Here is a 51,325-nt window from a genome sequence, read left to right on the forward strand (position 1 = left end):
TCCGCAGGGTCGGTTCCCCATCTTTTTATCCCCTTCAGCGTCTCACATGTGTTTGTCCGGGTTCACTGCCCCGGTTCTGTGTTGTATACTTATGCGTACCCCCTCGAGGGGGTAGACTAGGGGTTGGCATGAAGATCGTCCTGGCATACTCCGGCGGGTTGGACACCAGCATTATCCTCAGGTGGCTCAAGGAGACCTACGGGGCCGAGGTCATCGCCTTCACCGCGGACATCGGCCAGGGGGAGGAGGTGGAGGAGGCCCGGGTGAAGGCCCTCAGAACCGGGGCCTCCAAGGCCATCGCCTTGGACCTGAAGGAAGAGTTCGTGCGGGACTTCGTCTTCCCCATGTTCCGCGCGGGGGCGGTGTATGAGGGGTACTACCTCCTGGGCACCGCCATCGCCCGGCCCCTCATCGCCAAGTACCTGGTGAAAATCGCCGAGGAGGAAGGGGCCGAGGCCATCGCCCACGGGGCCACGGGCAAGGGCAACGACCAGGTGCGCTTTGAGCTCACCGCTTACGCCCTGAAGCCCGACATCCGGGTGATCGCTCCCTGGCGGGAGTGGAGCTTCAAGGGCCGGCAGGAGATGATCGCCTACGCGGAGGCCCATGGCATCCCGGTTCCCGTAACCCAGGAAAAACCTTATTCCATGGACGCCAATCTTTTGCATATTTCCTACGAGGGAGGGGTCCTCGAGGACCCCTGGGCCGAACCCCCCAAGGGGATGTTCCGCATGACCGTGGACCCTGAAGAGGCCCCGGACGAGCCCGAGTACGTGGAGGTGGAGTTCCACGGGGGGGATCCCGTGGCGGTGAACGGGGAAAGGCTTTCCCCGGCAGCTCTTTTGCAGAGGCTCAACGAGATCGGGGGCCGCCACGGGGTGGGCCGGGTGGACCTGGTGGAGAACCGCTTCGTAGGCATGAAGTCCCGGGGGGTCTACGAAACCCCGGGGGGGACCCTCCTCTACCACGCCCGCCGGGCGGTGGAAAGCCTCACCCTGGACCGGGAGGTGCTCCACCAGCGGGACCAGCTTGCCCCCAAGTACGCCGAGCTCGTCTACTACGGCTTCTGGTACGCCCCGGAGCGGGAGGCCCTCCAGGCCTACTTGGACCACGTGGCCGAGAGCGTCACGGGGGTGGCCCGGCTTAAGCTCTACAAGGGGAACGTCTACGTGGTGGGACGCAAGGCCCCTAAAAGCCTTTACCAGAAGGACCTGGTCTCCTTTGACGAGCTGGGGGGTTACGACCAGAAGGACGCGGAGGGCTTCATCAAGATCAACGCCCTGCGCCTGAGGGTGCGGGCCATGGCGGAGAAGGGGAAGGGGGAGCATGGCGCATAGGACCTGGGGTGGCCGCTTCGCCGAGGGGCCGGATGCGCTCGCGGCCCGCTTCAACGCCTCCCTTTCCTTTGACCGGGCCCTTTGGCGGGAAGACCTTTTTCAGAACCGGGTCCACGCCCGCATGCTCCACGAGGTGGGCCTCCTCACGGAGGAGGAGCTAAGGGCCATCCTCCGGGGCCTGGACCGGATCGAGGAGGAGATCCAGGCGGGCACCTTCCCTTGGCGGGAGGAACTGGAGGACGTGCACATGAACCTGGAGGCCCGCCTCATCGAACTCGTGGGCCCACCGGGGGGCAAGCTCCACACGGCGAGGAGCCGGAACGACCAGGTGGCCACCGATCTCCGGCTTTTCCTCCGGGGGGCCATAGACGAGCTTCTGGCCCTCCTTTTGGGCCTGCGCCGGGTTCTGGTGCGGGAGGCCGAGCAGCACCTCGAGCCCCTTCACGTCCTTCCCGGCTACACCCACCTGCAGCGGGCCCAGCCCATTCTGCTCTCCCATTGGTATTTGGCCTACTACGAGATGCTTTCCCGGGATGCGGGAAGGCTGAGGGATGCCAGGGAGCGCCTTAACGAAAGCCCCCTGGGGGCTGCGGCCCTGGCGGGGACGGGCTTCCCCATAGACCGCCACTACACCGCACGGGAACTCGGCTTTTCCGCTCCCATGCGGAACTCCTTGGATGCGGTGGCAAGCCGGGACTTCGCCCTCGAGGTGCTTTCCGCCTTGAATATCGGGATGCTCCACCTCTCCCGGATGGCGGAGGAGCTCATCCTCTATAGCACCGAGGAGTTCGCCTTTGTGGAGGTGCCGGATGCCTTCGCCACCGGCTCTTCCATCATGCCCCAGAAGAAGAACCCGGACATCCTGGAGCTCATCCGGGCCAAGGCGGGAAGGGTCTTAGGGGCCCTGGTGGCCCTCTCCACGGTGGTGAAGGGGCTTCCCCTTGCCTACAACAAGGACCTGCAGGAGGACAAGGAACCCCTTCTGGATGCCCTCGCCACCTACCGGGATAGCCTCAAGCTCCTCACCGCCCTGCTTCCCGGGCTCAGGTGGCAGCGGGAGCGGATGTGGCGGGCGGTGGAGGAGGGGTATGCCTTGGCCACGGAGCTGGCCGACTACCTGGCGGAGAAGGGGCTTCCCTTCCGGGAGGCCCACCACGCGGTGGGCAGGTTGGTGCGGAAGCTTTTGGAGGAGGGAAGGGCCTTAAAGGACCTCACCCTGGAGGAGCTTAAGGCCCACCACCCCCTCTTCGCCGAGGACGCCCTGCCGCTTCTCCGCCTGGAAACCGCCATCCACCGGCGGGGCTCCTTCGGGGGCACGGCCCCCAAGGCGGTGCGGGAAAGGCTTTCTGAGGCCAAGAAGGAGGTAGGCCTTGACTGAGGTGAAGGGACTGGAGCTTTCCACGGTGGCCCTGCCCGAGGTGCGCCCCAACGCGGCGGTGGAGCTCAGGAAGGCCAGGCTTTCCGATGTGGACGCCATCTACTGGCTCATCCGCTACTGGGCGGAGAAGGGGCTGATGCTGGTACGGAGCCACAGCCACCTCTACGAGAACATCCGCGACTTCCAGGTCCTCGAGGACGAGGACGGCCACATCGTGGGCACCGTGGCCCTGCACGTGCTCTGGCGGGATCTGGCGGAGATTAGGGGCCTGGCGGTGCACCCCAACCGGCAGGGGGAGGGGCTTGGGCGCTGGCTGGTCCTGGGGGCGGAACGGGAGGCCCGGGACCTGGGCCTGCCCCGGGTCTTCGCCTGGACGCTCCAGGTGGGCTTCTTCCGCTCCTTGGGCTACCAGGTCACCACCCGGGAGGCCCTACCCCCTAAGGTGTGGAGCGAGTGCAACGCCTGCCCCTTCTACGAGAACTGCCGGGAGATCGCCGTCATAAAGGGACTTCCCCCGGGGGCCTTCGGGGGCTAGAATGGGTGGGATGGGCACCTTAACCCGCTACCTGGAGGAGGGATGGCTGGAGTAAAGGAACGGGCGGTTTTGGTCCTGGAGGACGGCACCGTCTACCACGGCTACGCCTTCGGGGCCCGGGGGAAGACGGTAGGGGAGGTGGTCTTCAACACCGCCCAGACCGGCTACCAGGAGATCATGACCGACCCCAGCTACCACGGGCAGATCGTGGTCATGACCTACCCCCACCAGGGCAACTACGGGGTCAACGTCTACGACATGCAGAGTAACCGCCCCTGGGTGAAGGGCTTCGTGGCCAAGGAGTTCAGCCGCATCGCCTCTAACCCCAGGGCCCAGCAGACCCTTAAGGAGTTCATGGAGTTCTACGGGGTGGTGGGGATCGAGGGGATCGATACCCGGGCCCTGGTGCGCAAGATCCGGGAAGGTGGGGTGCTCAAGGGTACCATCGCCCACGCCAGCCTTTTTGGCGACCCAAAGCATGCCTTCACCCCGGAGGAGCTCGAGGCCCTCCGTCAGGAGGCCAAGGCCTGGACGGACATCGACGGGCGGGACATGACCCCCGAGGTCTCCACCCCCCTGCCCTACGCCTGGCCCACCCTGAAGTCGGGGCGGCGCATCGTGGTCATGGACTTCGGCATCAAGCACGCCATCGTGGAGAACCTGGCGGCCCAGGGGTTTGAGATCATCGTGGTGCCGGGCAAGACCCCGGCCAACCAGATCATGGCCCTCGAGCCCCATGGCCTCCTCATCAGCAACGGCCCCGGCGACCCCTCCATGCCCCGCTATGCCCACGAGACCATCTGGAAGCTCATGGGGCTACTTCCCACCTTCGGCATCTGCCTAGGGCACCAGCTTTTGGCCCTGGCGGCGGGGGGGCGCACCTACAAGATGAAGTTCGGCCACCGGGGGGCCAACCACCCGGTGAAGAACCTCCTCACGGGGAAGATCGAGATCACCAGCCAGAACCACGGCTATGCGGTGGACATCGACTCCCTGAAGGAGTTCAAGCCCACCCACATCAACCTGAACGACGGGACCCTCGAGGGCATGGCCCACGCCCGCTACCCCGTCTTCTCCGTACAGTACCACCCCGAGGCCGCCCCCGGCCCCCACGACGCCCTCTACCTCTTCCGCCGCTTCCTGGAGGAGGTGGAGGCCTTCCACGGGGTCACGGGGCTTCCTGTGGAGAAGCAACGGGCAGACGGGCACGGGGTCTAATACCACCCCACCCGGACGAAGTCCGGGTGGGGACCCCGGCAAAAGGGCAAGCCCATCTTCTCCCTACTAGGGGGTTCTGGGGCCCCCGTCGTGGCGCAAACCACGACGGGGGACTTAGTAGTCCATCCCCCGGATGTTCCCTTCCTCGTCCACGTCGATCCCCAGGGCCTGGGGCACCTTGGGCAGGCCGGGCAGGGTCTCAATCCCTCCCATGTAGACCACCACGAACCCCGCTCCAAACCGGCAGCGGAGGTCCGTGACCCGCACCCTAAAGCCCTGGGGCCTTCCCCGGAGCTTGGGGTTGTCGGAAAGGGAGGTGGCCGCCTTGGCCATGACCACGGGCAAGGCCTCGCACCCTTCCCTCTTGGCGGCCTTTAGGGCCTTCTTGGCCTCCTCGCTCCACTCCACCCCATCGGCCCCGTAGATCCTGGTGGCGATGGTTTCCACCTTGGCCTCGAGGGGCATCTCCAAGGGATAAAGGGGCCGGTAGGCGTGGGGCAGGGAGAGGGCCTCGAGGACCTTCTCCGCCAGCTCCAACCCTCCTTCCCCCCCTTTGGCGTAGACCTCGCTTAGGGCAAAGGGCAGGCCCCGTTCCCGGGCGAACTCCCGCACCAGGGCGATCTCTTCCTCGGCGTCCGTGGGGAAACGGTTCAGGGCGATCACTGGCTTGAAGCCGAATAGCTCCACGTTCTCCACGTGCTTTTCCAGGTTGGCCAGGCCCCTGGCCACCGCCTGGGGGTCCGGCATCTCGTAGGCATCCTGCCCCCCGTGGTAGCGGAGGGCCCGGATGGTGGCCACCAGCACCACCGCCTCGGGGACCAGGCCCGCGGTGCGGGCCACCACGTTCATGAACTTCTCCATGCCGAGATCCGTGGCAAACCCCGCCTCCTGCACCACGTAGTCCGCCAGGCCCAGGGCGAAGAGGCTTGCCCTCAGGGAGTTGGTGCCGTGGGCGATGTTGCCGAAGGGCCCCATGTGGATGAAGGCGGGGTTTCCCTCCGCCGTCTGCACCAGGTTGGGGAGGAAGGCCTGCCGTAAAAGGGCAGCCATGGCCCCCACCGCCCCCAGGTCCTGGGCGTAGATGGGCTTTCCCCCGTAGGTGAAGCCCACCCGGATCCTTCCCAGGCGCTTCTTTAAGTCCTTGAAGTCCCGGGCCAGGCTCATGAGGGCCATAACCTCGCTGGCCACGGTGAGCTCAAACCCTCCCTCCCGGGGAACCCCGTGGGCCCTCCCTCCCAGGCCCAGGACGATGTGCCTTAAGGCCCGGTCGTTCATGTCAATGGCCCGCTTGAGCTCAATGCGCCTGGGGTCGATCCCGAGCTCGTTTCCCTGGTGCAGGTGGTTGTCCAAAAGGGCGTTTAAGAGGTTCACCGCGCTGGTCACCGCATGGAAGTCCCCGGTGAAGTGCAGGTTGATCTCGTGCCGGGGCTCCACCCGCGCCCTCCCGCCTCCCGTGGCCCCGCCCTTCACCCCGAAGACGGGGCCCAAGGAGGGCTCCCGGAGGGCCAAGGCCGCCTTCTTCCCCAGCCTCCATAGGGCATCCACCAGGCCGATGGCGGTGGTGGTCTTGCCCTCCCCGGCTGGGGTGGGGGTGATGGCGGTGACCAGGATCAGCTTCCCCTTGGCCTTAGGGGGCTCCCCCAGGACCTTGGCCATGTGGGGGCCGTAGAGGTAGAGCCTATCCCGGCCCAAGCCCAGCTTGCCGGCCACTTCCTCTATGGGTAGAAGCGTTTCCTTGACGATCACGGGCTAAGCTTACCCCGCCTTTCCAGGGAAAGAAGTCCCGCCTTGGGTGGCCAGGCTCCAAAGCCGCCGCATCAACTGGGGTAAAGGGGTGGCCAGGATTCCTGGGGCCAGCGGGTAGGCTTCCTCCCCTGGGTACACCACAAAGGCAGCCTGGGGCCTGAGGTCCGCCAGGGCCTGGTGGAAGCCCCGGGAGGGCTTGGGTACCAGGCTTTGCTTCACCTCCACGGCCCACAGGATACCCGTGGGGAAAGGGAAGAGCTCGGGCATCCGGTGCACCTCGTCCAGGATGGCCAGGCGGTGGAGATGGCCTTCCAGGTAGAGTTCCGAGCCTTTCCCCCACCTCCAGGGCCAGGGTGGTCTTCCCCGCCTACCGGGCGCCGGTGAGCACCACCCCGGGCACCTGGTGCAGGGGCTCCTCGAGGGTGGGCTTTAGGCGGTGGAGTATCGCCCTTGAAAGTGCAGCATGGCAATGCTGGATTTTCAAGGATAAGCCCTGGACCTAGAGGGCGGGGCAAAACCCCCGGTTTCCCCCCGAAAGGAGGAGGGCTAGGACCTCAGGAAGCCCTTTCCCATGCTCCAGCACGGCAGCCAAGGGGAGGGCCCCGGTGGGCTCCACCACCTGCTTCGTGCGGCTGAAGAGGAGGCCCTCGGCTTCCAGGATGGCCTCCTCGCTCACGGTGAGGATGGCGTCCACCCTCTTCTGAAGGATGGGAAAGGTGCGCTGGCCCAAAGCCAGGGTCCTTACCCCGTCCGCCCGGGTTTTGGGGGCTTCTTGGAGGCGCACGATTTCGCCCCGCTCCAGGCTCCTTCTGGCGTCGTCCGCCCCTTCGGGCTCCACCCCCAGGACCAGGGTGCTTGGGGAGAGGGCCTTCACCGCTGTGGCTACCCCGGCGATGAGCCCCCCTCCCCCCACCGGGACCAGGACCGCTTCCGGGAAAAGGCCCAGCTCCCCCGCCTGGGCCATGAGTTCCAGCCCGGCGGTGCCCTGGCCGGCCATGACCAAGGGATCGTCAAAGGGGTGGATGAAGGCGTAGCCGGTTTCCTCCAGGAGGGCCCTGGCCACCTCCTCCCGGTTTTCCCCCGTAACCCCTTGGTCCGCCACCTGGGCCCCGTAGGCCCGAGCGGCCTCCTTCTTAACGGGGCTTGCCTCCTCGGGCATGACGATCAGGGCCTTGACCCCCAGGATCCGGGCGGCGTAGGCCACCCCCTGGGCGTGGTTGCCGCTGCTCACCGCAAGAAGCCCCTTGGGGTTTTCCAGGGCCAGGGCCTTGGAAAGGGCTCCCCGGGCCTTGAAGCTTCCCGTCTTCTGCAGGTGCTCGGCTTTTAGAAGCAAGCGCTTTCCCAGGAGTCCATCCAGGAGCCTCGAGGTGAGGAGGGGGGTGCGGTGGATGTAGGGGCGGATGCGCCGGTAGGCGGCATGGATCTCGGCAAGCTGCACACCTCTTTATACCGCGCCCGGGTGGACACGCCCTTCGCCCTGCGCTAAAGTGGTAGGGGTATGGACTTCCTTTACACCTTGGTCATCCTTCTTTACCTGGGCGTGGCGGGGCTTTTGGTCTACCTGGTCCTGGTGCAGGAGCCCAAGCAGGGTGCCGGGGACCTCATGGGGGCTTCCGCGGACCTCTTTTCCGCCCGCGGGGTCACGGGCGGCCTCTACCGCCTGACCATCCTCCTGGGGGTTATCTTCGTGGCCCTGGCCCTGGTGATCGGCCTCTGGACCCGTTGACAAAAGCCTTCCCCCTCGGTACCATAGGCGTTGCCTGGGGCCGTGGCGCAGTTGGGAGCGCGCCTCAATGGCATTGAGGAGGTCAGGGGTTCGAATCCCCTCGGCTCCACCAAGAAAGCCCCCCGCAAGGGGGGTTTTGGCTTGCAGGAATCCAGGGCCTTGGGTATAGTGGAAAGCCGGTAGCCCCTTCGGGGGCTTTGGGAAGGGGAAACCATGTTCGCGATCGTCAAGACCGGTGGCAAGCAATACCGGGTGGAGCCCGGGCTGAAGCTGAGGGTGGAGAAGCTCGAGGCCGAGCCCGGAAGCGAGGTCACACTTCCCGTCCTCCTCCTGGGGGGCGAGAAGACGGTGGTGGGGGCTCCCCTCGTGGAGGGGGCCAAGGTGGTGGCGGAGGTGCTCGCTCACGGCAAGGGCAAGAAGATCACCATCTCCCGCTTCAAGGCCAAGGTGCAGTACCGGAGGAAGAAGGGCCACCGCCAGCCCTACACGGAGATCCTCATCAAGGAGATTCAGGGGTGAGCCATGGCACATAAAAAGGGTTTGGGTTCCACCAAAAACGGTCGGGACTCCCAGGCCAAACGCCTTGGGGTGAAGCGGTATGGAGGCCAGGTGGTGAGGGCGGGTAACATCCTGGTCCGCCAGCGGGGCACCCAGTTCAAGCCCGGCAAGAACGTGGGCATGGGCCGGGACTTCACCCTCTTCGCTCTGGTGGACGGGGTGGTGGAGTTCCAGGATAAGGGGCGGCTGGGCCGCTACGTGCACGTGCGTCCCTTGGCGTAGGCCCAAGGGGCGGTCTGGATGTTCCGGGATGTCCTGACGATCACCGTCGTCGCCGGCAGGGGTGGCGACGGTGCCATCTCTTTCCGCCGGGAGAAGTTTGTGCCTAAAGGGGGCCCTGACGGGGGGGATGGGGGGCGTGGGGGTAGCGTCTACCTCCGGGCCAGGGGAAGCGTGGACTCCCTCTCGGAGCTTTCCAAGCGCACCTACAAGGCGGAGGACGGGGAGCACGGCAAGGGAAGCGGACAGCACGGCCGGGCCGGGCAGGACCTTTACATAGAGGTGCCCCGGGGAACCCGGGTCTTCGATGCGGATACCGGAGAGCTTCTCGGGGATCTCACGGAGGAGGGCCAGGTCCTCCTGGTGGCCAAGGGGGGCGAGGGAGGCCGGGGAAACATGCACTTCGTCACCCCCACCCGCCAGGCGCCCCGCTTTGCCGAAGCGGGGGAGGAAGGGGAGAGGCGCCGCCTGAGGCTGGAGCTCATGCTCATCGCCGACGTGGGACTGGTGGGCTACCCCAATGCGGGGAAGAGTAGCCTCCTCGCCGCCACCACCCGGGCCCACCCCAAGATCGCCCCCTACCCCTTCACCACGCTCTCCCCCCACCTGGGGGTGGTGGAGGTGGGGGGAGAGGGGGAGCGCTTCACCCTGGCGGATATCCCCGGGATCATCGAGGGGGCAAGCCAGGGAAAGGGCTTGGGCCTGGAGTTCTTGCGCCACATCGCCCGCACCCGGGTGTTGCTTTACGTTCTGGACGCTGCCGATGCGCCCTTAAAAACCTTCCGCACCCTGCGCAGGGAAATAGAGGCCTACGACCCCGCCCTCCTCAGGCGGCCTAGCCTCATCGCCTTGAACAAGGTGGACCTCCTCACCCCCAAGGAGGTGGGGGAGAGGGTGGCGGAGCTGGCCCAGGAGGGGCTTCCCGTCCTGCCGGTGAGCGCCCTCACGGGGGAGGGTCTGGGGGCTTTGAAGGAAGCCCTCCTCAGCCTGGTGAAGGCCACCCCGGCCCCCGAGCTTCCCAGGCCGGCTCCCAGGGCTCTCGTGGAGGCAGGGGTGGAGGTGGTGCCTTTGGAGGAGGGGGTGTACGAGGTGCGTTCCCCTGCCCTGGAGCGGTACCTGAGCCGGCTCAAGGGGGATCTCACCGAGGCGGCGGGCTACCTGCAGGAGGTCTTCCGGCGCCAGGGGGTGGAGGCGGCCCTCAAGGCCAAGGGGGTGCGGGCGGGGGATATCGTGCGGATTGGGGGGCGGGAGTTTGAGTACATTCCGGGATAAAGGCAGCTTGACGATGGGGGTTGAACCTTGCGCATAGGCCTTTTCGGCGGGAGTTTCGATCCCATCCACCTGGGGCACCTTTTGGCGGCGGCAGAGGCCCGGGCGGCCTTGGGGCTGGACCGGGTCCTCTTCGTGGTGGCGGCTCGTCCCCCCCACAAGACCCCGGTGGCGCCCCCGGAGGCCCGCTACGAGATGGTCCTCCTGGCCACGGCGGAGGAGAAGGGGTTCTTGGCCTCGAGGCTGGAGCTGGACCGGCTGGGCCCAAGCTACACCGTGGACACCCTAAGGGAGGCCCGGAGGCTTTTCCCGGAGGATGAGCTCTTCTTCATCACCGGGGCGGACGCCTACCGGGATGTCCTCACCTGGAAGGAGGGGAGGAGGCTTCCGGAGCTCGCCACCCTGGTGGCGGTGGCCCGGCCCGGCTACCCCTTGGAGGGGATGCCGGTGCCCGTGGTGCCTTTGCTGGTGCCCGAGGTGGGGATATCCAGCACGGAGATCCGGAGGCGGATCCGGGAAGGAGAGAGCATCCGCTTCTGGGTGCCCAGGTCCGTGGAGGTGTACCTTGAAAAGCACGGTCTCTACCGCTGAGCTGGAGGAGAGGGTAAAGGCCTTGGTCCGGCCGGAAAGGTGGGCGCACATCCAGAGGGTGGCGGCTCTGGCCCGGGAGATCGCCATTAAAAACGGCCTGGATGGGGAGCGGGCTTACCTGGCGGGGCTTCTCCACGACGCCGCCCGGGACCTGGGGGAGGGGGAGCTCCTTAGGCTGGCCCCCCCGGAGAACGAGGTGGAAAGGGGCCATCCTCTTTCCCTCCACGGCCGGGCGGCCCGGGTTCTGGCCGAGGCCTGGGGGGTAAAGGACGAGGAGGTTTTGGAGGCGGTGGAGGGGCACGTGTACGGGGTGGACCCTAAAAACGGCGTCGGCATGGCCCTTTACATCGCCGACGTGTCCGAGCCGGGCCGGGGGGTGAACGGGGAGATCCGGGAGCTCGGCCTTTCGGGGAGGCTCCTCGAGGCCTACCGCCAGGCGGTGCGCAACAAGGTGGAGTACCTTAAGGGCAAGGGGATTCCCGTCCACCCGAGGACCCTGGCGGTGTACCAGAGCCTGCTCCATGCGCCCTAGGACCTCCTTCCTCCTGTTGGCCCTGAGCCTCTTCGCCCTAGGGGTGGCCCTTTCCTGGCCCCGGGGGCAAGAGGGGGAGGCGGTGCGGCCCAAGCGGGTTGGGGCGCTTCCTGAACTGGGGCTGGTGGTGGCGGCCCGGGACATCGAGTACTGTGGCTACCACACCCCCTGCGGCCCGGGAAGCCGAACGGACACCATCTTCTACGTGCGGCTGGCGGGGCAGGAGGTGAAGGCCTTGGCCCTGCCCCGGGATCTCTACAGCCCCCTGGTGGGGGGGAAGATCAACGCCGCCTACGCCCGGGGTGGGGCGGAGCTTTTGAAGCAGGCGGTGGCGGAGGCCACGGGGCTGGTGGTGGAAAGGCACCTCATCCTCACCCTGGAAAGCGTGGCCCGGGTGGTGGACGCCGTGGAGGGGGTGGAGGTCTACCTGGAGCGCCCCATGCGCTACACCGACCGGGCGGCGAGGCTTTTCATCGACTTCCCCGCGGGAAGGCTTCACCTAAACGGGGAGGAAGCGGTGCGGTACATGCGCTTCCGCCACGACGCCCTGGGGGATTACGCCCGGTTGGACCGCATCAAGGGAGTGGTTTCCCAGGTGCTCAAGAAGGCCCAGAACCCCCGCACCTGGCCGGCCTTGGCCCTGGCCCTAAGGGAGGCCTGGCGGGAGCTGGACACCGATCTTTCCCTGGAGGAGGTTTTGGCCTATCTGCCCGGGGTCCAGGGCCTAAGGCTTTCCGTGGCCACCCTGCCCACCCGGGAGGGGAGGGGGACCTTCCTCTTGGTGGACGAGGAAGCCCGGGCCCAGGTCCTGGCCCCCTTCCTGGGTATGGCCCCGCCTTCCTCCCCGCCCCAGGTTCCCGTGCGCCTGAGGGGGGAAAGGAGCCTGGTCCTTTGGGGCCAAGCCCTTCTTGCCCGGGAGGGAATCGAGGCCCAGGTGGAGGAGGCGGAGGTGGCGCAGAGCGCGGTCTACACCAAGGACCTCGAGGCCGGAAGCTACTTCGCTGAACTTTTCCACCTGCCCCTTCTTGCGCCCCACGGGCCGGTTCCCGGGGTGGTGGTGGAGCTCGGGCGGGACCTGGTACAATAGGGCCAGATGGTAAAGACCCTCGAGGCAGTGGAGCTGGTAGCGAGGATCAAGGATCTCCTTTGGGAAAAGAAAGCGGAAAAGGTGGTGGCCCTGGACCTCCGGGCGGTGTCCGAGAGCCTGGACTACTTCGTCTTGGCCAGCGCCACCAGCACCCCCCACCTCCAGGCCCTGGAGCGCCACGTGCAGGAGAAGCTGGAGGAGGAGGGGCTTCGCCCCCGGCCCACGGAGGGGCAGAGCCCCCGCTGGGTGGTCCTGGACTACGGGGAGGTGGTGGTCCACCTCATGACCCCCGAGGCCCGGGAGTACTACGACCTGGAGGGGTTCTGGGCGGACGCCGAGAGGATATGAGGGCCCAGGCCCTGCACCTAAGTGCTCACGCAGGAAGGTTGCTTCATCGGCAAGGGTGGATACAGCGTGCCCATGGCCTTTTTGGGGTCCCCGTCGTGGCGCAAGCCACGACGGGGTACTTAGTCCAGGGCCGAGTAGATGGCTTCTAGGTGCGGGGACATGTCCAGGCAGGGAGGGGCACCTGGCCGCCGGCGTAGCGCTTCAGGCTGAAGCCCTTCCCCCCGTGGAAGTACCCTTCGAGGCTCTTCCTTTCCGGGTCCAGGAGCAGATAGGCCTGGAGGCTTTCCAGATTCAGATGGGCCCGCATCTTCTCCCAGCGGTCCTGGGCCTCTGTGGAAGGGGAGAGGACCTCCAGGACCAGGCAAGGGCGTTCTTCCCAAAAGGGGTTTTCCCCGGGGGAGCCGCAAACCCCCATGAGATGGGGGCAGTAGGCGGTGTCGGGGGCCGCATGGACCCGGCACCCCTTTTCCCGGGCCCGGGGGAAGCCCCGGACCAGCTCGTGGCGCACAGGGTTCGGGCCTCCTCCAGGTAGGCCTCGAGGGTCAGGAGGTGTTGGACTTCCGCGGGCTCGGCCATCTGCCCTCATTTTATCCGGGGTGGGGCTAAAGGCCCCATGATGAAGCGCTGGAAGAGGAGGTAAAACCCCAGGTAGACGAGGAGCTGGAACCAGAAGCTTTGGGCCCAGGCTAAACCCAAGGCGGCAACGGCGATGAGAAGGAAGGTGGCCGCCACCATAACCAAGGTGGTGCGGAGGAAGACCCCGGGAAAGTACTTAAGGGCTTCCCGAAAGGTCTTGGGCCGCCTTTCCTCCCATTCCTTCAGGGCTTTCTTCTTGAGCTTTTCCTCGCGCTTCTTCTTGCCCACGGGGAAAGTATACTGGGGCCCGTGAAGGTGGCGCACACCGTGGCCGAGCTAAGGCAGGCCCTCCCCCGGGAGGGGGTGGGGTTTGTCCCCACCATGGGTTACCTCCACCGGGGGCACCTGGCCCTGGTGGAGAGGGCCCGGAAGGAGAACCCCTTTGTGGTGGTCTCCATCTTCGTGAACCCCCTGCAGTTTGGCCCGGGGGAGGACTACCACCGCTACCCCCGGGACCTGAAGCGGGACCAAGCCCTTTTGGAGGAGGCGGGGGTGGACCTCCTCTTCGCCCCCAGCGTGGAGGAGATGTACCCGGCGGGCTTCTCCACCCGGGTCAGCGTGGAGGGTCCCCTCACGGCCCTTTGGGAGGGGGCGGTGCGCCCCGGCCATTTCCAGGGGGTGGCCACGGTGGTGGCCAGGCTTTTCCTCCTGGTGGGGCCGGACCGGGCCTACTTCGGGGAGAAGGATTACCAGCAGCTTCTGGTGATCCGCAAGATGGTCCGGGACATGGGCTTTCCCCTGGAAGTGGTGGGGGTGCCCACGGTGCGGGAGGAGGATGGGCTTGCCCTTTCCAGCCGCAACGTGTACCTTTCCCCGGAAAGGCGCAAGGAGGCCGTGGTGCTTTACCGGGCCCTGGAGGCCATGCGGGAAGCGGCCTTAAGGGGGGAAGGCGTGGCCGAGGCCTTGGGGAGGGGGGAGGAGGTGCTTAGGGAGGTTCCCCAGTTCCAGCCTGACTACCTGGCCATCGTTCACCCCGAGACCCTCCTTCCTCTTTCCCGCTTTGTCCCCGGGGCCAGGGGGATTGTGGCGGGCCGCTTCCCTGAGGTGCGCCTGATCGATAACCTGGAGGTGTACCCATGAGCGAGGCTTCTCCCCAGGAGGGCAAGCAGAGCCTCTTGGAGATGTTCAAGGCCATGGTCCAGGCCCGGGCCTCGGACATCCACCTGCAGGCGGGGGCCCCGCCCGTGATCCGGGTGGACGGGAAGCTGAAGCCCTTTGGCAACCGGCCCCTGACCCCCAAGGACCTCGAGGCCATCGCCAAAGCCCTCCTCACCCCGGAGCAGTGGGAGGAGGTGGAGTACCGCAAGGAGCTGGACTTCGCTTACACCATCCCCGGGGTGGCCCGCTTCCGCTGCAACCTTCTGAGGCAGAGGGGAAGCTTCGGCTTGGTGATGCGGGTGGTTTCCGAGGTCATCCCCAGCTTCGAGGTCCTGGGCCTGCCCCGGGAGGTGATGGAGGGGCTGGCCGCCAAGGAGCGGGGGCTCATCCTGGTCACCGGGCCCACGGGTTCGGGGAAGAGCACCACCCTGGCGGCCCTCATCGACCATATCAACCTGCACTACGCCAAGAACATCATCACCATAGAAGACCCCATAGAGTTCTTGCACAAGCACAAGAAGAGCCTGGTGGTCCAGCGGGAGGTGGGGCTGGACACGGATAGCTTCTACTCGGGCCTCAAGTACGCCATGCGCCAGGACCCGGACGTGATCCTGATCGGGGAGATGCGGGACAAGGAAACGGTGGAGGCCGCCCTCATGGCGGCCCAGACGGGGCACCTGGTGCTTTCCACCCTGCACACCCTGGACGCCGGGCGGACCATCAACCGCATCATCGAGTTTTTCCCCCTGCACGAGCACCAGCAGGTGCGCATCCTTCTGGCGGAGTCCCTTCTCGGCATCCTCTCCCAGCGCCTCCTGCCCCGGGCGGACGGGAAGGGGAGGGTTTTGGCCCTCGAGGTCCTCATCGCCACCCCCTACGTGCGGGAGCTCATCAAGGATGAGGACAAGACCCCCCAGATCAAGGAGGCCATGATGGAGGGCTCCATCCACGGGATGCACACCTTCGACCAGCATTTGGTGGAGCTCTACACCCAAGGGCTCATCTCCCTGGAGGACGCCCTTTCCGCCGCCACCAGCCCCCATGAGTTCAGGCTCCTCCTCACCAAGGCCACGGGGCAGGCGTACTAGGGGCCTAGGTGCTTTAGACCATAGCGTTTCCTATTCCCTTTGTGAATGACCTGGAATCGAGCCACAAAGGGAGGAGAGGTTTTGTTTAAGAAGCGCTCAACTTGGGCTTGGGCTTTTGCAAATTCTTCAGCAACTTGAAGAAGCCAGCCTGGCGTGCGCTGGTTGGGGTTGGGCAGGAGGATCACCCTAGCTCCATACGCTAAAAGCGTGGTCTTTTCTACCTTGTTGAAGCGGATCCTTTCGTCCAGAGTTAGGATCACCCACCCTTGTTGGCTTACATGGGGGATCCAAACTTCATCTCGCTCTTCTTGTCGGAAGTGCTCATCGTGGGGCTCCACAGTAAGCCCGAGCTCTCGTAGTCACATGGGGAAGTTTCGGCCAAGATTCCGGTCGCAAAAATAGGTAGGTTTCACGCAGCCCTACCCTCGAAAACCACAGCTTTCTTTACGTCTTCTACACTAAGGCCGTAGTCTTCGGCTAGGAACTCCGGGGTTTCACCGGAATCGTAACGAAGTGCGATGATGCGGGTTCGAACGCCTTTCACCGTGGGCGCGCCGAAGGCTACTTCTGGGTCCAATACGATTCGGTCGCTCCGTATTTGTCCGGCTACGGGGGGATGGAAGCGAAGAGGCCTTCCCCAGACATCCCGATCTACCCTGGCCAAATAGCGTTCCAGGATTTCCTCTAGGGCTAGCTGACCAGAACGGGTTAAAGACAGCAATCCCTCAGGATCCTTAATGAAAACATCCCCTAGACCGGTTTTCAGGTCAAGCAGGAGCGGGCGGGTGACTCCTAGATGTTCCTTGGCATACTCCACCATGCGGCGGATTTTGGCCATGGAGATGCGATGTTCCTCTCTTAATGCGGCGAGGACATTGGCTTCCACCAAGTTGTGAAAGGAGAGGAGGGAGCCTCCTTGCGGGGGGACGATGGGCGGGGTAGACCATTTTTCCCCATGATGGGTAGCGTAACTTCGCCCGCGTACCCAGGTGTGCAGGGTGGCTGGGGGGATGCCTAGGTAACGGGCGGCTTCGCGCAGGGTATAGAGGGGGCGGTCCCGAGGATCCAAGCTGAGCCCTTCGCCTTCAAGGTGCGGGCTGTGCCCGTGACCCATCTCCCTCCTCTTGGATTTCCGCTTGCCCATCGGTCACCAGATTACCACGCATTTAGGGTCAGCCAGGGAATGCGCACCCCAGGGAAGTGGAGGGGTTCGGCTTCCTCGCCTGGGAGAAGGATGCGGTGTTCCGTGTAAAGGCCCTCCTTGGGGTGGCGGAAGACGTGGAGGCGGTTGTCCGAGAGGTCCAGAATCCACACCTCAGGGATTCCCGAGCGGGCATAAAGGGGAAGCTTTACGTTCCCGTCGTAGTCCAGGCTGGACTCGGAAACCTCCACCAGGAGCAGGATGTCCTCGGCGCTGGGGAGGGCCTCCCAGTAGTCCTTGGGCTTGAGGAGGGTGATATCGGGCTGGGGCTCGGAGCCCGGGGGCAGGCGCACGGGATTTTGCGGCCATACCAGGGCCTGGTTCCCCAGAGCCTCGGTGAGCCGCTTAACCAAATGGGCCACGACCAACGCATGCTTCGGACCGATAGGGCTCATCTGGTACACCTCCCCGTCCAGAAGTTCCACCCCCGTGACCCCCTGGAAGAGGCGCTCGAATTCCTCGATGCCAAACCGGTACCGCTGGGCCATAGCCCTAGCGTAGCATGGGGGCATGAACCCGGTTCAGTTCATCCGCGAGAAGCGGGAGGGTCTGAAGCACAGGCGGGAGGACCTGAAGGCCTTCCTCGAAGGCTACCTAAGGGAAGAGGTGGCGGACTACCAGGTTTCCGCCTGGCTCATGGCAGCCTTTCTGAGGGGCCTGGACCCGGAGGAAACCCTTTGGCTTACGGAAACCATGGCCTATTCCGGAAAGGTGTTGGACCTCTCCCACCTGCCCCACCCCGTGGACAAGCACTCCTCCGGGGGGGTGGGGGACAAGGTGAGCCTGGTGGTGGGGCCCATCCTGGCGGCGGCGGGGTGCACCTTCGCCAAGATGTCGGGCCGGGGTCTGGCCCACACCGGGGGGACCATCGACAAGCTGGAGTCGGTGCCGGGCTGGCGGGGGGAGATGACGGAAGGGGAGTTTCTGGAAAGGGCCGAGCGCATCGGCCTGGTCATCGCCGCCCAAAGCCCGGACCTGGCCCCCTTGGACGGCAAGCTTTACGCCCTAAGGGACGTGACCGCCACCGTGGAGAGCATCCCCTTGATCGCCAGCTCCATCATGAGCAAAAAGCTGGCGGCCGGGGCCAGGAGCATCGTATTGGACGTAAAGGTGGGCAAGGGGGCCTTCATGAAGACCCAGGAGGAAGCCTGGCTTCTCGCCAAGACCATGGTGGAGATCGGTCAGGGGGCGGGCCGCCGGGTGAGGGCCCTCCTCACCAGCATGGAGGCCCCCCTGGGCCGGGCGGTGGGGAACGCCATAGAGGTCCGGGAGGCCATAGAGACCCTGAAGGGGAAGGGCCCAGAAGACCTCTTGGGGGTGGCCCTGCGCCTTGCGGAGGAGGCCTTAAGGCTTGAGGGACTGGACCCGGGCCTGGCCCGTAGGGCCTGGGAGAGCGGCAAGGCGCTGGAAAGGTTCCAGGCTTTCCTCGAGGCCCAGGGGGGAAACCCCCGGGTGGCGGAGGACTTCTCCCTGCTTCCCCTGGGGGAGGAGCTTCCCCTCTTCTCGGAGGAGGAGGGCGTGGTGCAGGAGGTGGATGCCTACCGGGTGGGCCTGGCGGTCTTGGCCCTGGGGGGCGGGCGCAAGAAGAAGGGGGAGGCCATCGACCACGGGGTGGGGGTCTATCTGCTGAAAAAGCCCGGGGACCGGGTGGAAAGGGGGGAGGCCCTGGCCCTGGTCTACCACCGCGGGAAGGGTTTGGAGGAAGCCCTGGCCCACTTAAGGGAGGCCTTCCAGCTGGGGCTTTCGGCAAGCCCCCTGCCCCTGGTCCTGGATGCTGTGCCCTGAGGCCGATATGGGGTTGCGCGGGGCGGGTGGCGGTGGGGTAGGATGTACAGGGTATACTCTTCCGGATGAAGCGGCAGGCTAGGAGGCCCGTGCGCTATACCCTTCTCCTTGCCCGAAGCGGTGGGGGGAGCCGGGCGGTGTCCCTGCCGGGGTGGGCCGTGGCCCTCTTCCTGGTCCTCTTAACCCTTTGGACCGGGGCCAACCTCTACCTCTGGCACAAGAGCCGGGAGGCCCGAACTCTGGAGGTTCGCCTCCAGGCCCTTTCCCAGGAGGTCCGGCGGCTTTCCCTGGCCCTCGAGGCGGAACGGACCAAAAACGGGGCCCTTTCGGAGGAGGCCAGGCGCACCAAGAAGGAGCTTGAGGAGATCAAGAAGGCCATAGAGGAGCTCCGCCGCCGGGCGGGGCTTTCCCCCTTGAACGCCCTTCCCGTGCGCTACCAGGAAGGGGGCCAGGGGGGCGGGGCTGTGGCGGCCTCCCCCGAGGAGTCCCTGGCGGGCTGGGCGGAGGTGCGGGCCGAGGTCCTGGACTTAAAGAACCAGCTTAAGGAGGTGGCGCCGGCCCTGGAAAGGACCCTGGAGGTGGAGCGAAGCCTCCCCCGGGGCCTGCCCCTGAGGGGCTACGAGGGGATCACCTCCTTCTTCGGCATGCGCAAGAACCCCTTCGGCCCGGGGTATGAATTCCACGACGGCCTGGACCTCTCCGCCCCTTATGGTGCCCCCGTCTACGCCACGGGAAGCGGGGTGGTGGCCCGGGCCGGCTGGATGGGGGCCTATGGCCTCGCCGTCCTCCTGGACCATGCGCAAGGGTACCAGAGCCTCTATGGCCACCTTTCCCGCCTGGCGGTGCGCCCCGGGCAGAGGGTGGAGAAGGGGCAGGTCCTGGGGTACGTGGGCTCCACGGGCCGCTCCACCGGCCCGCATCTCCACTACAGCATCTACCGCTACGGCACCCCCCTGGACCCCAGGCCCTACCTAGACCCCCTTTGGGCCTCCCGTTAAAATGGGGCGGATGCTGAGGAGGAGGCAGGTGGGGACCCTCACCTACCTGGGGCCCGACACCGAGATCCTGGGGGACCTGAAGGCCAAGGGCCAGGTGCGCATCGACGGTCTGGTCAAAGGCTCGGTCTACGTGGAAGGGGAGCTGGAGGTGGGCCGCACGGGCCGGGTGGAAGGGGAAAGGGTGGAGGCAGGGAGCATCCAGATCCACGGGGAGGTGAAGGCGGACCTGGTGGCGGCCAAGGTGAGCCTTTCCAAGACGGCCCGCTTCACCGGCACGGTGCGGGCCCAGGCCCTGGACGTGGAGGCGGGAGCGGTCTTCATCGGCCAGAGCCTGGCGGGGGAGACCAAGGCCCTCGAGGCTCCCAAGGAGGCATAAGCGTGGCCCTAGAGCGGCTTTTCCGAAGAAAAAGGCCCAGCGGGGAAAACCGGGACGTCCCCGAGCTTTGGACCAAGTGCGAGGCCTGCGGCGCCCAGCTCTACAAGAAGGAGTTCCGGGAAAACCTCTACGTCTGCCCCAAGTGCGGCCACCACCACCGGGTACCCGCTGTCGAAAGGGTGGAGATGCTGGCGGATGCGGGCACCTTCCAGGAGATCACGGGGCTTAAGCCCCTGGACCCCTTGGGCTTCGTGGACACCAAGCCCTATGCGGAAAGGCTCAGGGCTTACCAGGAGGAGACTGGCCGCAAGGACGCCATCCTGGGGGGTACCTGCACCATCGGCGGGGTGCCTGCGGTCCTTCTGGTCATGGACTACGCCTTCGCTGGGGGATCCATGGGAAGCGTGGTGGGGGAGGAGATCGCCCGGGGAGCGGAACGGGCGGCGGCGGAGGGCCGGGCCCTGGTGATCGTGGCGGCCTCGGGCGGGGCCAGGATGCAGGAGGCGGCCCTTTCCCTCATGCAGATGGCCAAGACGGTGATGAGCCTGGACCGCCTATGGGAGAGGCGCCTTCCCTACGTTTCCGTCCTCACCGACCCCACCACCGGGGGGGTTACCGCCAGCTTCGCCGCCCTGGCCGACGTGATCTTCGCCGAGCCCGGGGCCCTGATCGGCTTTGCCGGGCCCAGGGTCATCCGCCAGACCATCCGTCAGGAGCTTCCCGAGGGCTTCCAGCGCGCGGAGTTTCTGCTGAAGCATGGCATGGTCGACCGGGTCACGGACCGCAGGAGGCTCAAGGCCGAGCTGGTCCAGGTCCTCCGCCACCTGCACCCTGGAGTTCCCTATGCCCTTGGAGTTTGAAAAGCCCATCCTGGAGCTGGAAAAGCGCATCGCCGAGCTAAGGGAAACCGCCCGCACCACGGGGGTGGACCTCGAGGCGGAGATCCGCCTCCTGGAGGAACGCCTGGCCAGGCTCAAGGAGGAGGTCTACGGGAGCCTCACCGCCTGGCAAAGGGTGCAGCTGGCCCGGGCCCCGGGCCGCCCCACCACCCTGGACGTCCTGGAGAAGGCCTTCCAGGACTTTTTGGAGCTCCATGGGGACCGGGCCTATGCCGATGACCCCGCCATCGTGGGGGGGCTGGCCTACCTGGAGGGGCAGAAGGTGGTGGTGGTGGGCCACCAGAAGGGGCGGGACACCAAGGAAAACCTCCACCGCAACTTCGGCATGCCCCACCCCGAGGGGTACCGCAAGGCCATGCGCCTCATGGACCTGGCGGACCGGTTCGGCTATCCTTTCCTCTCCTTCATCGATACCCCGGGGGCCTACCCGGGGGTTTCCGCGGAGGAGCGGGGCCAGGCCTGGGTCATCGCCCAGAGCATCCAGCGCATGAGCCGCCTGAGGGTCCCCGCTATCGCCCTCATTCTGGGGGAAGGGGGCAGCGGGGGGGCCCTGGCCATCGGGGTGGCCAACCGGGTCCTCATCATGGAAAACGCCTGGTACTCGGTGATCAGCCCCGAGTCCTGCGCCGCCATCCTCTGGCGGGAGGCCAAGGAGGCCCCCAAGGCCGCGGAGGCCCTAAAGCTCACCGCCAAAGACCTCCTGGCCCAAGGGGTGGTGGACGCCATTGTGCCCGAGCCCGAGGGCGGGGCCCACAAGGACCCCCTTAAGGCCATCCAGAACATCAAGGAGGCTCTTCTGAAGACCCTCGAGGGGCTCAAAGGGCTTTCCCCAGAGGAGCTTTACCGGGACCGTTACCGCCGCTTCCGCACCCTTGGGGCCTACGCCGAGTCTTAAGGGGCCTTGTCCCTTTTCCCTCAGGATTTTCACAGGGAAGCTTTAGCCTGAGGGCGGAGGTGAGGATTATGCGGAAACTCCTTTTGGCCATCCTGGGTTTGGGGGCGGCCTTGGCCCAGCAGATAAGCCCCCAGGGGATCATCGTGAACCCCGTGCCCACCGACCTACAGGTGAAGGTCTGGGTGGACAAGGATCCCGGGAAACGGGGAGGTGCGGTTTACCAGATCGGTGAGCCCATCTTCATCTACGTGAACGTGAACCAGGATGCCTACGTCTACCTTTTCAACATCAACGCCGACGGGAAGATCGACCCCATCCTGCCCAACGCCTTCGAACGGGGTAACTTCCTCCGGGCCGGGGAAACCCGGCGCTTTCCCCCAGAAGGGGCCCGCTACCGCTACACGGTGACGGGTCCCGAGGGCGAGGACCGCATCCTGGCGGTGGCCAGCAAGCGCCCCCTTTCCCTGGGGGAGATCCTGGATGTGGAAGGGAACCAGGTGCGGGTCCAGGGGGCAGAAGGCCTGGCCCGGGCGCTTTCCATCGTGATTGAGCCCATTCCTGACAAGGACTGGGTTACCGATGTGGCCCGCTACTTCGTGGGCCGGGTCACGGCCCCCCCTCCCACCCCGGCCACGGCCACCCTGGTGGTGGACTCGAGGCCCGCCGGCGCCGAGGTCTACCTGGATGGGCAGCTTTCCGGGCGCACCCCCGTTAGCCTCCAGGTGAATCCCGGCCGGCACGAGGTGGAGCTCAGGCTTGCCGGTTACCAGCCTTACCGGGTCACGGTGAACCCCAGGCCCGGGGAAAGGGTCCAGGTCTTCGCCCAGCTGGTGCCGGAGCCCCGGCAGGGAACCCTGGCCGTCACCTCCAACCCCTCCGGGGCCGAGGTGTATGTGGAGGGGGCCCTCCGGGGCCGTACGCCCCTTTCCCTAAGCCTCCCCGAGGGGCGGTATGCGGTGGAGCTTAGGCTTTCCGGTTACGAGCCTTACCGGGCCACGGTCCAGGTGCGAAGGGGGGAGACCACCCGTCTGGACGTGCGCCTGATCCCCGTTTCCCGCACCGGCACCCTCCTTCTGGAGTCCAGCCCCACGGGGGCCGAGGCCTACCTGAACGGCGCCTTGCGGGGCCGCACCCCCTTGCGCCTGGTCCTGGACGAGGGGACCTACCAGGTGGAGTTCCGCGCCCCCGGTTATGAGCCCTACCGGGCCACGGTGCGGGTGGAGCGGGGCCGCGAGACCCGGGTTTCCGCCTCCTTAAGGCCCATCCGCACCGGCGAGCTCTACCTGGAGGCCAGGCCCGAGGGGTCTGAGGTCTACGTGGACGGCCGCCTTATGGGCCGGGCGCCTTTACGGATGACCCTCGAGGCCGGTCTCCATGAGGTGCGGGTCCTGGCCCCCGGGTACGCGGAGTACCGGGCCCAGGTGGAGGTCCGCCCTGGGGAGTCCCTGAGGCTTTACGTGGAGCTTGTCCCGGTGCGGGCCGTGCTGGAGCTTTACCTGAACGTGGAGGCCCGGGTTTTCCTGGACGGGCAGGAGATGGGCCTGGCCAAGGGGGGCTACCTGCGCCTCGAGGCGCCCTTCGGAAACCACGAGCTCACCCTGGTGGCCCCCGGCTACCGCACCCTGGTGCAGGAGATACAGGTCACGGGCAACCAGGTCCTGCGGCTCACCCTTAGGCCCCTTTAGGGGGCGAAGGGGGCCGCCCCGGCCTCAGGCCGGGGCGGCTTGGCTCCTTTGCCGGGGCCTCCCCGCGGGGCGGCATCATCCTCCCGGGGCCTTCCGCCGGGCCAGGTAGGAGAAGACCACCAGGTAAAGCCCCCCGGCTAGCAGGGCGGCGAACCAAACCCAAAGCCAGCCTCTCCCCAGAAGGGCCGCCAGCCAGGCCAAAAGGCCCAGAAGGGCGAAGATCCCTCCCGCCCGGCGGTGGACCTTCCGCCACACCTCCGGGTCCTCCAGGGTCCATGGGGTGCGCACCCCGGCCAGGTAGTTGGGGGGCAGGTGGGGAAGGAGGAGGCCTAAGAGGCCAAATACCAGGCCCACTGCCCCCAGGATGGCCCGCTCCACGGGGAAGGGGCGGTCTTGGGCGTGGCTCCAGGCTACGTAGAGGAAGGCCCCTTGGAGGAAGGCAAAGCTCCAGACCACCGCTGCCAGAAGCCAGGGCCAGACCGGGGGAGTTTGGCCCAGAAGCTTGGGGTCAAGCCGGGGGGCCAGGGCCAGTAGGAGGTAGAGGAGCAGGGTGAGAAGGGGGAGGAGGAAGACCTCGAGGCGGCTCCCGTACCGGGTTACTTCCCCGTGGGCGTTCCAGTGGGCGGGGATCCTCTCGGGGAGCTGGAAATAGGCCCAGAGGGTTAGGATCCAGGCGAGGCAGAGGCCCAAAGGGGCAAGCCACTTTCCCATGTCCTCAACGGTAGCATAGGGGGGTGGAGGCCATCGTCCTGGGAGGCGGGGAGGAGGCTTGGGCGGGGAAGTACGGGGTGCGGAGCAAGGCCCTGGTGCCCTACCGGGGAAGGCCCATGGCGGAGTGGGTGCTTTCTGCCTTGGGGGCGGCGGGGCTTTCCGTGGTCTATGTGGGGGAGAACCCGGGGCTAAACCCCTCTCCTCGCTTGACCTTGCCGGACAGGGGAAGCCTGCTTGGGAACCTGGAGGCAGCCTTAGAGCAGGTGGAGGGACGGGTCCTGGTGGTCACCGCCGACATTCCCCACCTTACCCCGGAGGCGGTGCGCTATGTGCTGGAAAAGGCTCCGGAGGCTGCCCTCGTCTACCCCATCGTGCCCAAGGAGGCGGTGGAGGCCCGTTTCCCTCACACCCGGCGCACCTACGCCCGCCTTCGGGAAGGCGTTTTCACCGGCGGGAACCTGGTGCTTTTGGACAAGGGGCTTTTCTACCAGGCCCTGCCCCTGGCCAAAAAGGTGGTGGCCCTGAGAAAAAAGCCCTTGGCCCTGGCCCGGCTCATCGGTCTGGACATCCTCCTTAAGCTCCTTCTGGGCCGGCTTTCCCTCCCCGAGCTGGAGGGTAGGGCCAGGAGGATCCTGGGGGTGGAGGCCAAGGCCCTCATCACCCCTTACCCCGAGGTGGGGGTGGACGTGGACCGGGAGGAGGAACTGGTAAGCTAAGCCCATGCGCACGGTGAAGGAACTCCGCCTGGCCGGGCTTTTCGCCTATCTGGCCGCCTTGGTGCTGGGCCTTCTCTTCTCCTACCTCCTCCACTCCCTCCTCGGGGGTGGGGGCAGGCTGGGGTGGGAGAGCTTTAACTTTACCGGCCTCCTGGAGGGGCTGGGGTTTCTCCTCTTCTTCACCTTTGCCCTCTACGTGGCCAAGAAGGCGGTGCGGGTGCCCTGCACCACCCTGCTCACCGCCGGGCTCCTCTGGCCCACCCCGGCCCGCCGCCTGGCGAGGCCCCTGCCCCGGGTGGAGGCCCTGGAGGCCTACGAGGGCCGGGGGGTGGCCCTTTTGGTGCACGAGGGGCGGCCGGTGGGGCTACTGGGCCTCTCCGACCACATCCTGCCCCTGGAGGAGGTGCCCAGCGTGGAGGCCGAGGTGGCGGTGAGCGAGCTTTCCCCCCTTTTCCTGCGGCAACCCTTGGTCCTGGTGGTCAAGGGGGAGGAGGTCCTGGGGGCCATCTCCCGGGAGGCCTTCTTCCGGCACCTGGGGGCCTAGGCGGTTGACAAAGGGCCTTCTGCCCTAAAATAGGGGGGAGCGGTAGCTCGGGAGGTGAAGGATGCCGCACGTGATCTGTGAACCCTGCATCGGCGTAAAGGACCAGTCCTGCGTGGAGGTCTGCCCGGTGGAGTGCATCTACGACGGGGGGGACCAGTTCTACATCCACCCCGAGGAGTGCATCGACTGCGGGGCCTGCGTACCTGCCTGCCCGGTGAACGCCATCTTCCCCGAGGAGGATGTTCCCGAGCAGTGGAAGTCCTACATTGAGAAGAACCGCAAGCTGGCCGGCTTGGGCTAGGGGCTTAGGCCCAGAGCAGGCTTAGGTTTCGGGTGCACCCCACCTGGGCGAGAGCCAGGGTGGGGTGCTGGGTTATAGCTCCCGCACGTACCAGCTCAGGGTGGGGCCCCCGTCCTTCACGTGACGGAAACCCTGGGCCTGGAAGAAGGCCTTGGCCCGGGCGTTGTTGCCGTAGACCACCGCATAAAGCCGCTCGGCCCCCGTCAGGTGGTGGAGGAGGTGCTCCAGGGCCCTTCGCCCCAGGCCCTGTCCCTGGCGGTCTTCCCGGATGAGGAGGAGGCTTAGGGTGGCGTCCTCAGGCTCGGGGTAGCGGAGCTTGTAGTCCAGGTAGCCCACCGCCTCCTCCTTCAGGAAGAGGAGGAAGGCCCGGCGGCGCTCGTCCTTCTCCAGGGTGGCCAGGTCCCGGGCCACGTCCTCGAGGGCCGGGGGTTCCATACCGATCAGGGCGAAGTACCCGGGGCTTCGCAGGAAGAGCTGGTGCAGGAGGGGAGCGTCCTCTGGGAGCACCGGACGTAAGCTCAGGTTAAGGGTCCGCATTCCTCCCATGCTACCGGCTGGGGTCTGAGAAAGGGGTGATAGCTTCCCCAAAAGGAAACCGCCGTGGGGAAGACCCACGGCGGTCCGGGTTGCCCTTTACCTGCGGGCCGGCTCCACCACGGTGACGTTCACCGCCTGGGGGCCCTTGCCGTTCTTGCCCGGCTCCACGTCAAAGGTGACGATGTCGCCCTCGTTCAGGGTGCGGAACCCCTTGGCGTTGATGGCGCTGAAGTGGACGAACACATCGGTGTCCCCCTCGCGCTCAATGAAGCCGTAGCCCTTCTCCGCATTGAACCACTTGACCCGACCCTTCTGCATACTGCTCCTTCTCTTCCGAGCCCCAAGGGCTCGCATCCGGGGCCTTAGGGGTTGCTTTAGACCCAAGGGGCCACCCTATAGCGACCCGGAATGCCTCACTATACCACGAAGGACCTACTTGCGGAAGAACCCCCGTAGCCTCTCGAAGAAGCCTTCGGGGGCCACTTCCTCCCCCACCTCCTTGGCGTAGGCCCTGAGGAGCTCCTTGGCCTTGGGGCTGAGGTGTTTGGGCACGGAAAGCTCCACCACCACCCGAAGGGCTCCCCGCCTGGCCTCCCCCGGGTAGGGAAGGCCTTCCCCGGGAAGCTCAAAGACCTCCCCGTGTCCCGTGCCCGGGGGGACCTCCAAGGGGATAGGGCCCGAAAGCCCCGGGATCTCCACCCTAGCACCCAAGGCCGCTTGGGCCAGGCCGAGCTTGAGCCGGTAGACCAGATCCGCCCCTTCCCGCTCCAGGTGGGGATGGGGGCGGATCTTCAAGCGCACGTACAGGTCCCCGGGCCCGCCAGGCCCCAGGTTGCCGTGGCCCGGTACCCGCAGGAGGTGGTTCTCGTCCATGCCCGGGGGGATTCGTACCCGGGCCCGTTCCTCCCGCGCCACCCGGCCCCGGCCCCGGCAGACGGGGCAGGTTTCCGCCAGGAGGTGGCCCTGCCCCTTGCAGTGGGGGCAGGTGGAGCGGGTGACGAAGGCCCCGAAGAGGCCCTGGCGGTAGCTTTCCAGCACGCCCTTTCCCCCGCAGGTGGGGCAGACCACCCGCCTACCCCCCTGGCCGTGGCAGGCCTCGCAGGGGACGAGGCGGGCGTAGGCCACCTCCACCTCCTTCCCCTTGAGGAGATCTTCCAGGTCCACCTCCACCTGGGCCTCGAGGTCCTCCCCCCTGGGGGCGGCGCGCCCCGTGCGGAAGCCGAAGACCTGGGCGAAGAGGTCAAAGAGGTTCTCGGTGCGGAGCACCGGCTCCCCTAAAAGCCCCCGGTTGTACTGGGCCCGTTTCTCGGGGTCGGAGAGAACGGCGTAGGCCTCGTTGATCTCCTTGAAGCGCTCCTCCGCCTCCTTGTCCCCAGGGTTGCGGTCGGGGTGGTACTGGAGGGCGAGCCTCCGGTAGGCTTTCTTGATCTCCTCCTGGGTGGCCTCCCGGCCCACCCCCAGGATGGCGTAGTAGTCCTTCATCCAGGTAGCACTTTACAAGGAAAGGGGCCTTGGGCTAAAGTGGGCCTCAATGAGGCTCCTGCGAGCTATCCGGTAGGGGGCCCCTTCCTTCGGGAAGGGCCCCCCCGGTATCGCCGCGGGGGCTTTTCTTATGCCCGCTTCCGGCGGGAGTAGAGGAGGCAAGATGCTGCTTCTAACCCCTGGACCCACCCCCATCCCCGAGCGCGTGCAAAAGGTTCTTCTCCGTCCCATGCGGGGCCATCTGGACCCCGAGGTGCTGGCGGTGAACCGAGCCATACAGGAGAGGCTTGCCCAGCTCTTTGACCCCGGGGAAGGCGCCCTGCTGGCGGCTTTGGCGGGTTCGGGAAGCCTGGGCATGGAGGCCGGCCTCGCCAACCTGGACCGGGGGCCGGTCCTGGTGCTGGTGAACGGGGCTTTTTCCCAGAGGGTGGCGGAGATGGCCCAGGTGCACGGCTTGGAGCCCACGGTTTTGGAGTTTCCCCCGGGCGAGCCCGTGGACCCGGAGGCGGTGGTCCAGGCCCTAAGGGCCCGGCGCTACCGCATGGTGGCCCTGGTGCACGGGGAGACCTCCACGGGGGTGCTGAACCCGGCCCGGGAGATCGGGACCCTGGCCAAGGAGGCCGGGGCCCTTTTCTTCCTGGATGCCGTCACCACCCTAGGGATGCTTCCCTTCTCCATGCGGGAGATGGGGGTGGACTACGCCTTCACGGGCAGCCAGAAGTGCCTCTCCGCTCCCCCGGGCCTGGCTCCCATTGCCGTGAGCCTCGAGGCCCGCAAGGCCTTCACCGGCAGGCGGGGCTGGTACCTGGACCTCGCCCGGGTGGTGGAGCACTGGGAGCGGGGCGGCTACCACCACACCACCCCGGTCCTCCTGCACTACGCCCTGCTGGAGGCCCTCAACCTGGCCTTGGAGGAGGGGGTGGAGGCCCGGGAACGAAGGGCGAAGGAGGTCTACGCCTGGCTGCTTGGGGAGCTAAGGGAACGGGGTTTCCGCCCTTACCCCAAGGCCAGCCCCCTGCCCACGGTGTTGGTGGTCCGCCCCCCCGAGGGGGTGGGGGCGGACCGCCTGGTCAGGGCCCTTTACGCCCAGGGTGTGGCGGTGGCCGGGGGGATCGGGCCCACCCGGGGACAGGTTTTGCGGCTGGGCCTCATGGGGGAGGGGGCCCGGCGGGAGCCTTACGGGGAGTTCCTGAAGGCCTTGGACCGGGTCCTGGCCCTAGCGTAAGAAGAAGTAGGCGTAAACCAGGGCCAGGGCCATGCGGTAGTAGGCGAAGGGCCTGAAGCCGTGGCGCTCCACGAAGGAAAGCATCCAGCGCACGGTGAGGAGGGCTGTGACCAGGGCGGCGAGGAAGCCCACCCCAAGAAGGGTCCAGCCCCCTTCGGGCACCGCGGGAGCGCTTTTCAGGAGGTCGTAGCCCACGGCGGTCAGCATGGTGGGAAGGGCCAGGAGGAAGCTGAACTCCGCCGCCGCCTTGCGCCTCAAGCCCAGGAGAAGGCCCCCCAGGATGGTGGCCCCGCTCCGGCTGGTGCCCGGGAAGAGGGCGGCAAGCCCCTGGAAAACCCCGATCAGGGCTACCCGGACCAGGGGGAGCTCCAGGACATCCCCATAGCGGGCCCGTTCCGCCAGGCGGTCCGCCAGGAGGAGGACCAGGCCCACGGCGAACAGGAAGAAGACCACGATGCCGTCATCCCCCAGGATCTTCCCCTTGATGAGGGGGTAGAGGAGGAAGCCCATGGCCGCGGTGGGCAGGAAGGCCGCCCCGATCCTGAGCCAGAGGGCCCGGTCCACGGCGAAGCGCCTTCCGTAAAGGAGGAGGATAGCCAGGATGGCCCCCAGCTGGATGGCGATGAGGAAGGTCTTGAGGAAGGGATCCTCTTGGATGGGCAGGCCAAGGAGATGGAAGAGGAGGGTCAGGTGGCCGGTGGAGGAGACGGGCAGGAACTCCGTAAGCCCCTCCACCACCCCTAAGAGAAGGGCTTCCCAAAGGCTCATGGGGCCCATGCTACCATGGGAATCGTGGAGGTTTCCGTCCTGATCCCCGCCGCCGGGAACGGGGAAAGGCTGGGCCTTGGGCCCAAGGCCTTCCTGCGGGTGGGGGGGAAGACCCTCCTGGAGTGGGCTGTGGATGCCTTCCAAGGGGCGGCGGAGGTCCTGGTGGCCCTGCCCCCTGGGGCGGAGGCCCCTAGGGGGCTTCGCGCCACCTTTCTGGAGGGGGGCAGGACCCGGCAGGAGTCGGTTTCCCGCCTTCTGGAGGCGGCGAGCCTCCCTTTGGTCCTGGTCCACGACGTGGCCCGGCCCTTCGTGAGCCCAAGCCTGGTGGGGCGGGTCCTCGAGGCCACCCGCACCACGGGGGCGGCAGTGCCGGTTTTGCCCCTTCCCGACACCCTCATCCGGCCGGAAGGGGAGGGGTATGGGGAGGTGGTGCCCCGGGAGGCCCTGCGCCTGGTCCAGACCCCCCAGGGCTTCTTCACCGCCCTCTTGCGGGAGGCCCACGCCTACGCCAGGAAGCGGGGGCTTTCCGCCACCGACGACGCCCAGCTGGTGAGGGCCTTGGGCTATCCCGTGGCCCTGGTGGAGGGGGAGAGGACCGCCTTCAAGATCACCTACCCCGAGGACCTGCCTCTGGCGGAGGCTCTGGCGAGGGTATGGAGCGCCTAGCGGTGGCCAAGGTGAACCTGGGCCTCTCCCTCCTGGGGAGGAGGCCGGATGGTTACCACGAGCTTCATACCCTCTTCGCCAGCCTTTCCTTCGGGGACCGGCTTTTTCTGGAGCCCATCCCCGGGGGGATCGAGTTCCGGGGGCGGTACGGGAAAAGGAACCTGGCCTACCGGGCGGCCGAGGCCTACCTGGAGGCGGCAGGCTGGCCCGGGGGGGTGCGCATCGTCCTGGAGAAGGCCCTGCCCGAGGGGGCGGGCCTGGGCGGGGGGAGTTCGGATGCTGCCCAGGTGCTTTTAGGGCTTAGGGAACTCTATCCGGCGGAGGTGGACCTCTTTGCCCTGGCCCTTTCCCTGGGGGCCGATGTGCCCTTCTTCCTCCAAGGGGGGGTGGCGGAGGCCCGGGGGGTGGGGGAGCGGCTTAGGCCCCTTTCCCTTTCCCCTTTACCCGTGGTGGTCTTCTCCTCGGGTTTGCGCCTCCCTACCCCCAGGGTCTACGGGGAGGTCAAGCCCCACGACTTCGGACCCGAGCTTCCCGTGGAGGAGATCCTTAAGGCCCTGGAAAGGGGGGAGGAGCCCCCCTACTGGAATAGCCTCGAGGGCCCTGCCTTTCGCCTGCACCCCGAGCTTAAGGAGGTGAAGGCCAGGCTCCAGGCCCTGGGGCTTCGGGGGGTGTTGATGTCTGGCTCGGGCAGCGCCTTCTTCGGCTTTGCCCGAAGCCCCGAGCACGCCCAGGAGGTGGTGGCGGTCCTTAGGCGTGTGGGCTTTGCCCGGCAGGGCATCCTGGGAGGCTGGCATGCGTCCCCTTGAGGAGGTGTTTGGCTGTTGTCCAAAGGGCTTGGAGGAGATCAAGGCCCTGCCCATCCGCTGGGACCGGGAGCGGTTTGCCTTCTGGCTCAAGCAGGACTACCCCTTTGTGGAGGCCCTCTACCGCTACCAGGTGGCTCTTTTGCAGGACGCTCCCCAGCCGCACCGCTTTCCTCTGGTCCAGGCCCTCATGGCCACGGTGGAAGAGTTGGACTGGCTCCTCGCCCAGGGGGCAGACCCCCAGGGGGAGGTCCACCCGGTACGGCAGGAGTACATCGCCCTCCTCTCCGAGATGGGGGCCCTGCCCTACCCTTACCGCCTGGTCTTCTTCTACTTCCTGAACCGCCTCTTCCTCGAGGCCTGGAACGCCCACGTGGAGGGAGAAGGCCCCTGGCAGGAGCTTTTCGAGCACTGGTCGGCCCCGGAGTTCCAGGCGGTGCTCTTTGACCTGGAGGTTATGGCCCAGGGCCAGGTGGAGGGGCTGGATCCGGCGGTCCTGGAACGTTACCTGGCCCGCATCCTGGGGATGGAGAAGAAAACCTGGAGCCTATTGCTGTGAAAAGAGCGTTACCGGACCGGGGCCCTCACCCCGGTAACCGGCAAGGCCAGGGTGGGGTGGTGTTAAGTACCCCGTTGGGGCTTGCGCCCCAAAAAGACCCTGGGTAAGCCGCATTCGCCCTCGCCGATGGGGCAACCTTCGTGCAGGGGCACTTAGTTTAGCTCTTCGCCCCAGGCCTCCTCGAAGAGACGCTTGGCCTCCTGCACGGTGATTTCCAGGGTCTGGGAGACCTCCTCCGCCAAAAGGTGGATGGCCCGCCTGAGGGCCTGGCGGTCCAGGTCCGGTAGGCCCCGTTCCAGCTCCCAAGCCCTAAGCTGCCCGGCCATCTGGGCGATGCGGTAGGGGTTCCCGTCCGCCAGGATCTCGCTGGTCTTGCGGTGCCGGGCGGCCCACTGTTTGGGCAGGGGCATGCGCCCGTTCTTTAGGAGGTCTAGGATGACCGGCACCTCCTCCGGGGCAAGGGCCTTGCGCATGCCCACGCTTTGGGGAGCCTCTACGGGTACGTAGGCCTTGGAGCGGGAGCCGGGAAAGTCCACCTGGTAGTAGGCCCGGCTGATGCCGCTCACGCTTCGCTGGGCTATGCCCGCCACCACGCCGACCCCGTAAGGGGGCAAGACCACCTTGTCGCCGGGACGGAACTCTTTCACGGCGCGACTCCTTTCCGGAACACCTCCATGAGGTGCTCCAAATAAGCCTCCACCTCCAGCTGGGGGGTGCATCCCAAGGCCGCGATCACGTGGGCGGTGGCCCTTGGGGACAGCTCGGGGCGCACGGCTCCCTCCTCCTGGCCGCTTCGCACCAGCTCCTCCAAAAGGTCCAGGTAGTGCTGGTGAAGTCCCTTGAGCCAGGGGGTGGGGTCCTCCACGGCCTCCCGGGCTACCGCCGCCCACAGGCCCCGCCACTCGGCGATCCAGGCCAGGCGCTTCTTCAGGAGGTCCTCAAGGCGCACAAAAAAGGGCGCCTTTTGGCGCACCACCTCCTCCACCTCCCGGTAGAAGGCCCAGGTGCGTTCCTCCACCAGGTTTTTCAAGAGGTCTTTCTTGTCGCGGAAGTAGAGGTAGATGGTACCCTTGCCCACCTCCGCCCGCCGGGCCACCTCCTCCATCTTCAGCCCGGAAAGCCCCATCTCCCGGAGGATTTCCAAGGTGGCCTCGAGGATGGCCCGCTTCTTATCCTTGGAAATCGCCCCCGGGGGGGATACCATCGCGGCCACGTGCTTGAGTCTACCACACCGCCCTTTTCCTTTCATGAGGAAGGCGCTACCCTAAGGGGCAAGGAGGCAGGGTATGCGTCAGGGCTTCTTCGCCTTGCTCACCGCAGATCCTTTGCGGGGGGCTTTGCGCCCCGTGGAGGAAAGGCTTTTGGCGGAGGCCCGGGGGGAGGCCCTTTTCCTCGTCCCCTACCCCTTGCGGGACGTGGCGGAGGCCTGGCGCCTGGCCTACCGCCACCTGGGGCTCAAGCGGGGGAAGGTGGTCTACTTGAGGCGCAGGGAAGAGGCCTTTGACCCCGAGGTGGCCCAGAAGGTGGCGGAAAGCCCCTTGGTGCTCTTGGCCGCCGAGGGCCTCCCGGAGTTTTTGGACCTCATACGGGGAAGCCTCCTCCTCGAGGCCCTCCTGGAGGTCCACCGCCAGGGTGGGGGCGTGGTGGCCTTGGGGGAGGCGGCGGGGATTTTGGGCGAGGCCGCCTTTTACACCCTGGAGGGGGAGGTGCGGGCCGCCTTGGGCCTGGCCCTCTTGAGAGGTCTGGTCTTCCTTCCCCGGGTGGAGGAACGGGGGCGGTTCCTGGCCCTTTCCCGCCTGGTGGCCGACAACCCCGATCTGGTGGGGTTAGGCCTTCTGGAGAACACCGCTCTTCGCCTCCTAAAGGGCCTGGGAGAGGTCTGGATGGGAGGGGTGACCCTGGTGGATGCCGGAGGGGCGGAGTACACGGGCCAGGGGGTGAAGGGGCTCAAGGTGGACGTGCTTTCGGCAGGGGAGCGCTTTGCGCTTCCGGCCCTTTAGGATAGCCCTATGCCCTCGGGACGGGTGCACGAGGCCATCAACCTGACGGTCCTGGGCGGGGGGGCCCTGGTCTACCTGGCCTACGGGGGTTCCCCGGAGGACCCCCGGGGCTTGGCCTTCGCCCTGGCCTATCTGGCGGGTACCTTCCTCCTTTCCCCTGATCTGGACCTGGCGGAGAAGGGCTCGCGGTCCCAGCGCCGCTGGGGCCTTTTGGGCCTTTTCTGGCGTCCTTACGGCTGGCTTTTCCGCCACCGGGGGCTTTCCCATACCTGGGTGCTGGGGCCCTTAACCCGCCTGGGGTACCTGGTGGGGCTACTCTTGGCCCTGGGGTACCTGGCCCAGGGGCTTGCCAGGTACCTGGGGATGGGGTTTTCCCTAGGGCTCCCCTCCTGGCCCTGGGAGGTCTGGGGCTTCGCCCTTTTGGGCTACTACCTTTCCCAGTGGCTCCACCTGGTGGCGGACGGCATCTGGCCCGACCACGATCTGAGGCGCTTACGGCGTCCAAGGTGAGGCGGTTTACATACCTATCCCCACGGGGGTAAACAATGGAGGCATGCTCAAGCGATGGATAGGGGTAATGGGTCTGTTGCTTCTGGGCCTGGGTCTTGCGGTGAGGCCGGGTGAGCGCCTCCCCGAGTTTGCCCTTTTGGATCCCAAGGGTAACCTCGTCACCCCTGCCACCATGAAGAAGCCTGCGGTCATCGTCTTCTGGGCCAGCTGGTGCCCGGTGTGCAAGGCCGAGTTCCCGGGGCTTCACCGGGTGGCGGAGGAGACCCGGGTGCCCTTCTACGTGATCAGCCGGGAGCCCAAGGACACCAAGGAGGTGGTGCTGGAGTACATGAAGGCCTATCCCCGCTTCGTCCCTCTCCTGGCCTCGGACAAGGACAAACCCCACGAGGTAGCCAACCGCTTCAAGGTCCTGGGCCAGCCCTGGACCTTCGTGGTGGATGCCGAGGGCAGGGTGGTGGCCCTATTCGCCGGGCGGGCCGGGCGGGAGGCCTTGCTGGATGCCCTCCTCCTGGCTGGGGTGGAGCTGCCATAGCTCCGCCCGGCGCACCTCCCCTTGGGGGCTGAGGCGGAGGAGGAAATCGGCCTCGAGGAGCCCGGGGTTCCCCCACTCCGCCAGGAGGAGGCGGGCCTCTTCCCGGGCGGCCTCCAGCTGGGGCAAGAGGGCCTTCGGGTCCATGAGGCGGTAAAGGTCCGCGTGGACCAAGGGGCCTTCCGGGGTGGGGTAGGTGTGGATGAGGGTGTAGCTAGGGCTGGTCACCCTTCCCTTAAAGCCCAAGGCCTCGGCCAGAAAGCGGACGAAGGTGGTCTTGCCCGCACCCAAAGGACCCTCCAGCACCACCAGAGCCCCTGGGGGGAGAAAGGCCAGGGCCTCCCGGGCTAGGGCCTGGGTGTCCTCGAGGGTCTTGAGGGTGCGCTCGAGGAGGAGCCGCATAAAGGAAAAAGGCCCCTTGGGGCCCCTTGGTGCCGGGAGCGGGACTTGAACCCGCACGCCCTTGCGGGCACCACCCCCTCAAGATGGCGTGTCTACCAGTTCCACCATCCCGGCAGGACGCGCCTCACGCGCAAGCTTCAGTTTAGCAAAAGCCCCTTTCTTGTCAAGGTTGGCCGCGCCTTGGGACATTTGTCCCTTACTCTTTCCGCTACCCTATTCCCTAGAGATCGCTGGAAAGGGTAGGGCGGTTGGGCTCGGTTCTCGGTTTTCTTATGAAAGCGCCCGGGGCCCTTGATTGAACCGCTGGAACCCTGCCCCTAGCCTTAGCCCTTAAGGCCGGAGGTGGCATGAAGCGCCGCAACCGATGGGTTAGACGGCTCTTTTGGGGTGGGGTCTTGGGGGTCTTTGCCCTCTTGGGGGTGGTTTTTTCTGGGTTGGCGGTGGGGGGCTTTGAGCAGCGCACCTTGCCGGTGAGCCAGCCTCTGCCCTTCAGCCACGCCCTGCACGCGGGGGCCCTGGGCCTTTCCTGCCGCTACTGCCATGGGGCAGCGGAGAAGGCCGCCTACGCCGGGTTTCCCTCCACGGAAACCTGCATGACCTGCCACACCTTCGTCAAACCCGATAGCCCCAACCTGGCCCTGGTGCGGCAGAGCTGGGAAACCGGGGAGTCCTTGCATTGGAACCGGGTCATCAACCTGCCGGATTTCGTCTACTTCCACCACGGGGCCCATGTGGCCAAGGGGGTGGGGTGCGCGGAGTGCCACGGGCGGGTGGACCAGATGGCGGTAGTCCGCCAGCCCTGGGCCTTCACCATGAGGTTCTGCCTGGAATGCCACCGCCAGCCCGAGGCCCGCCTGAGGCCCAAGGAGCAGGTCTTCAACATGGCCTATACCCCGGACCCGGAGCTGGGCAAGACGTTGCGGGCCCTCTACCGGGTGCGTTCGGCGGAGGCCCTGACCGGCTGCAACACCTGTCACCGCTAGGAGGCTTCATGAAGGAACCGCGCGGTTATAAGAAAGCTTTGGAGCGGGAACCCTTCCAGGAGGACGTCCCCTTTGGCCCTGTGACCCGGCGGGGGTTCTTGGCCTTGGGGCTTTTGTCCCTCGCCGCTTGTACCCCGGTGGTGCGGCGGAAAGGGGTGCCCTATGTGCGCCAGCCGGAGTGGGTGGTGGAGGGGGGCGAGGCGGAGTTCGTCACCGCCCTTCCCCATGCCGGCTTCGCCGAGCCGGTGCGGGTAAAGGTCTACCAGGAAAGGCCCCTCTTTATGGCGCCTTTGGAGAGGGCCATGAGCCCCTACCCCCTGGCGGGCCTCTACGCCCTATACGATCCGGCCCGCCAGGGCAAGGCCCCGGACTGGGAGGGGTTTTATGCCGCCTGGCGGCAGGCTTTGGCGGAGGGGGAAACCCTTCTGGTCCTTCCCCGCACCACCTCCCCCAGCCTCGAGGGTCTTTTGGAAAGGGCCCAGGCCCGTTTCCCCAACCTCCGGGTAGCCCGGTTTGAGGCCTGGAGCCTGGAGAACGTCTACCTGGGGGCGGAGGCGGCCTTCGGGCGAAGGGTTTGGCCCGTCTACGCCCCGGAGAAGGTGGAAACCGTACTCCTCCTGGACGTAGAGGCGCACGAGCACCCGGCGGGATACCTCTGGTGGGAGGCCTTAAGCCGCAGGCGCCTTCCACCCATGAACCGCATCTATGCGGTGGAAAGCGGGGCCAGCCTTCTGGGGAGCATGGCCGACCACCGCCTGGCCCTAAAGCCCAGCCAGGTGGAGGCCTTCCTCCTGGCTCTGGCCCAGACCCTGGGGGTGGTCCAGGGGACCCCTGCCTTGGACTACGGGGGATTTCTCCCGGCCTTGGCGGAGGACCTGCAAAGGGGCGGGGTGGTCCTGGCCGGGCCCCAGCTCTCCCCGGGGGCCCAGGCCCTGGTCATGGCCATCAACCAGGTCCTTAAGGCTCCAGTGCGCTATGTGGAGCCTCCGGAGAAGGAGGCGGCCACGCCCAAAGCCTTCCAGCAGGCCGAGGGGGCCGAGCGCCTGGTGTGGGCGGCGGAGGGTCCCTTGCCCAGCCTCTCGGGCAAGGCCTTCTCCGCAGCGCTTTCCCTGTACCCCAACAAGGCGGCCTCCTGGAGCCTTCCCTTGGCCCATCCCCTCGAGGCCTCGGGCCAGCACCGGGATGCCGAGGGGCGGCTTTGGTCCAGCCAGGCCCTCATCCAGCCCCTCTGGGGTGGGAAAACCCTGGAGGAGGTGCTGGCAGGGCTTTTGGGGGAGGAGCTTCCCGCCCTTTCCCCTGAGGAGAAGCGGGCCCTGGCGGAGGGAAGGCCCTTGGCGGAGGCCCGGGAGGTGCCCATGGAAGTGCGCCCCGGTCTGGAAGGCCGCCTTCCCCCTTTGCGGAAGGAGGCTCCTTGGGAGCTTACCCTGCGCCCCGACGCCAGCCTTTACGATGGGCGCTACCGGGACAACCCCTATTTGCAGGAGCTTCCCAGGCCCCTAAGCCGCCTGGTCTGGGACGGGGCGTTGCTCTTAAGCGAGGAGGATGCCGAGGCCCTGGGCCTTCTTGCGGACATCCGGGCCCGGGAGCGGCGGGCGGATCCCAAACGCCCCCTCCTACGGGTTAAGGCGGGAGGGAAGGAGGCCCTTCTGCCCCTTTGGCCTCTACCCGGTCTGCCCAAGGGGAGCGGGGTGGCTCCCCTCTCCCACTTCTTCCACCCCGAAGGGGTGGTCTGGCCCATGGAGGTGGCCGCCACGGGCCGGCATTACCCCTTGGTGTCCACCCAGTACCACGGGTATCTGGGCGAGGTGGAGGCCGTGAAGGTCCTGGAGGAAAAAAGGGCCTTGGAGATGGAGGCCCACAAGGAGAAGCGGGTTTCCTTCTATCCCCCCTGGCCCCAAGGGGAGCACGCCTGGGCCATGACCGTGGACTTAAGCCGGTGCCTGGGGTGTGGGCTTTGCACCCTCGCTTGCCAGGTGGAGAACAACATCCCCGTGGTGGGGAAGGAGGAGGTGGCCAAGGGGCGGGAGATGCACTGGATCCGCATCGACCGCTACTTCGCCGAGGAAGGGGTGGTGCACCAGCCGGTGATGTGCCAACACTGCGAGAAGGCTCCCTGCGAGGCCGTCTGCCCGGTGGCGGCCACGGAGCACTCCAGCGAGGGCCTGAACCTCATGGTCTACAACCGCTGCGTGGGCACCAAGTACTGCTCCGCCAACTGCCCCTACAAGGCCCGGCGCTTCAACTTCTTCCCCTACGGGGAGGCCTTCGTGGGCAAGGGGGACCCCCGTAAGGCCAAGGAAAGCCCCCTTTCCCTCCTCATGAACCCCGAGGTGACGGTGCGGAGCCGCGGGGTCATGGAGAAGTGCACCTACTGCGTGCAGCGCATCGAGACCACCCGGGCCAAGGCGGCCATGGAGGGGCGGAAGGTCCGCACCGGGGAGGTGGTGACCGCCTGCCAGGAGGTCTGCCCGGGGAAGGCTATCCACTTCGGGGACCTCTTGGATCCTGAAGACCCCATCCAGGCCCACCGCAAGGAGGGGCGGCACTACACCCTCCTCGAGGAGGCCAACACCTGGCCCCGCACCACCTACCTGGCCCATCTGAAAAACCCTAATCCCAAGCTAAAGGAGGGGGAGCATGGCGCATAAAGAACCCCATCCCGACCACGACCTGATCCAGGGGGAGTGGACGGAGAAGACCTTGGTGGAAAAGCTGCTGGAACCGGTAGAGAAGCCAGCCCCCAGGCCCTGGAGGGTGGTGGTGGCCGTGGGGGCGGCCCTTACCCTGGTGTGGCTTTATTCCCTTTTCGTCACCTTTGTGAAGGGTCTTGGCACCTGGGGTATCAACCAGCCCGTGGCCTGGGGGTTTGACATCGTGCACTTCGTTTGGTGGATCGGTATCGGTCACGCCGGGACCCTGATCAGCGCCATTCTGGTCCTCATGCGCCAGAACTGGCGCGACTCCTTGAACCGGGTCACCGAGGCCATGACCCTGTTCGCCGTGCTGGCGGCGGCCACCTACCCCCTGATCCACATGGGCCGGCCCCAGCTCTTCTACTGGGTGATGCCCTACCCCACCCACATGGCCCTCTGGCCCCAGTACAAGAGCCCCCTTTCCTGGGACGTGCTGGCCATCATGACCTACCTTACCATCTCCACCCTCTTCCTCTACCTGGGCTTGATCCCGGACCTGGCCCTCCTCAGGGAGAGGAGCAAGGGCTGGCGGCGGAAGCTGTACGGCTGGCTCTCCCTGGGCTGGACAGGGAATGCCGTCCACTGGCAGCGCTATAGGGCGGTCTATGTGCTCCTGGCGGGCCTCGCCACCCCGGTGGTGATCTCCGTGCACTCGGTGGTGAGCATGGACTTCGCCTACGGCCTGGTGCCGGGCTGGCACCTCACGGTCTTCCCCCCCTTCTTCGCCGCGGGGGCCATCTACTCGGGCTTCGCCATGGCCTTGACCCTCATCATCCCCCTCAGGAAGTGGTACCGGCTGGAGGGGGTGATCACCGACCGCCACCTGGACTGGATGGCCAAGGTGACCCTGGCCTCGGGCCTCGGTGTGGCCTACATCTACCTCCTGGAGATCTTCATCGCCTGGTACGCGGGGGAGCCCGCGGAGTGGGCCCAGCAGCTTTGGCGCATGACCGGCCCCTACGCCCCCTACTACTGGGCCATGATGCTCATCAACGTGGTCCTTCTCCAGACCCTTTGGTTCCCCCGCTTCCGCAAGAACCTCACCTGGCTTTTCATCTTCTCCATCCTGGCTAACGTGGGCATGTGGCTGGAGCGCTTCGTGATCGTCATCATCAGCCTGTCCCACGACTTCTTGCCCGGGAACTTCCACCTTTACTACCCCACCTGGGTGGACTGGACCCTCTTCCTCGGGACCATCGGCTTCTTCCTCTTCGGCCTTGCCCTTTTCATCCGCATCTTCCCCCCCATCGCCGTGGCGGAGATGGTCCACCTGTTCCACCGCCTGAGAAAGCACTAGGAGGGGCCCATGTTGTATGGACTCATGGCCTACTTTGACTCGGCGGAAAGGCTTTTAGAGGCCTTAAGGGTGCTCAAGGAAAAGGGATACCGCCACCTCGAGGCCCTCACCCCCAACCCGGTGGAAGGCATAGAAGAGGTGTTGGGTGGGGATGGGCGCATCCCCTGGATCGCCTTCGGCCTAGGGGTTCTGGGGGTGGGGTTGGGGCTTTTCCTCCAGATCTACACCACCCTGGACTACCCCCACAACGCCGGGGGCAAGCCCCTTTTGGGCTGGCCCGCCTTCATCCCCGTGACCTTCGAGCTCACCATCCTCACCATTACCGTGGGGATCTTCCTCTTCCTCCTGTACATGAACGGCCTCCCCCTGGCCGCCCACCCTGCGGTGAGGGCCAAGGAGTACGTGCGGGTCCTTCTGGACGAGTACGGGATCTTCGTCTACGCCACGGATCCCCGGTTCGACCTGGAGGGCACCAGGGCCCTGCTTCGGGAACTGGGTGCGGAGGTGGAGGAGGTGCGGCGTGACTAGGTGGCTTCTTCTCCTGCTCCCCCTCCTTTCCGCCTGCGGCTGGATGTGGGACCAGCCCAAGGTGAAGCCCTTCCGGGAAGCACCCTTGCAGGTCCAGGTGGCCCCGGAACGGGTGCGCTTCGGGGAGAACCTGAACCTGGAGGTGCGCACCGGCCTCAAGCCCGAGGGGGGGTTCGCCGACAACCCCTACGCCTTTACGGATGGGGAGCTTCTACGGGGCAAGGTCCTGTACCGCTCCTTCTGCGCCGTCTGTCACGGGCTAAACGGGGAAGGGGATGGGCGGGTGATCCCCTTGGGGATGCCCAAGCCCCGCTCCTTCCTGGACCCGGGGGTGAAGGCCATGCCCGAGGGCTACTTCTACTTTGCGGCCACCAACGGCTTTGGCCGCATGCTCTCCTATAAGAGCCGCATCCCGGAGAGGGAGCGCTGGCTCATCGCCCACTACATCAAGCGGTGTCTGCAGGAGGAGGCCTGCCCTCTGGAGGTGATCAATGCAGAGGTCTATTGAGGCAAGCCGTTCGGGTTTTCTGTTCCTAGGCCTGGTTCTTTATGCGCTGGCCTTTCTCTTTGGGGCTCCGGCCGCTTACTTTCCCTTTGCCTTCTTCCTTCTCCTTTCCTTGGGGGCGCTTCTGGTGCTCCTCCTGCACAACGCCTTAAGGAGCCGCTGGGGTATTCCCCTGGAGCCTTACCTTTATCCCCTGGCCCGCCTCCTTCCCCTCATGGGGCTTTTGGGCCTGCCCTTCTTCCTCTTCCTGCCGGAGCTTTTCCCTTGGGCTCGGCCCGGGGCCATGCTGGACCCCATCCTGGCCCACCGCTCGGGGTACCTGAACGCCCCCTTCATGCTCCTTCGCTACGTCCTGTTCTTCGCTCTCTTTTCCTGGGTCCTCCTGAAGCTGAAACCCGGGGAACACCGCTCCGAGATGGGGGCCTGGGGGTTGCCGCTGGTCTTTGCCGCTGCCACCTTCCTCACCTATGACCTCTTCATGGCCCTCGAGGCCCATTTCTACTCCGCCTCCTTTGGGGCCATCCTCCTTCTTTCCGCAGCGGTTTTAGCCCTGGCCGTGGCCGTGGCCCTGGCGGCCCGCAAGGGGACACCCGCCCTCATGGGCCAGGCCCAGAACCACACCAACCTCCTTCTTGCCCTTTCCATCATCTGGATCTACGTGGAGGCCACCACCCTGATCATCATCTGGGGAGGGGATCTGCCCCATGAGGTGGAGTTCTACCTGAAGCGCCTGGAAGGCCCTTGGGGCACGGTGGCCGCCTTATGGGCGGTGGGGGGGTTCTTCCTTCCCTTCCTCTACCTCCTCACCAACCTCCCCAAGCGGGAGGCCCGGTATCTCCTGCCCGTGGCCCTTTGGATTCCCCTCTTCCGCCTTCTGCACCTGGCCTGGTACGTGCTCCCCGCCCTGGGGCGGGGGGTGGGGATCGGGGAGGTGCTGGGCTTCCTAGGCCTTGGCCTCTTCTTCCTCCAGCGCCTGCGGAACCCCTCCTGAGGATTCTCTAAACCGGGGATGGCCCCGCCCAGAGGGCGGGGCATTTGCACCTACCTTCACAAAGAGGATGGGTGCATCCTGGACTTAGGGGTACGCGGTAAGGGTACCCGGGAGGTGGAAGATGGCGACGAAGGTTCTGGTTTTGGGAGGCGGCTCGGGCGGCCTGGTGGCGGCCAACAGGGTGAAAAGGCTCCTGGGGAGGGAGGTGGAGGTCACCCTGGTGGACAAGAACGCCTACCACGAGTTCATGCCCGCCTATCCCTGGGTGGCCTTCGGCATGCGGGAGCCCGAGCAGGTGCGCAGGCCCCTGGCCAACCTGGAAAAACGGGGCATCACCTATCTCCAGGCCACGGTGGAGGCCTTAGACCCCGCCAACAACCGGGTGAAGACCAGCGCCGGGGAGCTTTCCTACGATTACCTGATCGTTTCCCTGGGGGCGGAGGCGTTGCCTTCCCCTGCCCAGGACAGCTACGCCCCCTGGAGCCTCGAGGGGGCCTTGAGGCTCCGGCAGGCCCTCAAGAACTTCCAGGGGGGGCGGGTGGTGGTAGGGGTTTCCTCCCCCTACTACCCCTGCCCGCCTGCGCCCTATGAGGTGGCAGGGCAGGTGGAGTTTGCCCTGAAGGTCAAAGGGGTACGGGAGAGGAGCAGCGTGGACGTTTTCCACCTGAATCCCCTGCCCCTGGCGGGCATGGGCCCGGCGATCTCGGGCAAGGTCATGGAGATCCTCCGCTCCAAGGGCATCGCCTTCCACGGGGAGTTCGAACCGGTGGCCTTTGAGGGGGGCAAGGTCAGGGCCAAGGACGGAAGGGAGCTGGCCTACGACCTCCTCATCCTCACGCCCCCCTTCGCCCCCAACCGGGTGGTGCGGGAATCCCCCCTCGCGGGGCCCCAGGGCTTTCCCGAGGTGAACAAGGCCACCTTCCGCTCCACCAGATTCGCCAACGTTTTCGTCATCGGGGACACGGTGAACCCCTCCCTCATGCTGCCCCCCGCCGGGGTGGTGGCCCACTTCCAGGGGGAGTACGTGGCCGGGGTCATCGCCTCCGACCTCAAGGGGGCCTATATCGGCGAGCCCTTCAACCCCGTGGCCATGTGCATCATGGACTTCGGGGACAACGCCCTTTTGCCCCAGTGCTCTTTTGAAAAGCTCCTGGCGGGCACCGGCATGCCTTCCTGTGGCGTGATGGCCGTGGGCAAGTGGGTCCGGGTGACCAAGATGCTCTTCGAGGGCTTCTGGTTCGCCACCTTGATCGAGTAGGGGGGACCATGGAAAAAAAGACGCTTACGGTGGAAGAAAGGCTAGCCCACATCGAGGAGGTGCTGCAAAAAAGCGGGCTAGGCCTCCTAGCCCAGGTGGGGGCTGGGGAAACCCTGGCGGAGAACCTAGGCCTCCTCATGGAGCCCAAGAACCTCCAGATGGTTTCCCTGCTGGCCCGCTTCCTGGACCAGGCGGAGGCCTTGGAGAAGCTGGCGGATACCCTGGAGAAGCTGGAACAATCCGGGGCCTTGGCCTTCCTGGGCCACCTCTCTGAGAACTTCGGGGAGGGCTTGGGGATGCTCATGGAGCCTCAGGTGCTCAGGCTTTTCTCCCATGGGGCCAATGTCCTGGACATCCTTTCCCGGATAGAGCCCGCCGCCATCGGCATGATGGCCTCGGCCCTGCAACGGGGCTTGGGGGAAACCTTTACCCCCGAGGTGATGCGGGACCCTCCTCGGGTGGGCCTGACGGGGATCCTGAAGCAGCTTTCCGACCCCGAGGTGCAGAAGGCCCTGGGGGTGCTTTTCCTCCTTCTCAAGGCTCTGGGCAAGGCCTTCGGCCACCTGAACGAGGACATGAAAGCCCTGGAAGGCCTTATGGCCAAGATGATGCCCAAGAAGTAGCGGCTTAGAGTCCTCAAGACCCCGTTACGGCGAGGGCTGCAACGGGGTTTTACGCCATGGTCACCCGGTCCCGGCCCGTTTCCTTGGCCCGGAGAAGGGCGTAGTCGGCCTTGAGGACCCAGTCCTCCAGCTGGGCCTGGCTTTCCGGAACCTCCCCCCCGGCGATGCCGGCGGAGAGGGTAAGGGGATAGGGGATGGGGTCCACCCTTTGGTGGCGGAAGCGGTAGCGGATGCGCTCCACCACCTCCTTGGCCGCAAGGTGGTCGGCCCCGTAGAGGAAGAGGAGGAACTCCTCCCCCCCGTAGCGCACCGCCAGGTCCTCGCGGCGCACGCTGGCCTGGAGGATGCGGCCCAGGAGCTTCAGGACCTCGTCGCCCACCGGGTGGCCGTAGGTGTCGTTCACCCACTTGAAGCGGTCGATGTCCAGCATGGCCACGCTAAGGGGGGCTTCGTAGCGCCGGGCCAGGGCCAGGAGCTTGGGGAGCTCCGCCTCGAGGCTCCTGCGGTTCAAAAGCCCGGTGAGGGGGTCGGTGAGGGCCAGGGCACCCCACTCCACTTGCTTTAGCACCTGCCGAAGGCGCTCCCCCAGGAGGGCGAGGAAGCCTGGGGGTGGGGGTTCCTCCGGGAGGCTGCGCAGGTAGAGGTAGGCGGCTTCCCCGTTCAGGGGGATGGAAAGGCGATGGGGGGTGCGTTCCCCCACCAGCCCCCGCCGGCTCCGCACCTCGAGGCCCACCGCCTGGGGCAAGAGGGCTCGGGCCGCCTCCAAGGCTCCCAGGAGGACCGCCTCCGGGCTCAGGGTCTGGGTCACCCGAGGGGAGAGGCGGGCCAGGTCTTCCAGGAAGCGGATCCAGCGCTGGGTCCTGGCCTCCATGACCGCGCGGGTCCTTTCCCAGGCCAGGAGAAGCCCGACATTGCCCAACACCCCCGCGTAGGTGGCGAGGAGGAAGCCCAACGGAGCCTGGGCCAGGGCGGCCAAGGGGGGCAGGAGGGTCCAGGCGGCGGCCAGGCCGCCCAGGGCTCCCCGCTGGGGTACCAGGGTCCCTAGCCCGCCCCACCCTGCCAGGCCGTAGGCCAGCACGTAGAGGGCGTGCACCGGGTGGCCTAGGGCATAACCCTCCCCCGCCACCTCCAGGTAGGCCAGGTCGGCCACCCCGAAGAGGAAGAGGCCGGAAACCAGGAGAAGCCGTTCGGTTCCTCCCTCGCCCCGCAGGGCGCTCTCCCCCGCAAAGCCGGTCAAAAGGAGGAGGGCCGTGTCCAGGAAGGCGAAGGGGAGGCCCCCCTTGGAGGTTATTCCTACCCACACCAGCCCCAGGGCCAAGGGAGCCACCAGGAGCAGGGTGGGTCCAGGGCGCCCTTTCCGGGCCAGGGGGTAGACCCCCAGGGCCAGAAGGGGGTAGGCCACCCCGTAGGCCAGGTAGGCCAGGGGGGAGCCCAGGGCCAAGAACCCCTCCCCCAGCCCGCTCAGCAGGAGCCCCGCCCCGATCCACCTCGAGCCCTTGAGGAGAAGGGCCAAACCTACGCCCATCCCCAAGGCGGGCAGGAGCAGGGCCTCGCTGAGGACCCGGGTAGGGGGGAAGATGGCCAGGGCCAGCAGGAGCCCCAGGGCCAGGGGCGGCCAGAATGGAACCACGCCAGCAGTTTACCAGGTTGCCCTCAACCTGGAGGACTGGTTCGGGCCAGGGCCTCGAGGGCCTCCCTAAGCGCCTCGATCCCTTTCAGGAACTCCTCCACCTCCACGTGCTCGTGGGGGGTGTGGTCCAAGGTGGAGTCCCCCGGCCCGTAGGCCACCATGGGCACCCTCCAGTGGGGGGCCAGGACGTTCATGTCGCTGGTGCCGGTCTTCAGCTTGAAGACGGGTTTCCCGCCTGCCTTGCGGATCCCTTGCCTCAGGGCCCGGGTGAGGGGGGTGTCCTTGGGGCCCAGGTAGGGCACCTCCCGGCCGAAGAACTCCAGCTCAATGGTGGGGGGCGCGTAGGCGGTGAGGTGGCGGATGGCCTCCTCCGGGGGAAGCCTGGGGGGGAGGCGCAGGTCAAAGAACATCTCCGCCACCTGCTTGAGCTCCGCCGGGTGAACCTTGAAGTCCCGCAGGGTGTACTGCACCTGGTCAAAGGCCTTTTGCCCCACGTTCATGGCCTCGGCCCAGGCCTTGATGGCCACGAAATAGCTGATGAGCTCTTCGGCGGCGTTGGGCTCGTGGTGGGCGGAGTGGAAGTTGTCCTTCTCCCGCCGGGCCTTGACCAGAAGCCTTCCCTTGTAGCCCAGGGTGATGCCCTCCCAACCCGAGGGTTCGCCGATCACCACGTAGTCCGGCTTGAGTCTGGGGGCCACGAAGCGGGCGCCTTTGGAGCTTGGGGCCTCCTCCTCCGTGGCCCCCACCAGGTGGACGGTGAGGCGCTCTCTGGCCTCCTCGGAAAGCCCCGCCGCGGCGAAGATCATGGCCACGAAGGGGCCCTTGGCGTCCACCGCCCCGCGGCCGAAGAGCTTGTTCCCCTCCAGCCTAACGGGAACCGTCCCAGGAACCGTGTCGATATGCCCTAGGAGGACCACCTGGATGGGCCCTTGGCCCACCTGTCCCCGGGCGTTGTCCGCCTCGTCTACAAAGGCCTTAAGGCCCAGCCTTTCCATCCCCTCCGCCAGGTACTCCGCCACCAGGCGCTCCTCCCCGGAAGGGGAGGGGATCTCCAGGGCCCCTTGGAGGAACCCCACGGGGTCCAAGGCCTTGACGCTCATGGGAGGAGTACCGCCCGCACCGCCTCCACCACCCGCTCCAGATCCGCCTTTTCGATAACCAAAGGGGGAAGGAAGCGGATCACCGTGGGGCCTGCCTGCAGGGTCAGCACCCGGTGCTCCCGTTCCAGGCGCTCAATGTAAGGAGCAGCCTTTTCCTTGAGCTCGAGGCCCACCATGAGGCCGAGGCCCCGCACCTCCCGAATCTTGGGGGAAGGGATTTCCCGTAGCTTCTCCATGAACCAGGGGCCAAGCTCCGCCGCTCGTTCCCAGAGCCGGGTACGCTCCAGGTAGCGCAGGGCGGCCACCCCGGCGGCCATGGCCAGGGGGTTCCCCCCGAAGGTGGTGCCGTGCCCCCCCTTGGGCATGCTCCTCGCCACCTCCTCCCGCATCACCGCTGCCCCGATGGGCACCCCGCCCCCTAGGGCCTTGGCCAGGGTGAGGATGTCGGGCACCACCCCGTAGTGCTCAAAGGCGAAGCGCCTTCCCGTGCGTCCCATGCCGGTCTGGATCTCGTCCAGGATCAGCAGAGCCCCTTTTTCCCGGGTAACCTCCCGGGCCGCCTCCAAAAACTCCCGGGTGGCGGGGCGCACCCCCCCTTCCCCCTGCACGGGCTCGAGGATCACCGCCGCGGTTTCCTCGTCCACCGCCTTCCTCAGGGCCTCCACGTCGTTAAAGGGGATGAACTCCACGGGGCCCAAGAGGGGCATGAAGGGTTCCCGGTACTTGGGCTCCCAGGTGACGGAAAGGCTTCCCAGGGTGCGCCCGGAGAAGCCCCGCATGGCGGCCACCAGCTTCCGCCTCTTGGTGTGGGCCCAGGCGAACTTGATGGCCGCCTCGTTGGCCTCGGTGCCGGAGTTGGTGGGGAAGACCCGGTTGAGTTCTGGGGGAAGGAGGCTTACCAGGGTGCGGTAGAACTCCCCCCGCGTGGGGGTAGGCAGGGTCTGGGGCATGGAGAGGAGGGTTTCCGCCTGCTTCTTGATGGCCTCCACCACCTCAGGGTTGGCATGGCCCAGGTTGGCTACCCCGTAGCCCCCCACGCAGTCGATGTACTCGTGGCCCTCGGCATCCCAGACCCGAGCTCCTTGCCCCCGTACCAAAAGGAGGTCGTGCTTGGTGTAGACGCCGGTGTCCAGGCTCTTTTCCGCTTCCAGAAGGGTCCGCCAGTCCACATTTACCCCAACCATCCTCACCTCCAAAAGAAAAACCCCCGGGCGGGCCCGGGAAGCCAGGCTTCCCAGGCCCCATCAGGTTTTGCCCCGGGTGGCCATCTCCCCTTCAGGGTAGGGGGGCGGGACCACCTTGTCAACGGATAGACTGGGGAGGTGCTGGCCTATGTGGGCTTGGGTTCCAACCTCGAGGACCGGGCAGGCTACCTTTTACAGGCCCTTTCCCTCCTTTCCCGGCTCCCCGAGACCCGGTTTTTGCGCCTTTCCCCCGTGTATGAAACCGAGCCCGTGGGCCCACCCCAGCCCCCCTACCTGAACCTGGTGGCGGAGGTGGACACGGGGCTTTCCCCCCGGGCTTTCCTGGAGGGCCTCCTGGGGATAGAGCAAAGCCTTGGGCGGAAGCGGAAGGAGCGCTGGGGGCCGAGGACCATAGACCTGGACCTCCTGCTCTACGGGGACTGGGTCCTGGAGGAGGAGGGCCTCGAGGTGCCCCATCCCAGGCTTCACCAGCGGGCCTTCGTCCTGGTGCCTCTGGCCGACCTCATCCCGGAAGGGCGCCACCCGGTGCTCGGGCGCACCTTTGCCGAGCTCCTCGCCCCCCTGGACCGAAGGGGGGTGCGGCCCTTTGTGCTATAGTGGGGGCATCGCGGATCCTAGCCGCGCAAAGGGAGAAGGAAAGTGGAGCTAGAAGCTGGAAGCGTTGTAGAGGGCCGCGTGGTGCGGGTTACGGATTTTGGCGCCTTTGTGGAGCTCCCGGGGGGCGAGCAGGGCCTGGTGCACATCTCCCAGATCGCCCACGAGTTCGTGAGGAACGTGCGGGACTTCCTCAACGAGGGGGACATCGTCCAGGTGATGGTGAAGGGCCGGGACGCCAAGGGGCGTCTGGACCTTTCCATCAAGGACCTCACCCCCGCCCCAGAAGGGGCCCCACCCCCCAGGCCCAGGCGCCTGCCCAAGCAGTCCCCCGAGTTTGAGAACAAGCTGAAAAGCTTCCTCCGGGGCACCGGGGGTTTCGGCGGCAAGGGGGGCAAGAAGGGCGGCAAGAAAAAGCGCTAACCCAAAGGGTTGCCCCCGGGGGGTGTATGCCCCCGGGGTTTTGCTTTAAAGTGATGGGGTATGGCGAAGCCCATTGAGGTTACCGACGCCAACTTTGACCAGACCTTAAGCGGACACCCCCTGGTCCTGGTGGACTTCTGGGCGGAGTGGTGCGCTCCTTGCCGCATGATCGCTCCCATCCTGGAGGAGCTGGCTAGGGAGTACGAGGGGAAACTCTTGGTGGCCAAGCTGGACGTGGACGAAAACCCCAAGACGGCCATGCGCTTTAGGGTCATGAGCATCCCCACCGTGATCCTCTTCAAAAACGGCCAGCCGGTGGAGGTCCTGGTGGGGGCCCAGCCCAAGCGCAACTTTGAGGCCAAAATCCAGAAGCACCTCCCTGCCAGCGCATGAGGATCGCCCTGGACGCCATGGGGGGGGACCGGGCCCCCGGGGTTACGGTCCAAGGAGCCCTCCTGGCCGCCAAGGAGGGGGTGGAGGTTCTTCTGGTGGGGGAGGAGGCCCGCCTGCGGGCTGAGCTTGCCCGCCTGGGGACTTCCTTGCCCGTCCACCATGCTCCGGACTGGATTCCCATGGAGGAGCATGCCACCGAGGTGAGGAAGCGCCGGGAAAGCTCCATCATGGTGGCCATGGATCTTCTGAAGCGGGGCGAGGTCCAGGCGGTGGTGTCCATGGGCCACACCGGGGCCACCATGGCCGCAGCCCTCTTCACCCTGGGGCGGGTCAAGGGGGTGGAAAGGCCCGCCCTCTTGGTGGAGTTCCCCAGTCAAAGGGGACGCACCTTCCTCCTGGACGGGGGGGCCAACGCCGACTGCCGCCCTTCCTTCTTGGTGCAGTTCGCCGCCATGGGCCTGGCCTACGCCGAGGCCAGCGGCCTTGAGGACCCTAAGGTGGGCCTTCTTTCCATTGGCGAGGAGGAGGGGAAGGGCAACGCCCTGGTGCTGGAAACCTATCCCCTTCTGAAGAGGGCCTTGGGGGGGCGGTTTTTCGGCAATGTGGAAGGGCGGGACGTCTTCTTGGGCACCACGGAGGTGGTGGTCACCGACGGCTTTACCGGTAATGTGGTCCTGAAGCTGGCGGAGGGGGAGGCTAAGGTCCTCCTCGGCTGGATCAGGGAAGCCCTCACCTCGAGTCCCTTGGCCCGGCTGGGGGCCCTCCTGGCCCGGGGGGCTTTGCGGAAGGTGAAGGAGAAGGTGGATCCCTCCCAGTATGGGGCCATGCCCCTTTTGGGGGTGGAGGGGGCGGTCTTCATCGGCCACGGTTCCGCCGACGCTTTGGCGGTGAAAAACGCCCTTCTTCGGGCCAGGAGCCTGGTGGCGGCAGGGCTTTTGGACCGGGTGCGGGCGGGTCTTTCCGCTCTACACGTCTAGGATCACCTGGGCCTTCCATGCCCCGTTTTCCCGGCTCACCTGCAGGCCGTGGAAGGTGGCGCTTTTCACTTCTCCCTGGAAGCCAAAGCTCTCTTGGAAGGGCTCACCCCAAAGGGTGGCGGTGAGGCGGTAGCCCCCGGCTTCCTTTTGCACCCGTACCCGTGCCTTCCCGGGCACGAAGCCCTTGGTCTGGATCAGGTAGATGAGCTCGTTCAGGAAGCGGACCAGGAGGGTTTCCAGGTCCTCCGCCTCCAGGGAAAGGCGCCTGCGCCGGCTTCCCCTTTCTGGGGGAAAGAGGAACATCACCTGGAGAAGCCCTTTCAGGGCGGCCTGGAAGAGGCCCTCGAGGCTTTCCGCCTCCAGGAGGAACCCCACGTCGGCGGTGTGGTCCAGGGGCTTTACCACCATGGCCCCTCCTGGGTGCCCTCCGTTCCGGGGAGGTGGAAGGTTTCCGTCCAGAGCCTTTCGGGATACCTTTCCATGAAATCCAGCAGGGACAGGGCCTGGGTCCGGTGCTGGGCCAGGGCCTTGAGCTTTCGGGCCAGGGCCCATTCGGGTAGGCGTAGGCGGTGGGTGACGGGCCAGGGGCCTTCGGGCCGCACGAAGTACACCACCTGGGCCAGGCCCTCCGCCGCCTTGGTGGCGTAGCGGCTCGTGGCCACGTGGTCGGGGTGGCCGTTGATGCCGTCAGGGGGAAAGGTGAGGACATAGCGGGGCCTTTGGGCAAGAAGCCTTTCCCGGATGGCCGCTTCCGCCTCGGGGTGGTCGAGGAGGCCTTTCCCCGAGGCCAGGCCGCGGGGTTCCCCCGTCATCTCTTTAGGGCCCCTGTACTCCAGGTGAACCGCCTGGGGTAGGGCGTTGGGGAAGGAGAGGACCTCGAGGAAGTCCACTTCCAGGATCTCCGTTGCCCGCTCAAGTTCTTGGGTCCGCACCCAGGGCAGTTCCTCAGGTGGGCAGAGCCCCAGGGTTCTCCCCGCCTCCCCTCGGGTGAGGGTGAGGATGCCCGTTCTGAGCCCGGCCCTTTTGGCGAGGAGGAGCGCCCCACCGGCACCAAAGCTTTCGTCGTCGGGATGGGGGACCACCACCAAGAGGTCCAGCATGCCCCCATCTTGACAGAAATGCCCCTGCCTGGTACATTCAGTGTTGCGCCGGTTGGACCGGCGGGGG

General features: G+C 66.4%; 62 protein-coding genes, 2 tRNA genes and 1 pseudogene. 43 read left to right on the forward strand and 22 right to left on the reverse strand.

All coding sequences use genetic code 11. The features are described from left to right. The first annotated feature begins 128 nt into the window (after positions 1 to 128). From C2847_RS08940 to carA, 4 genes are read left to right on the forward strand one after another with little or no spacing between them, the layout of a single operon-like run. Positions 129 to 1,337 carry an argininosuccinate synthase gene (locus tag C2847_RS08940; RefSeq protein ID WP_105318037.1) on the forward strand — a complete coding sequence of 403 codons (1,209 nt, stop codon included), beginning with the start codon at positions 129 to 131 and terminating at the stop codon, positions 1,335 to 1,337. Further along, entirely contained in the window at positions 1,327 to 2,715 is a 1,389-nt protein-coding gene (gene argH / locus C2847_RS08945; RefSeq protein WP_105318038.1) for an argininosuccinate lyase, read from the forward strand. The genes C2847_RS08940 and argH overlap by 11 nt, the downstream gene beginning before the upstream one ends. A 1-nt stretch (position 2,716) precedes the next feature. Beyond that, positions 2,717 to 3,250 carry an N-acetyltransferase gene (locus C2847_RS08950; RefSeq protein ID WP_105318039.1) on the forward strand — a complete coding sequence of 178 codons (534 nt, stop codon included), beginning with the start codon at positions 2,717 to 2,719 and terminating at the stop codon, positions 3,248 to 3,250. A 42-nt stretch (positions 3,251 to 3,292) separates the two neighbouring features. Next, positions 3,293 to 4,468 (forward strand): glutamine-hydrolyzing carbamoyl-phosphate synthase small subunit, encoded by a 1,176-nt coding sequence (gene carA / locus C2847_RS08955; protein WP_105318040.1) that lies wholly within the window; start codon positions 3,293 to 3,295, stop codon positions 4,466 to 4,468. Positions 4,469 to 4,582: 114 nt separating this feature from the next. Here carA and C2847_RS08960 read toward each other — a convergent pair whose 3' ends face one another. The 3 genes from C2847_RS08960 to C2847_RS08970 all read right to left on the reverse strand — a co-directional run bounded on the left by C2847_RS08960 (position 4,583) and on the right by C2847_RS08970 (position 7,652). Next, entirely contained in the window at positions 4,583 to 6,214 is a 1,632-nt protein-coding gene (locus tag C2847_RS08960; RefSeq protein ID WP_105318041.1) for a formate--tetrahydrofolate ligase, read from the reverse strand. A 9-nt stretch (positions 6,215 to 6,223) separates the two neighbouring features. Then, positions 6,224 to 6,481 carry a hypothetical protein gene (locus tag C2847_RS08965; RefSeq protein WP_208619949.1) on the reverse strand — a complete coding sequence of 86 codons (258 nt, stop codon included), beginning with the start codon at positions 6,479 to 6,481 and terminating at the stop codon, positions 6,224 to 6,226. A gap of 232 nt (positions 6,482 to 6,713) precedes the next feature. Next, a complete protein-coding gene (locus tag C2847_RS08970) occupies positions 6,714 to 7,652 on the reverse strand; it encodes a threonine/serine dehydratase family protein (RefSeq protein ID WP_105318042.1) in 939 nt (312 codons plus the stop codon). A gap of 60 nt (positions 7,653 to 7,712) precedes the next feature. On the opposite strand from C2847_RS08970, the gene secG reads away from it, so the two are divergent. The 9 genes from secG (at position 7,713) to rsfS (ending at position 12,544) form a co-directional block, all read left to right on the forward strand. Next, entirely contained in the window at positions 7,713 to 7,940 is a 228-nt protein-coding gene (gene secG, locus C2847_RS08975; protein WP_015716208.1) for a preprotein translocase subunit SecG, read from the forward strand. A gap of 36 nt (positions 7,941 to 7,976) precedes the next feature. Next, positions 7,977 to 8,052, forward strand: a tRNA-Ala gene (locus C2847_RS08980). A gap of 101 nt (positions 8,053 to 8,153) precedes the next feature. Beyond that, positions 8,154 to 8,459, forward strand: coding sequence for a 50S ribosomal protein L21 (rplU, locus tag C2847_RS08985; RefSeq protein ID WP_105318043.1), 306 nt, complete (start codon positions 8,154 to 8,156; stop codon positions 8,457 to 8,459). 3 nt (positions 8,460 to 8,462) lie between these two features. After that, positions 8,463 to 8,720, forward strand: coding sequence for a 50S ribosomal protein L27 (gene rpmA, locus C2847_RS08990; RefSeq protein WP_015716231.1), 258 nt, complete (start codon positions 8,463 to 8,465; stop codon positions 8,718 to 8,720). Positions 8,721 to 8,738: 18 nt separating this feature from the next. Continuing rightward, positions 8,739 to 9,989 carry a GTPase ObgE gene (obgE, locus tag C2847_RS08995; RefSeq protein WP_105318044.1) on the forward strand — a complete coding sequence of 417 codons (1,251 nt, stop codon included), beginning with the start codon at positions 8,739 to 8,741 and terminating at the stop codon, positions 9,987 to 9,989. Positions 9,990 to 10,016: 27 nt separating this feature from the next. Further along, complete coding sequence (gene nadD, locus C2847_RS09000; RefSeq protein ID WP_105318045.1) at positions 10,017 to 10,577, forward strand: nicotinate-nucleotide adenylyltransferase; 561 nt, start codon at positions 10,017 to 10,019, stop codon at positions 10,575 to 10,577. Next, positions 10,552 to 11,109 carry a bis(5'-nucleosyl)-tetraphosphatase (symmetrical) YqeK gene (yqeK, locus tag C2847_RS09005; protein WP_105318046.1) on the forward strand — a complete coding sequence of 186 codons (558 nt, stop codon included), beginning with the start codon at positions 10,552 to 10,554 and terminating at the stop codon, positions 11,107 to 11,109. Before nadD ends, yqeK begins: the two co-directional genes overlap by 26 nt. After that, the gene (locus C2847_RS09010) at positions 11,099 to 12,196 is read left to right on the forward strand and encodes an LCP family protein (protein WP_105318047.1); all 1,098 of its coding nucleotides are present in this window, start codon (positions 11,099 to 11,101) and stop codon (positions 12,194 to 12,196) included. The genes yqeK and C2847_RS09010 overlap by 11 nt, the downstream gene beginning before the upstream one ends. 6 nt (positions 12,197 to 12,202) lie before the next feature. Beyond that, the gene (gene rsfS / locus C2847_RS09015) at positions 12,203 to 12,544 is read left to right on the forward strand and encodes a ribosome silencing factor (protein WP_105318048.1); all 342 of its coding nucleotides are present in this window, start codon (positions 12,203 to 12,205) and stop codon (positions 12,542 to 12,544) included. Between the two features lie 145 nt (positions 12,545 to 12,689). Here rsfS and C2847_RS09020 read toward each other — a convergent pair whose 3' ends face one another. Together C2847_RS09020 and C2847_RS09025 are read right to left on the reverse strand one after the other, a co-directional pair. Continuing rightward, complete coding sequence (locus tag C2847_RS09020) at positions 12,690 to 13,052, reverse strand: Uma2 family endonuclease (RefSeq protein ID WP_244187399.1); 363 nt, start codon at positions 13,050 to 13,052, stop codon at positions 12,690 to 12,692. A gap of 74 nt (positions 13,053 to 13,126) precedes the next feature. Further along, a complete protein-coding gene (locus C2847_RS09025; RefSeq protein WP_041438840.1) occupies positions 13,127 to 13,408 on the reverse strand; it encodes a hypothetical protein in 282 nt (93 codons plus the stop codon). Between the two features lie 21 nt (positions 13,409 to 13,429). Between C2847_RS09025 and panC the strand changes: the two genes are divergently transcribed. Beyond that, complete coding sequence (gene panC, locus C2847_RS09030) at positions 13,430 to 14,260, forward strand: pantoate--beta-alanine ligase (RefSeq protein WP_105318049.1); 831 nt, start codon at positions 13,430 to 13,432, stop codon at positions 14,258 to 14,260. Next, positions 14,257 to 15,366, forward strand: a complete 1,110-nt coding sequence (locus tag C2847_RS09035) for a type IV pilus twitching motility protein PilT (RefSeq protein WP_105318050.1) — start codon at positions 14,257 to 14,259, stop codon at positions 15,364 to 15,366. The genes panC and C2847_RS09035 overlap by 4 nt, the downstream gene beginning before the upstream one ends. On the opposite strand, the pseudogene C2847_RS09040 reads toward C2847_RS09035, so the two are convergent. The 3 genes and pseudogenes from C2847_RS09040 to C2847_RS09050 all read right to left on the reverse strand — a co-directional run. Beyond that, a pseudogene (locus tag C2847_RS09040) lies at positions 15,363 to 15,707 on the reverse strand (PIN-like domain-containing protein); the annotation flags it as partial. The gene C2847_RS09035 and the pseudogene C2847_RS09040 overlap by 4 nt on opposite strands. Positions 15,708 to 15,775: 68 nt before the next feature. Continuing rightward, entirely contained in the window at positions 15,776 to 16,510 is a 735-nt protein-coding gene (locus C2847_RS12950) for a DUF433 domain-containing protein (protein ID WP_341865805.1), read from the reverse strand. Between the two features lie 11 nt (positions 16,511 to 16,521). Then, positions 16,522 to 17,055: a Uma2 family endonuclease gene (locus tag C2847_RS09050; protein ID WP_105318051.1), complete on the reverse strand. Its 534-nt coding sequence runs from the start codon at positions 17,053 to 17,055 to the stop codon at positions 16,522 to 16,524. Between the two features lie 22 nt (positions 17,056 to 17,077). Here C2847_RS09050 and C2847_RS09055 point away from each other — a divergent pair, with 22 nt between their 5' ends. The 6 genes from C2847_RS09055 to C2847_RS09080 all read left to right on the forward strand — a co-directional run bounded on the left by C2847_RS09055 (position 17,078) and on the right by C2847_RS09080 (position 23,205). Further along, positions 17,078 to 18,352, forward strand: coding sequence for a thymidine phosphorylase (locus C2847_RS09055; RefSeq protein WP_105318052.1), 1,275 nt, complete (start codon positions 17,078 to 17,080; stop codon positions 18,350 to 18,352). A gap of 65 nt (positions 18,353 to 18,417) precedes the next feature. Beyond that, positions 18,418 to 19,350, forward strand: coding sequence for a M23 family metallopeptidase (locus C2847_RS09060; RefSeq protein ID WP_105318053.1), 933 nt, complete (start codon positions 18,418 to 18,420; stop codon positions 19,348 to 19,350). Positions 19,351 to 19,360: 10 nt separating this feature from the next. Next, on the forward strand, positions 19,361 to 19,726 hold the full coding sequence (locus C2847_RS09065) for a bactofilin family protein (protein WP_164835689.1): 366 nt from the start codon (positions 19,361 to 19,363) through the stop codon (positions 19,724 to 19,726). A 2-nt stretch (positions 19,727 to 19,728) separates the two neighbouring features. Further along, positions 19,729 to 20,586, forward strand: a complete 858-nt coding sequence (gene accD / locus C2847_RS09070; RefSeq protein ID WP_105318055.1) for an acetyl-CoA carboxylase, carboxyltransferase subunit beta — start codon at positions 19,729 to 19,731, stop codon at positions 20,584 to 20,586. Beyond that, a complete protein-coding gene (locus C2847_RS09075) occupies positions 20,570 to 21,520 on the forward strand; it encodes an acetyl-CoA carboxylase carboxyltransferase subunit alpha (RefSeq protein ID WP_105318056.1) in 951 nt (316 codons plus the stop codon). The genes accD and C2847_RS09075 overlap by 17 nt, the downstream gene beginning before the upstream one ends. 68 nt (positions 21,521 to 21,588) lie before the next feature. After that, complete coding sequence (locus C2847_RS09080) at positions 21,589 to 23,205, forward strand: PEGA domain-containing protein (RefSeq protein WP_105318057.1); 1,617 nt, start codon at positions 21,589 to 21,591, stop codon at positions 23,203 to 23,205. 75 nt (positions 23,206 to 23,280) lie between these two features. On the opposite strand, the gene C2847_RS09085 is transcribed toward C2847_RS09080, so the two are convergent. Further along, positions 23,281 to 23,916 (reverse strand): DUF1648 domain-containing protein, encoded by a 636-nt coding sequence (locus C2847_RS09085; protein WP_105318058.1) that lies wholly within the window; start codon positions 23,914 to 23,916, stop codon positions 23,281 to 23,283. Between the two features lie 23 nt (positions 23,917 to 23,939). On the opposite strand from C2847_RS09085, the gene C2847_RS09090 reads away from it, so the two are divergent. The 3 genes from C2847_RS09090 to C2847_RS09100 all read left to right on the forward strand — a co-directional run bounded on the left by C2847_RS09090 (position 23,940) and on the right by C2847_RS09100 (position 25,477). Next, positions 23,940 to 24,632, forward strand: a complete 693-nt coding sequence (locus tag C2847_RS09090) for an NTP transferase domain-containing protein (protein WP_105318059.1) — start codon at positions 23,940 to 23,942, stop codon at positions 24,630 to 24,632. A gap of 4 nt (positions 24,633 to 24,636) precedes the next feature. After that, a complete protein-coding gene (locus tag C2847_RS09095) occupies positions 24,637 to 25,176 on the forward strand; it encodes a CBS domain-containing protein (RefSeq protein WP_105318060.1) in 540 nt (179 codons plus the stop codon). A gap of 61 nt (positions 25,177 to 25,237) precedes the next feature. Next, a complete protein-coding gene (locus tag C2847_RS09100) occupies positions 25,238 to 25,477 on the forward strand; it encodes a ferredoxin (RefSeq protein WP_015716251.1) in 240 nt (79 codons plus the stop codon). Positions 25,478 to 25,549: 72 nt separating this feature from the next. Here C2847_RS09100 and C2847_RS09105 read toward each other — a convergent pair whose 3' ends face one another. The 3 genes from C2847_RS09105 to C2847_RS09115 all read right to left on the reverse strand — a co-directional run bounded on the left by C2847_RS09105 (position 25,550) and on the right by C2847_RS09115 (position 27,496). After that, positions 25,550 to 26,023 (reverse strand): GNAT family N-acetyltransferase, encoded by a 474-nt coding sequence (locus tag C2847_RS09105; RefSeq protein ID WP_105318085.1) that lies wholly within the window; start codon positions 26,021 to 26,023, stop codon positions 25,550 to 25,552. 87 nt (positions 26,024 to 26,110) lie between these two features. Beyond that, positions 26,111 to 26,332, reverse strand: a complete 222-nt coding sequence (locus C2847_RS09110) for a cold-shock protein (protein ID WP_014516375.1) — start codon at positions 26,330 to 26,332, stop codon at positions 26,111 to 26,113. 114 nt (positions 26,333 to 26,446) lie between these two features. Next, positions 26,447 to 27,496 carry a DnaJ C-terminal domain-containing protein gene (locus C2847_RS09115; RefSeq protein ID WP_105318061.1) on the reverse strand — a complete coding sequence of 350 codons (1,050 nt, stop codon included), beginning with the start codon at positions 27,494 to 27,496 and terminating at the stop codon, positions 26,447 to 26,449. A 163-nt stretch (positions 27,497 to 27,659) separates the two neighbouring features. Between C2847_RS09115 and C2847_RS09120 the strand changes: the two genes are divergently transcribed. Beyond that, positions 27,660 to 28,721 (forward strand): aminotransferase class V-fold PLP-dependent enzyme, encoded by a 1,062-nt coding sequence (locus tag C2847_RS09120; protein WP_105318062.1) that lies wholly within the window; start codon positions 27,660 to 27,662, stop codon positions 28,719 to 28,721. Here C2847_RS09120 and C2847_RS09125 read toward each other — a convergent pair. Further along, positions 28,713 to 29,489 (reverse strand): undecaprenyl-diphosphate phosphatase, encoded by a 777-nt coding sequence (locus C2847_RS09125; protein WP_483028321.1) that lies wholly within the window; start codon positions 29,487 to 29,489, stop codon positions 28,713 to 28,715. The two genes, C2847_RS09120 and C2847_RS09125, sit on opposite strands and share 9 nt — an antisense overlap. A gap of 15 nt (positions 29,490 to 29,504) precedes the next feature. On the opposite strand from C2847_RS09125, the gene ispD reads away from it, so the two are divergent. From ispD to C2847_RS09140, 3 genes are read left to right on the forward strand one after another with little or no spacing between them, the layout of a single operon-like run. Further along, the gene (gene ispD / locus C2847_RS09130) at positions 29,505 to 30,155 is read left to right on the forward strand and encodes a 2-C-methyl-D-erythritol 4-phosphate cytidylyltransferase (RefSeq protein WP_164835690.1); all 651 of its coding nucleotides are present in this window, start codon (positions 29,505 to 29,507) and stop codon (positions 30,153 to 30,155) included. After that, positions 30,143 to 30,961, forward strand: a complete 819-nt coding sequence (gene ispE, locus C2847_RS09135) for a 4-(cytidine 5'-diphospho)-2-C-methyl-D-erythritol kinase (protein ID WP_105318064.1) — start codon at positions 30,143 to 30,145, stop codon at positions 30,959 to 30,961. The genes ispD and ispE overlap by 13 nt, the downstream gene beginning before the upstream one ends. Beyond that, entirely contained in the window at positions 30,948 to 31,517 is a 570-nt protein-coding gene (locus C2847_RS09140; protein ID WP_105318065.1) for a TenA family protein, read from the forward strand. Before ispE ends, C2847_RS09140 begins: the two co-directional genes overlap by 14 nt. Before the next feature lie 152 nt (positions 31,518 to 31,669). Here the strand turns inward: C2847_RS09140 and C2847_RS09145 are convergent, their stop codons facing one another. Next, positions 31,670 to 32,164, reverse strand: a complete 495-nt coding sequence (locus C2847_RS09145; RefSeq protein WP_105318066.1) for a CarD family transcriptional regulator — start codon at positions 32,162 to 32,164, stop codon at positions 31,670 to 31,672. After that, on the reverse strand, positions 32,161 to 32,730 hold the full coding sequence (locus tag C2847_RS09150) for a TetR/AcrR family transcriptional regulator (protein WP_244187405.1): 570 nt from the start codon (positions 32,728 to 32,730) through the stop codon (positions 32,161 to 32,163). The genes C2847_RS09145 and C2847_RS09150 overlap by 4 nt, the downstream gene beginning before the upstream one ends. Before the next feature lie 73 nt (positions 32,731 to 32,803). Between C2847_RS09150 and C2847_RS09155 the strand changes: the two genes are divergently transcribed. Genes C2847_RS09155 through C2847_RS09165 form a run of 3 tightly spaced genes read left to right on the forward strand, consistent with a single transcriptional unit; the run spans position 32,804 to position 34,559 of the window. Continuing rightward, positions 32,804 to 33,517, forward strand: a complete 714-nt coding sequence (locus tag C2847_RS09155; protein ID WP_105318068.1) for a type 1 glutamine amidotransferase family protein — start codon at positions 32,804 to 32,806, stop codon at positions 33,515 to 33,517. A gap of 9 nt (positions 33,518 to 33,526) precedes the next feature. Beyond that, positions 33,527 to 34,027: a metal-binding protein gene (locus C2847_RS09160; RefSeq protein WP_105318069.1), complete on the forward strand. Its 501-nt coding sequence runs from the start codon at positions 33,527 to 33,529 to the stop codon at positions 34,025 to 34,027. A 43-nt stretch (positions 34,028 to 34,070) separates the two neighbouring features. After that, positions 34,071 to 34,559, forward strand: a complete 489-nt coding sequence (locus C2847_RS09165; protein WP_105318070.1) for a TlpA family protein disulfide reductase — start codon at positions 34,071 to 34,073, stop codon at positions 34,557 to 34,559. Here C2847_RS09165 and tsaE read toward each other — a convergent pair. Both tsaE and C2847_RS09175 read right to left on the reverse strand, forming a co-directional pair. Continuing rightward, entirely contained in the window at positions 34,488 to 34,958 is a 471-nt protein-coding gene (gene tsaE / locus C2847_RS09170) for a tRNA (adenosine(37)-N6)-threonylcarbamoyltransferase complex ATPase subunit type 1 TsaE (protein ID WP_105318071.1), read from the reverse strand. The genes C2847_RS09165 and tsaE overlap by 72 nt on opposite strands. Before the next feature lie 27 nt (positions 34,959 to 34,985). Continuing rightward, a tRNA-Leu gene (locus tag C2847_RS09175) sits at positions 34,986 to 35,072 on the reverse strand. A 233-nt stretch (positions 35,073 to 35,305) separates the two neighbouring features. On the opposite strand from C2847_RS09175, the gene C2847_RS09180 reads away from it, so the two are divergent. From C2847_RS09180 to C2847_RS12330, 8 genes are all read left to right on the forward strand, one after another. Beyond that, a complete protein-coding gene (locus C2847_RS09180) occupies positions 35,306 to 35,941 on the forward strand; it encodes an ammonia-forming cytochrome c nitrite reductase subunit c552 (RefSeq protein WP_105318072.1) in 636 nt (211 codons plus the stop codon). 8 nt (positions 35,942 to 35,949) lie between these two features. Next, positions 35,950 to 38,589, forward strand: a complete 2,640-nt coding sequence (locus tag C2847_RS09185; RefSeq protein WP_105318073.1) for a 4Fe-4S dicluster domain-containing protein — start codon at positions 35,950 to 35,952, stop codon at positions 38,587 to 38,589. Next, positions 38,579 to 39,931 (forward strand): NrfD/PsrC family molybdoenzyme membrane anchor subunit, encoded by a 1,353-nt coding sequence (gene nrfD, locus C2847_RS09190; protein WP_105318074.1) that lies wholly within the window; start codon positions 38,579 to 38,581, stop codon positions 39,929 to 39,931. Before C2847_RS09185 ends, nrfD begins: the two co-directional genes overlap by 11 nt. Before the next feature lie 9 nt (positions 39,932 to 39,940). Next, positions 39,941 to 40,459: a DUF3341 domain-containing protein gene (locus tag C2847_RS09195; protein ID WP_105318075.1), complete on the forward strand. Its 519-nt coding sequence runs from the start codon at positions 39,941 to 39,943 to the stop codon at positions 40,457 to 40,459. After that, positions 40,452 to 40,967 (forward strand): c-type cytochrome, encoded by a 516-nt coding sequence (locus C2847_RS09200; protein WP_105318076.1) that lies wholly within the window; start codon positions 40,452 to 40,454, stop codon positions 40,965 to 40,967. The genes C2847_RS09195 and C2847_RS09200 overlap by 8 nt, the downstream gene beginning before the upstream one ends. Continuing rightward, entirely contained in the window at positions 40,951 to 41,955 is a 1,005-nt protein-coding gene (locus C2847_RS09205; RefSeq protein WP_105318077.1) for a hypothetical protein, read from the forward strand. Before C2847_RS09200 ends, C2847_RS09205 begins: the two co-directional genes overlap by 17 nt. A 121-nt stretch (positions 41,956 to 42,076) precedes the next feature. Next, on the forward strand, positions 42,077 to 43,213 hold the full coding sequence (locus C2847_RS09210) for an NAD(P)/FAD-dependent oxidoreductase (RefSeq protein ID WP_105318078.1): 1,137 nt from the start codon (positions 42,077 to 42,079) through the stop codon (positions 43,211 to 43,213). An 8-nt stretch (positions 43,214 to 43,221) separates the two neighbouring features. Continuing rightward, a complete protein-coding gene (locus C2847_RS12330) occupies positions 43,222 to 43,836 on the forward strand; it encodes a helical membrane plugin domain-containing protein (protein ID WP_164835691.1) in 615 nt (204 codons plus the stop codon). A gap of 49 nt (positions 43,837 to 43,885) precedes the next feature. On the opposite strand, the gene C2847_RS09220 is transcribed toward C2847_RS12330, so the two are convergent. From C2847_RS09220 to lysJ, 3 genes are read right to left on the reverse strand one after another with little or no spacing between them, the layout of a single operon-like run. Then, positions 43,886 to 45,466, reverse strand: a complete 1,581-nt coding sequence (locus tag C2847_RS09220) for a GGDEF domain-containing protein (RefSeq protein WP_244187407.1) — start codon at positions 45,464 to 45,466, stop codon at positions 43,886 to 43,888. 23 nt (positions 45,467 to 45,489) lie between these two features. After that, entirely contained in the window at positions 45,490 to 46,566 is a 1,077-nt protein-coding gene (locus tag C2847_RS09225; protein ID WP_105318079.1) for a [LysW]-lysine hydrolase, read from the reverse strand. Beyond that, positions 46,563 to 47,750, reverse strand: a complete 1,188-nt coding sequence (lysJ, locus tag C2847_RS09230; RefSeq protein ID WP_105318080.1) for a [LysW]-aminoadipate semialdehyde transaminase LysJ — start codon at positions 47,748 to 47,750, stop codon at positions 46,563 to 46,565. Before lysJ ends, C2847_RS09225 begins: the two co-directional genes overlap by 4 nt. Positions 47,751 to 47,888: 138 nt before the next feature. On the opposite strand from lysJ, the gene folK reads away from it, so the two are divergent. Genes folK through plsX form a run of 4 tightly spaced genes read left to right on the forward strand, consistent with a single transcriptional unit; the run spans position 47,889 to position 50,158 of the window. Further along, positions 47,889 to 48,368, forward strand: a complete 480-nt coding sequence (gene folK / locus C2847_RS09235) for a 2-amino-4-hydroxy-6-hydroxymethyldihydropteridine diphosphokinase (RefSeq protein ID WP_105318081.1) — start codon at positions 47,889 to 47,891, stop codon at positions 48,366 to 48,368. A 42-nt stretch (positions 48,369 to 48,410) separates the two neighbouring features. Then, complete coding sequence (locus C2847_RS09240; RefSeq protein WP_015716279.1) at positions 48,411 to 48,788, forward strand: RNA-binding protein S1; 378 nt, start codon at positions 48,411 to 48,413, stop codon at positions 48,786 to 48,788. A 60-nt stretch (positions 48,789 to 48,848) separates the two neighbouring features. Beyond that, the gene (gene trxA, locus C2847_RS09245; protein WP_028494405.1) at positions 48,849 to 49,181 is read left to right on the forward strand and encodes a thioredoxin; all 333 of its coding nucleotides are present in this window, start codon (positions 48,849 to 48,851) and stop codon (positions 49,179 to 49,181) included. Beyond that, a complete protein-coding gene (plsX, locus tag C2847_RS09250; RefSeq protein WP_105318082.1) occupies positions 49,178 to 50,158 on the forward strand; it encodes a phosphate acyltransferase PlsX in 981 nt (326 codons plus the stop codon). The genes trxA and plsX overlap by 4 nt, the downstream gene beginning before the upstream one ends. On the opposite strand, the gene C2847_RS09255 is transcribed toward plsX, so the two are convergent. Both C2847_RS09255 and C2847_RS09260 read right to left on the reverse strand, forming a co-directional pair. Beyond that, positions 50,147 to 50,566: an archease gene (locus C2847_RS09255; RefSeq protein ID WP_105318083.1), complete on the reverse strand. Its 420-nt coding sequence runs from the start codon at positions 50,564 to 50,566 to the stop codon at positions 50,147 to 50,149. The two genes, plsX and C2847_RS09255, sit on opposite strands and share 12 nt — an antisense overlap. Next, on the reverse strand, positions 50,557 to 51,258 hold the full coding sequence (locus C2847_RS09260) for a PIG-L deacetylase family protein (protein WP_164835692.1): 702 nt from the start codon (positions 51,256 to 51,258) through the stop codon (positions 50,557 to 50,559). Before C2847_RS09260 ends, C2847_RS09255 begins: the two co-directional genes overlap by 10 nt. Positions 51,259 to 51,325 lie beyond the last annotated feature (67 nt).

The sequence above is a fragment of the Thermus tenuipuniceus genome, assembly GCF_002964845.1.
GTDB classification, from domain to species: Bacteria; Deinococcota; Deinococci; order Deinococcales; family Thermaceae; genus Thermus; species Thermus tenuipuniceus.

Coding starts and splice junctions, on each gene's coding strand:
- C2847_RS08940 (WP_105318037.1), top strand. CDS start 129: ATGAAGATCGTCCTGGCATACTCCGGCGGGTTGGACACCAGCATTATC.
- argH (WP_105318038.1), top strand. CDS start 1,327: ATGGCGCATAGGACCTGGGGTGGCCGCTTCGCCGAGGGGCCGGATGCG.
- carA (WP_105318040.1), top strand. CDS start 3,293: ATGGCTGGAGTAAAGGAACGGGCGGTTTTGGTCCTGGAGGACGGCACC.
- C2847_RS08965 (WP_208619949.1), bottom strand. CDS start 6,481: ATGCCCGAGCTCTTCCCTTTCCCCACGGGTATCCTGTGGGCCGTGGAG.
- secG (WP_015716208.1), top strand. CDS start 7,713: ATGGACTTCCTTTACACCTTGGTCATCCTTCTTTACCTGGGCGTGGCG.
- rplU (WP_105318043.1), top strand. CDS start 8,154: ATGTTCGCGATCGTCAAGACCGGTGGCAAGCAATACCGGGTGGAGCCC.
- rpmA (WP_015716231.1), top strand. CDS start 8,463: ATGGCACATAAAAAGGGTTTGGGTTCCACCAAAAACGGTCGGGACTCC.
- obgE (WP_105318044.1), top strand. CDS start 8,739: ATGTTCCGGGATGTCCTGACGATCACCGTCGTCGCCGGCAGGGGTGGC.
- C2847_RS09010 (WP_105318047.1), top strand. CDS start 11,099: ATGCGCCCTAGGACCTCCTTCCTCCTGTTGGCCCTGAGCCTCTTCGCC.
- rsfS (WP_105318048.1), top strand. CDS start 12,203: ATGGTAAAGACCCTCGAGGCAGTGGAGCTGGTAGCGAGGATCAAGGAT.
- C2847_RS09035 (WP_105318050.1), top strand. CDS start 14,257: ATGAGCGAGGCTTCTCCCCAGGAGGGCAAGCAGAGCCTCTTGGAGATG.
- C2847_RS12950 (WP_341865805.1), bottom strand. CDS start 16,510: ATGGGCAAGCGGAAATCCAAGAGGAGGGAGATGGGTCACGGGCACAGC.
- C2847_RS09050 (WP_105318051.1), bottom strand. CDS start 17,055: ATGGCCCAGCGGTACCGGTTTGGCATCGAGGAATTCGAGCGCCTCTTC.
- C2847_RS09055 (WP_105318052.1), top strand. CDS start 17,078: ATGAACCCGGTTCAGTTCATCCGCGAGAAGCGGGAGGGTCTGAAGCAC.
- C2847_RS09060 (WP_105318053.1), top strand. CDS start 18,418: ATGAAGCGGCAGGCTAGGAGGCCCGTGCGCTATACCCTTCTCCTTGCC.
- C2847_RS09065 (WP_164835689.1), top strand. CDS start 19,361: ATGCTGAGGAGGAGGCAGGTGGGGACCCTCACCTACCTGGGGCCCGAC.
- C2847_RS09075 (WP_105318056.1), top strand. CDS start 20,570: ATGCCCTTGGAGTTTGAAAAGCCCATCCTGGAGCTGGAAAAGCGCATC.
- C2847_RS09080 (WP_105318057.1), top strand. CDS start 21,589: ATGCGGAAACTCCTTTTGGCCATCCTGGGTTTGGGGGCGGCCTTGGCC.
- C2847_RS09085 (WP_105318058.1), bottom strand. CDS start 23,916: ATGGGAAAGTGGCTTGCCCCTTTGGGCCTCTGCCTCGCCTGGATCCTA.
- C2847_RS09095 (WP_105318060.1), top strand. CDS start 24,637: ATGCGCACGGTGAAGGAACTCCGCCTGGCCGGGCTTTTCGCCTATCTG.
- C2847_RS09100 (WP_015716251.1), top strand. CDS start 25,238: ATGCCGCACGTGATCTGTGAACCCTGCATCGGCGTAAAGGACCAGTCC.
- C2847_RS09105 (WP_105318085.1), bottom strand. CDS start 26,023: ATGGGAGGAATGCGGACCCTTAACCTGAGCTTACGTCCGGTGCTCCCA.
- C2847_RS09110 (WP_014516375.1), bottom strand. CDS start 26,332: ATGCAGAAGGGTCGGGTCAAGTGGTTCAATGCGGAGAAGGGCTACGGC.
- C2847_RS09115 (WP_105318061.1), bottom strand. CDS start 27,496: ATGAAGGACTACTACGCCATCCTGGGGGTGGGCCGGGAGGCCACCCAG.
- C2847_RS09120 (WP_105318062.1), top strand. CDS start 27,660: ATGCTGCTTCTAACCCCTGGACCCACCCCCATCCCCGAGCGCGTGCAA.
- C2847_RS09125 (WP_483028321.1), bottom strand. CDS start 29,489: ATGAGCCTTTGGGAAGCCCTTCTCTTAGGGGTGGTGGAGGGGCTTACG.
- ispD (WP_164835690.1), top strand. CDS start 29,505: ATGGGAATCGTGGAGGTTTCCGTCCTGATCCCCGCCGCCGGGAACGGG.
- ispE (WP_105318064.1), top strand. CDS start 30,143: ATGGAGCGCCTAGCGGTGGCCAAGGTGAACCTGGGCCTCTCCCTCCTG.
- C2847_RS09140 (WP_105318065.1), top strand. CDS start 30,948: ATGCGTCCCCTTGAGGAGGTGTTTGGCTGTTGTCCAAAGGGCTTGGAG.
- C2847_RS09155 (WP_105318068.1), top strand. CDS start 32,804: ATGCGTCAGGGCTTCTTCGCCTTGCTCACCGCAGATCCTTTGCGGGGG.
- C2847_RS09160 (WP_105318069.1), top strand. CDS start 33,527: ATGCCCTCGGGACGGGTGCACGAGGCCATCAACCTGACGGTCCTGGGC.
- C2847_RS09165 (WP_105318070.1), top strand. CDS start 34,071: ATGCTCAAGCGATGGATAGGGGTAATGGGTCTGTTGCTTCTGGGCCTG.
- tsaE (WP_105318071.1), bottom strand. CDS start 34,958: ATGCGGCTCCTCCTCGAGCGCACCCTCAAGACCCTCGAGGACACCCAG.
- C2847_RS09180 (WP_105318072.1), top strand. CDS start 35,306: ATGAAGCGCCGCAACCGATGGGTTAGACGGCTCTTTTGGGGTGGGGTC.
- C2847_RS09185 (WP_105318073.1), top strand. CDS start 35,950: ATGAAGGAACCGCGCGGTTATAAGAAAGCTTTGGAGCGGGAACCCTTC.
- nrfD (WP_105318074.1), top strand. CDS start 38,579: ATGGCGCATAAAGAACCCCATCCCGACCACGACCTGATCCAGGGGGAG.
- C2847_RS09195 (WP_105318075.1), top strand. CDS start 39,941: ATGTTGTATGGACTCATGGCCTACTTTGACTCGGCGGAAAGGCTTTTA.
- C2847_RS09205 (WP_105318077.1), top strand. CDS start 40,951: ATGCAGAGGTCTATTGAGGCAAGCCGTTCGGGTTTTCTGTTCCTAGGC.
- C2847_RS09210 (WP_105318078.1), top strand. CDS start 42,077: ATGGCGACGAAGGTTCTGGTTTTGGGAGGCGGCTCGGGCGGCCTGGTG.
- C2847_RS12330 (WP_164835691.1), top strand. CDS start 43,222: ATGGAAAAAAAGACGCTTACGGTGGAAGAAAGGCTAGCCCACATCGAG.
- C2847_RS09225 (WP_105318079.1), bottom strand. CDS start 46,566: ATGAGCGTCAAGGCCTTGGACCCCGTGGGGTTCCTCCAAGGGGCCCTG.
- lysJ (WP_105318080.1), bottom strand. CDS start 47,750: ATGGTTGGGGTAAATGTGGACTGGCGGACCCTTCTGGAAGCGGAAAAG.
- trxA (WP_028494405.1), top strand. CDS start 48,849: ATGGCGAAGCCCATTGAGGTTACCGACGCCAACTTTGACCAGACCTTA.
- plsX (WP_105318082.1), top strand. CDS start 49,178: ATGAGGATCGCCCTGGACGCCATGGGGGGGGACCGGGCCCCCGGGGTT.
- C2847_RS09255 (WP_105318083.1), bottom strand. CDS start 50,566: ATGGTGGTAAAGCCCCTGGACCACACCGCCGACGTGGGGTTCCTCCTG.
- C2847_RS09260 (WP_164835692.1), bottom strand. CDS start 51,258: ATGCTGGACCTCTTGGTGGTGGTCCCCCATCCCGACGACGAAAGCTTT.